The sequence below is a fragment of the Olleya sp. HaHaR_3_96 genome, from assembly GCF_019278545.1.
Classification (GTDB): domain Bacteria; phylum Bacteroidota; class Bacteroidia; order Flavobacteriales; family Flavobacteriaceae; genus Olleya.
The window spans coordinates 589,213-646,883 of sequence record NZ_CP058987.1; the positions used below are offsets into that span (position 1 = coordinate 589,213).

The window sequence follows — 57,671 nt, forward strand, 5'->3', positions numbered from 1 at the left end:
CAAGCCCGCTAAAACATTACCCAAAACAGTAGTAAACACAACCAGAATTACATTTTGTCCGTAGTCGACGCGTTTCAGAATGTATTTCAAAAAAAAAACAAATTTAAAAATGAAATACATGTATTCAATTTAAGCACAGATTCCAAATTGGGAGTAATTACAGGAATCATTTAAAACAGACAAAACCAATGAAAAAAATGTCTAATGAAACCAGTAAACATAAAAACAACGCGACAAAAAGAAGTGCGTCGTTTAAGGAAAAGACAATGTGAAATTAGGACACTAAATCGTGACTTAGATTATATAGAATTAGACAAACCTATACGTCACGGTTGGTATAAAGAAATTATTATAACGGAAAAAGCAGATAGATATAAAAACAAAGCTGCAATTCTGGAAATTTATGATAAAATCGAAAGGTATTATTGGGGAAGAACAAAAGAAGAAGCTGAGAAAAAATGGCTTGATCAAACTTCAAAACACCTTATTTACAAAGACTTTCCAACAATAAGTAAAAAGCAGTTTAATAAATTAAGTTTTAAAGCACAGTGCCTATGTACTGCGTTTCAATTTCGAAACAATTTTAAAAAGCTAAAGATTAGATTTTATGTCCGCATTCCAAAAGGTACGTATAGAATTAAGCACGCAAGAGCTTATATAACGCATAGAAAACGTATAGATCCTTTATTAGAAAGTGAATATGATCTAATCGCACAACAATTAGAAAAACCTGAATATTATACTATTGCCGAATCTTGTAATAAGTATAAAGATAATTGGCATTTATCAGAGTATAAACAGGAAAAATTACAAACAAATAAACATCTAAAAGCGTTAAAAAAACACAAGCTTAAAGATGTTATAAACGACACCATATTATGGGAAAGAAATTAAGCGGAAAAGACTTAATCAAATTAGGCTTTCCAAAAAACAACAGTATTAACGTGACTTTAGGTCAAATTAATCGCTATCAAAAACGTCTTAAAAAAGAACGCATATTAGAAGACGCAAAAAAAGTATTATTACATCCGGAAAATTACAAAGGCGATGGTGTTTGGGGGAAAATAGCAGAAAGCCTGCTAGACCCAGTAAACGTAACAAAGCAAAAATTAAACACGCATCGTGTGCCATTTCAAATTTATGGAGAGCATGAGATTGACGACCAAGCAAAATACCAATTATACGACGCTTTAAAACTACCTATTGCAGTTGCAGGTGCTTTAATGCCGGATGCTCATGTAGGTTACGGCTTACCAATTGGAGGTGTTTTGGCAACAAAAAATGCCGTTATCCCTTATGGAGTAGGCGTAGATATTGGGTGCAGAATGTGTTTAACTATTTATCCAGTAAAAGCCTCTTACTTAAAAGGTAAAAAACATCAATTGGAGACTATTTTGTCTGAACACACAAAGTTTGGAATGTATGAAACACATAAAACTAAGCATGATGATCCAATTTTTGAGCGTGACGAATTTAAAACCATTCCGTTAGTAAAACGTCTAAAAGACAAAGCCTTTAAGCAATTAGGAACCTCTGGTGGAGGGAATCATTTTGTAGAGTTTGGAGAGGTAAGCATTACAGATGTTAATAACGAATGGGATTTACCATTAGGAGAATACCTAGGCGTTTTATCGCATAGTGGCTCGCGTGGTTTAGGTGCTAACATCGCTAAACACTATACATATTTAGCAACAAAGCAATGTCCGTTACCAAAACACGTACAACATTTAGCATGGCTAGATTTAAACACACACGACGGACAAGAATACTGGTTAGCTATGAATTTAGCTGGAGATTATGCACAAGCATGCCATGACAACATTCATAAGCGAATAGCCAAATTATTGGGAGAAAGACCGCTTGCTAAAATAGCCAATCATCACAATTTTGCTTGGAAAGAAAACGTGAACGGAGAAGAATGTATAGTCCACAGAAAAGGAGCAACACCAGCTAAAAAAGGAGCGCTAGGTATTATTCCAGGATCTATGACGGCACCAGGGTTTATAGTACGCGACCTAGGAAATAAAGACAGCTTACAATCGGCATCGCACGGTGCGGGCAGACTATTATCTAGACGACAATGTAAAATGACATTAACACAAAGTGCCGTAAAAAAAGAATTACAAAAACACGACGTCTCTTTAATTGGCGGTGGTATTGACGAAGCTCCAATGGCTTATAAAAACATTGAAACCGTCATGCAAAACCAATTAGAACTAGTGGAAGTCGTTGGCAAGTTTACGCCTAAAATTGTAAGAATGGCAAGGTAATAAACGTTGGGCGTTACCTAAAAAGGTCGGGCTCTCGGCAGTCGCTCTCTGCGAGGAGCTTCAACAAATGCCTCCATCCCTAACGCAAAAAAAACAGAAAACAATGGAACAAAATCATAACATAAAAAGATACGGAGAACAATGGCCAAGCTATAGAATAAATCAAGGTTTGGACATTTTAAATAAATTAAAAACATGGGTTATAATTTCTGGAGGTTGGGCATGGCATTTTATGTCACCAGAAGATCATACAGAATATAAACATGCACACGACCATAAGGATATAGACATTTTTGTAAACCCTAAAAATGTAGCAGAAGTAATGGTAATATTAGCTAAAGACGGTTTTGAAAAAGTCTGGACAAGATACGACCACATGCCAAGTAATGAAAACTTTAGACGCTACGAGAAATTAGATTGGTTAGATAATGGGAAGCAAGTAAGAGTGACAATAGATTTTTTCGAATCTAGTACTGTTGAAACTATTAAGGTAAACGGTTGGAATTTAGTAGAACCTAAAACCCTATTAAGTTATTATTCTAACATTCATTCTAGCGATAAATGCTGGGCAGTAAAAGCAGCACTGCAATTAATTGAAAATGGAAAAAGCCCCATAGGCAGTGCTTTATTATCTAAAAATCCTTTAGAAAAAGTATAGTAAAAACATTAGGGTGTTCCTCTAAAAAGAAACGGACAAGCATGCGCTTTGGTATGACTTAGCGCATCCGTTTTAAGCTAGAGCATTACTCTCAAAAAAATAATATAATGGAACGAATAAAAATAAATTTAGATCTAGACCCTTCAGAAAGATGGAAAAACCTAAAAAAATTTAAAGAACAAATCAACAGTCTTTATAAATACTATTTAGAAGATTTAAGCGACGCAGGTATTTTTGAAACCTATATAGAAACATATAAAACAAACTTTATAACCTCATCTTATAGAGATGAAATTAAATCTATAGAGGAATTTTGTGACTTTACAGAAAATCAAATATTAATAACAAACCTCTATTATGATGCTTTAAAGTTTGTATTTGGCTGTACTGCATTTTGTGTTACAAACGTTAAAGAAAGACTACACGCTAGAAATTTAGATTGGTGGACAGAAAATAACATTTTAGGTAAGTATACTAAGATTTTTGATTTCGAAGAAAACGGAAAGACAGTTTATTCTCTTGTTGGTTGGCCAGGTTTTGTAGGCGCGCTTTCAGGCGTAAAAAAAGGCGCATTCTCTATTACGTTAAATGCCGTTTTAAGTAATGAATCGCCACAATTTGCAATTCCAATTACATTTTTAATTAGAGATGTTCTAGAAAAAGCAAAAACATTTAGCGAGGCTGTTAAAACACTATCTGAAACAACAATTGCATCAGACTGTCTATTAATGGTAGTAGGGGCAAATGACAATGAAAATGTGGTAATAGAAAGAACACCAACAACATTTTCGATTCGCAAACCTTTAGATAATAGTTTAATTGTGACTAATGAGTATTTATCATTAACAGATAACAAACTAACACAAGACACCTTGCAATTAACAGCATTTGGGAGACATATTAGAGTCAAACAGCTATTAGACAAAGATACTCCAAAGGTTACGAAAGACTATTTTAACATCCTATCTGACAGTAAAGTAAAAATGGACATTACAGTACAACAAATGGTACTAAATCCTAAGAGTGGAGAAATCCATTTAAAAATTTAAAAAAAAATGAAAACTAAAATAATACAAATAACCTCAGGTCGAGGACCATCAGAATGCTGTTGGGTTGTGGCTCAAGTTCTAAAACATTTTTTAGAAGCTATAAAGCAAAATGATATTGATTATAAAATATTACAAAGAGAAAAAGGCATTAAAAACATGACATTACAATCTGTCACTGTTCAATTAAAAGCAAAAACTCTAAATCATTTTTTAAGTCAATGGATTGGCACAATACAATGGGTAGGTGTTTCAAAGTTTAGACCACAACACAAACGCAAAAATTGGTTTGTTGCTTTAAATGAAATAGAACAGAAACAACACTTTGAAATTAATGAAAACGATATTTCATATCAAGCCACAAGAAGTTCTGGACCAGGAGGACAACATGTAAACAAAGTAAGTTCGGCTATTAGAGCTATTCACGAACCAACTAAAACACAAGTATTAGTCATGGACAGTCGCTCGCAACATCAAAACAAAAAAATAGCTAAAACACGTTTACAAGAAAAAGTTACAGAAATACAATTGCAAAGGCTAAAGTCTAGCATTAAAAATCAATGGGAGAACCACTTAAACATAGAACGTGGTAATCCAATACACGTTTTTAAAGGATCCGATTTTAAAAAAAACACAATTGTAAAAACGTATAAAAAACAACGTAATACATTAAAAAATGAATTGCGAGAACAATTAAACAACTAAAACAATGGACACAAACTTGTTAAACAACTACGTGCTTAAAGCCATAGATGCTTATCCATATGAGTTAGAAGAAACCGTAGAAAATTTAAATTACGCCTTGTCTTACGAAAGCAATAACGCTTACGCCTTATACTTAATGGCACGTTTACAGGCAGAGCAATTTGGAGACTACGAAAAAGCCAAGCACTATTATGCAGAAGCTTTAGCTAATAAAATGGATTTTCAGAGAGCATACCCAAGATACATACAAGTATTACTGGATAACGAAGACTTAGATGAAGCCAAAAAACTAATTGATTTTGCCTTAACCATAAAAGGCATTGACAAAGGTGCTATTTGGGAGAAACAAGCTCAGATTTTTGAAATAAAACAAGAGTACAAAGCAGCAATTAAAACACTAAAGAAAGCAAAATTATTTGGATTTAACAATGACTTTATAAGCTATATAGATGCTGAGATTTCAAGAAATAAAAACAAAATGAAATCTAAACAGAAGCCATTCAAAAGTAAAGCGAAGAAAAAAAAGTGTAGAAAAAAGAAGAAAAAAACAAATTAAATCAAACTACGCAAAAAGATTGCGCAATAGACTATACTATTTGCAGTGTAATTAAAAGGAAGTCTTTTGGAATCGGACTTTAAAAGAAGTTGCTCCACCAGACAAGGACGTTGGTGGAGCTTATTAAAAGTTCTTTAAAATATTAAAATTGGAAGTATTGAGCAATTGGTTGGCTCGCGAGACTGTAACTCTCGTTTCTTAATTGAACATGTAGGTTCGAGTCCTACTACTTCCACATCAAGCAAGTCTTGTTACGTGTTTCGGTATAGCACTATTGTATAAATCCTTGCGGTTTCGCATCAGGTTTTTATATCCAACTTGACTTGAAGGCTTTCGGTTATTTAGCCAAATAAATAATCTCCTCTATGTACGCAGGTTCGAATCCTGCCTTCATTAATTTGAAGTAGCTAAGTCCGGTTAAGCAATAGAAACAATCGCAGGTTCGAATCCTGCCAAGATCAAAATGATCTTGTGGTCGAGCGGTCAAAGACAATGGACTCACACTCCATTATTTCACGAAGAAGGTCACTTATAAAAATCGACCACTAAGTGTGTCTCACTTAAAAAGGCAAAAAACAAAGTAAAGGCGAACTCGCTAAAACAACTTGTTGTTGCAGCAGTCCGGAAAACACCTTGAAATACGAATGTGTTTTTAGATGCCTTAGGTATTCTTTTAAAGACTCATTAGTTAAAATACATTTTGAAAATTATTCAAATTGCAATTAATTAATCTTCAATAAAACACTACCTAAATCGCTTCAAATCAATTGTATTTCCGTAGTTAAAAGGATGGTTTGCATTTGCTTTGTTTTAATAAAGGATAGTCATTTCAGCTTGACTGAAATTCTATTATAAATGATTAATAGTTCTGAAATAAAAAACAAAAACAACAGAACATTAAAAACAAAATAAGATGAAAAGAGTAAGAATTCATGCAGGAAAAGTCGGTTTAGTATTTAAAAACGGTGATTACAAACGCGTCATCACGCAAGGATCACATTGGCTAACGTTTAATGAGCATGTAATAGATTATAGCTTAAACCTCTCCTTTAATACACCAACAGCACTGGAGGTTTTACTTAAAGATCAAACATTAGCAGCGATGTTACACGTAATTAATGTAGAAGACAATCAAATGGTATTAGTGTATAGCAATAGTAACTTTAAAAACGTATTAACAGCAGGACGACATACCTTTTGGAAAGACTTAATCCACTATAAATTTATCACTGTAGATTTAAACGATATTATTATTCCAGAAACAATAAACAAAGCCCTATATACCAACACTGTTTTACGTCCATACATCCGTACGTTTGAAGTTGCAGCACACGAAAAAGCAGTTTTAATTATTGATGATACGTTTGATAAAATTTTAGATCATGGTACATACCATTACTGGAGAAATAATCAAACTATTAAAATCGCAAAAGCCGATTTACGTCAATTACAATTAGAAGTTGGAGGTCAAGAGTTATTAACCAAAGACAAAGCCACAGTGCGCATTAATTTTTACGCACAGTACAAAGTTACAGATATCGAAACTGCTTTATTGCATAACAAAGATTACGAAAAACAATTGTACACCAACTTGCAATTAGCATTAAGGTCTTTTATTGGAGCCTACACTTTAGACGAGTTGTTAGACCAAAAAGACAACATTGCAAAAGCAGTAGTAGAAGATATACAAAAACAAGCACAAAAGTTAGGTGTAACCGTTTTACATGCAGGTTTAAGAGATGTGATTTTGCCAGGAGACATGAAAGAAATCATGAATCAAGTATTAATCGCTCAGAAAAAAGCACAAGCCAATGTAGTAACAAGACGAGAAGAAACCGCGTCTACACGTAGCCTGTTGAACACTGCAAAATTAATGGAAGACAACAGCATGTTGTTTAAATTAAAAGAAATGGAGTATGTAGAGAAAATTGCCGAAAAAATTGGCGAAATTACAGTAGCAGGAAACGGAAACGTAATCGAGCAATTAAAAGATATTTTTTCTGTAAATAAGTAAGGTTATGGCGTATCCCAAACCAAAAAAGGTTTGGGTCGCGCTTTCCGCTATATCTTTTGCTGAAAAAGCAAAAGGATGTCGCATCAATCGCTTACGCAACTAAATCAAATATAATTATGAAACACATAGTACCTAAAATAAATAAATCTTACAAAACTTCATTCGATGCAAGTGCAATTTCTAATATTGATTTGCCACAAAAAAGTAAAAAAATCATCGAAGAATATAACAATTCTAAATCAATTAATGACGATTACGACTTAGCTGCATTTACATCAAATCGTCAACTTGTTTTTGGTTTTCACTATATGCACAAAGGAAATAAAAACTTTATACCAGAATTAGATCCTTCAGTTATATATTTTTCAAGCGCACAAATGTTTTCAAAAATGATTTATAATTACAAGAGAGATTTACTCAGTCAAAGTTCTTTGTTCACAACTAAAAAAGAAGCTCAATCTTTAGATGTAACAGTAAAGTAATTTGAAATGTTCTTTCAATTTGCTTCAAGTTATATTATTATGCTAAGTGCATCTTTAGAAGCTTTTGTAAACAAAATGATTCCACACGATTACATCTATCTAACAAAAAAAAGTAATGAAGAAAAAGATATTGAATGGGTACATAAACAAAGTATAGACTTTAAGACTAAAAAAATAATTCCAAGTTGCACAGGTAAAGATTATACAACTGAGTATTCGCAAAAGTATTTAGCAATTCTGGAAATTAAGAATTTTAGAAATGAATTGATTCATTTGATTCCTAAAAACAAAATAACGAATACTAAGTATAAAGAATTCTATAGAAAAGTAATTGATTTTAGATATAGTGATTCAATATATGCAATACGTGATTATATCAATTACCATGAAGAAGGATTGATTGAAGAATGTGATTGTGGCAATGAAATCTATTTTGATATTCATAAAAAATAAAACTACGCAAAACTATTGCGCAATATGCTATAATATTTGTAGTGTAATTAAAAGAAACAATGGAAACAAATACAAAAGTAACAGGAAACCACTTATTAGAATTAGGATTCAGACAAGGAAAATGGATGAAAGACGCCATTACACATATTAACGAAAACAATTTAAAAGACGACGAAATGATCGACTATTTAGAGCAATTCAAATCTCCAGATCCTATCGCATTACATAAAAGTCCAATAGATTTTTCTATAAACATTAAAGCAGAAAACGAAGAAGAAAAAGGGAATGTCAAAAAAGTGATAAACTCTATGCAAACCTTAATGAAAACACCAACATTAGTTGACGGCGCTATTATGCCAGATGCCTGCCCTGCAGGTCCAGACGGCACCATTCCAGTTGGTGGAGTTGCGGTTGCAAAAAACGCCATTCATCCAGGCATGCATAGTGCAGATATTTGCTGTTCTGTCATGCTTACGGATTTTGGTACTGCAGATCCAAAAGCTGTTTTAGATGCAGCACACGCAAACACACATTTTGGACCAGGTGGAAGAGATAGAGACTCGCAATTTAGATTACCTGAAACATTAATAAACGCTTTTGAGGCTAACGACTTCTTAAACGATAGTAATATGATGCAAATTGCAAGATCACATTTAGGAACGCAAGGGGATGGTAATCATTTTTTATTTGTTGGTAAATCTAAAAAAACAGGAAACACCATGATGATTACACATCATGGTTCTAGAGGTCCGGGAGCAAAACTATATACAAAAGGGATGAAAGTAGCCGAACGTTTTAGAAAAGAATTATCGCCAGAAACAATGAAACAAAACGCGTGGATTCCTTTCGAAACAGAAGAAGGACAGCGTTATTGGGAAGCTTTACAAACCATAAGAGATTGGACCAAATTAAATCATGAAGTGATTCATACTACTGTAGCAGAAACGTTAGCTATTACTATTGAAAACAGGTATTGGAACGAGCATAATTTCGTTTTTAAATCTGGTGATTTATTTTACCACGCTAAAGGCGCAACACCTTTAGACGCCAAGTTTATGCCTGATATTACAGGCCCAAGGTTAATCCCTTTAAACATGGGAGAACCTGTTTTAATTGTTGAAGGTAACACCACAGCAACCAATTTAGGATTTGCACCTCATGGAGCTGGTAGAAATGTAAGTAGAACGCAGCATAGAAAAAGTAAAACAGGAACTACTATGCAAATCTTTAAAGAAGAAACTAAAGGTTTAGATATTAGATTTTTCTCAAAGGAAATTGATATTACAGAGTTACCAAGCGCCTATAAAAATGCACAAGCAGTAAGAACACAAATGGACGAATTTAATCTTGGTAAAGTCATTGACGAAGTGATGCCTTACGGTTGTATTATGGCTGGAGATTTTCAGAAAAATGCACCGTGGAAAATTAAGAGAGAAAAGAAAAGAGCTAGAAATAAAAGCAAACCTTAGAAAGGAAAAAGCGGACCGGCTTAGGTTGGTCTGCTTTGTTAATTTAACAATAGATATAACCACAAAACTGCCCGCAATGTGTCAACGAAAAACGAATAGGCAACTCTACAAAACCATTAATCAACAGAGGTACACCAGATTGAGATTTTTCAATTTTTAACATTTCAATATCCAAACCTCCAGCGTCAGAAATTGATTTTAAAAAAGTATCTTTCAAACTCGTGCTTTGTGTTTTGTAATCAAAATTTTCATCTCTAAACCATTCACTTGTATAACTTTTACCACGATCCAATAACGCAATAGAATAAATAAAGTCATCAGTAATTGTAGACTCTATAAAATAACGATTGTCTTCAATAATTACCTCTCCTTTAAAATTAGAAAGTAAAGTACATTCCAAACGTTTTGGATTAAAAAACCGTTTTCCAAACTGTTGTACATTTACTTTATACGCAGCTTCTTTCATGCTCCAAAGTAGCCAAACCATTTGGTCCTGGTTTTTAGCAGACCAAATTAATTGCTGCTCTCTTGGCGTAAAAATTTTATCTAAAAAACGTGGACGTTTCCAATTACTATCTTTAGCAGCTTGTTTTAAATCGACAATATCATTGCCTATCATTTTGCTGCTAATTTTTCATTTACAATATCCATTGCTGCTTTTACAGACGTCATTTTTTCCATGTCGTCGTTTTCTATTCTAATATCAAATTCGTCTTCTACATCCAGAATAACATCTACTAAATTTGCTGAATTTATTTTAAGATCATTTATAAAATCAGTCGCTTCAGATAAATTATTAAAAGCGTCTTCGTTTTGAATATAAGGTTGTACAATAGTTTTTAGTTTCGCGATAAGTTCTTCTTTAGTCATAGTCTAATTTTTCTGTTTTATATTTCAGCGTAAGCGTAAATATATTTTTAAATATCTCTTTTTTTTAGCACTTCGACAAGCTCAGTGTGACATTTATAATCACAATTGGCAATATCCAAGGTTATAATATTTATTACTCTTCGACAAGCTCACTTTGACATCTATATACACAATTGGCAATATCAAAATTAAAATGTTTATTACAATCACAAATATGAAAAACCAATGTCAGTCTGAGCTTGTCGAAGACCAATCACAGATTAAATACGATTATTATACTGAGAATAATTTTTCGAAAATTCAATTAAATCTTGCCAGTTTTCTTCTATCAAAGCTTTTTTCTTTCTTCGAGACCATCCTTTAATTTGTTTTTCAATCGCAATGGCTTCTTTAGGATTTTCGAATTGTAAATACCATAACAATTTAACAGGTAACCTCGTTGCTGTGTACGAGTCTTTTTTGTGACCAGATTTATGTTGAGATACTCTTCTTTCTAAATCATTAGTCATACCAGTATAATACGTTTTATCAACACATAATAATATATAAACGAAATAAAACTTCATATTTAAGCTCATTTTATTAAAGATTGCACTTCGACAAGCTCAGTGTGACATCCATAGACACAATTGGCAATTTCAAAATTAAAATATTTATTACAATCACAAACATGAAAAACCAATGTCAGTCTGAGCTTGTCGAAGACCAAACACGGATTAAAAATAATTACACTTCGACGAGCTCAGTGAGACATTTATAATCACAATTGGCAATATCAAGGTTATAATATTTATTACAATCACAAATATGAAAAACCAATATCAGTCTGAGCTTGTCAAAAACCGCTAATTATACTTCTTAAAAATCACACAACCATTAACATCACCAAAACCAAAACTTGCTTTTGCTGCAATATTAAGGCTTGTATGTATCGCTTGTTTTACAATTTTTTCTTCAGAAATTAATGCAGATATTTCAGGGTGCACGTCCTCGCAATTAATATTAGGAAACACAAATTGATGTTTTAATTGCAATACAGTAGCGACACTTTCTATACTACCCGAAGCTGCCAAACAATGACCAACCATGGATTTTAAAGAATTTATATACGGAAAACCTGTTCCACTTCTACCTAATGCTTTTGTCCAATTTTCTATTTCCAAGCTATCTTTTGAAGTCGCTGTTAAATGCCCATTTATAGTGTCAATATCTTCAGCTAAAATACCCGAATCTTTAACCGCATCTTGTATGCAACGTTGCACAGCTTTAGCATTTGGAGCGGTCATTGTCCCGCCATCACGTTGTCCTCCAGAGTTTATATTTCCGCCCAAAACTTCGGCATAAATAGTTGCCTTTCTTTTTAAAGCACTCTCTAAAGACTCTAAAACTAAAGCTCCTGATCCTGCGCCTGGCACAAAACCACTTGCGGTTTCACTCATTGGTCTAGAGCCTTCTTTTGGGGTTTCATTATGCTTATATGTCATCACTCGCATAGCGTCAAATCCTCCCCAAATATAGGGTCCGTCGTCACTACAACTACCAACCAACATGCGTTTTGCTTGTCCGTTTTTAATACGTTCATAACCCATTAAAATAGCTTCTGTACCTGTGGTACATGCAGATGAGTTTGTAGTTACTTGGTTACCTAAGCCCAAAATTCCGCATAAAAAAGCACTAATTCCACTAGCCATAGTCTGTACCACAACTGTACTTCCTAATCGCTTTACCTGCTTGTCATCCAACTTATAAATAGCCTCTCTAAACTTTTCTACTCCTGAGGTTCCTGTTCCAAAAACAGTACCCGAATCAAAGTCTAAATCACTATCAGGATCAACATCAAACCCAGCATCTTTCCAAGCATCCATTCCTGCAATACAACCATATAAAATACCAGAACTATTAAAGCCTCTTAGTTGTAAGGGTGTTAAGTATTCTAACTTTTTTTCTTCGGAAATATTAGGAATTCCACCAATACAACACGAAAAATTTAAATCTGCTAATTGTTGATGAAAAGTGATTCCGGATACACCATTTTTTATAGCCTTAGTAAATGCATCGACACCTACTCCATTTGGTGCAACGACTCCTAAACCTGTTATTACGACTCTGTTTTTCATACTTTATTAATTAAAATACACCTCGACAAACTCAGTTTGATCTATCGTTTACAATTGGTATTATTCTGCTTTCAGCATTCCTGAAATCTGTCCTCTACAAACCAATTCATTTTTCTGATTAAACATTTTTACTTTACATTTCAATTTACTGAAACGAAAAACTTCTTTTTCTGAAACTACAGTCACTGTTTCGCCTGGAAAAACAGGTAAAAAGAAATCTACTTGACTTGACGTTAAAGCTATTTGAGGTTTATTATCTTCTGAAATTTTATCCTTCAACATATAAATACCCAAACATACTACACCTATTTGTGCCATACACTCCGTTAAGATAACGCCTGGCGTAATTGGATTGTCTTTAAAATGTCCTTTGTAAAAATACTCGTCTTTTTTAAAAGTATAACTTCCCGTTACGCCTTCATTGGAAATCGTGTTTAATTCATCCACAAATAGAAATGGCTCTTGATATGGTAATAGTAATATGATTTTTTCTTTCGTCATTTTAACTAATATGTTCGCCTCCATCTACAGGAATGACACAACCATTGATCCAGCTAGCTTCATCTTTAGATAACAAATACACTGCATTTGCAACATCTTCCGGTAATGTTAATCTGTTAAATGGATTACGTAATAAACTGTGTTCTTTAATTTTATCACTTCCAGGAATCATACGTAAAGATGCTGTATCTGTTACTCCTGCTTGAATGCAATTGGCTCTGATACCATAAGGTGCAAACTCTAAAGCAATATTTCTAGTAATGGCTTCTAGTGTTACTTTTGCTGCAGAAACTGCTGCGTAATTTTTCCATGCTTTTGTATTGCCTTCACTTGTAAAACTTATGATTCTTGAATCGTCAGCGAACAATTCGCCTTCAAAAACAGCTTTAGTCCAATCAAACAAACTAATAGCCATAGCATTTATTGTTAAATTGAAATCGTCAGTTTTAAGTGTTGGTTTTTGGTCATCCAACATTGGTTTTAAATTGCCTTTAGCAACGCTGTGTACTAATGTTCTTATTTTTCCTTCTGAGCCTAAAATTACTTTTAATTCAGAAATAATTTGCGTTCTTTTTTCTTGCTTAAAAGCGTCTACATTAAACGATTTAAACTGTACTCCTTCTGCTTTTATTATATCAAAATCGGTATTAATTTCTGCTTCCTGAGTTCTTGAATTTCTGTGAATAATACAAATATTCATCCCATGTTTAGCTAGCTTTTTTGCAGTAGCTAAACCTAATCCGCTTGAACCTCCTAAAATGAGTGCCCAATAGTTTTTATGTTGAAAATCTTTTGTCATAACTAATAAATCTTATTTTATCAGACACTTCGACCGCGCTTAGTGTGATATTTTATATTAAAATCTGTTGATAACATTAAGAGGCTTCGACAAATTGAGCATGACGTAACAATTACCATTTGCCTTTATAATTACCATTCTAATAATATACGTTGTGCTGAAAAACCAGGTCCAAAACTCAACATTAATCCTCTATCGCCTTTTGGTAATGGTCTATCCATAAAGCGTTCTAAAACATACAAAACAGTTGCGCTACTCATGTTTCCGTAAAGTCGCAAGACTTCTTTTGTGTCGTCTATATTCTTCCCTAAGGATCCAAATAAATCTTCTACCGTTTGCACTATTTTTTTCCCTCCTGGATGAAAAATAAGATGATCAATATCTTCAATTGTAATGTTATTGCGTTCTAAAAACGGATGGACAATCATAGGGAAATGTTCTGAAATGGTTTCAGGAACAGCCTTATCTAAAATCATTTGTAACCCTGTGTTTACCAATTTAAAACCCATCATGGATGTGGCATCATAAAAATGATACATGGCTTCATCTACTATTTTTGGTCCTATTTCATCTTCATAAGACGATAAAATAACACTTGCTGCACCATCACCAAAAATGGCAGCACTTACGATGTTAACCATTGAAAAATCATCTAGTTGAAAAGTTGCTGTTGGCGACTCCACCGCAATGACAGCTGCACGTTTATTAGGATTTGCTTTTAGGAAATTCTTGGCGTAAATAATACCTGAAACACCTGCTGCACATCCCATTTCCGTAACAGGTAACCTAACAATATCCTGCTTCATCTTTAGATTATTTATCAAATAAGCATCTACAGAAGGAATCATAATACCTGTACAACTTACTGTAATAATATAATCGATATCGGTTGGTTTTAGCGCTGCTTTAGCTAATGCTTTTACCAAAGATTGCTCTGCTAATTTTACTACTTCACGAGCGTAAATATCATTTTTTTCTTGAAAAGATGTATTTGTAAAAACTTCTTCTGCATCCATTATAGAGTAGCGCTTGTCCACTCCTGCGCCTTCAAAAAGCTTGATTACTTTACGCTGAAAACGGTCGTCTTGACCAGTCATCCAAAGTTTTAAAAAAGGAATAATATCCTTAGTTTCTCTAGTGTACTTTGGAAGTTGTTTGGCTACTGCTGTTATTTTTACGCTCATATTATTGTTGCTTCAAAATCCATTGAAAACGAAACGCCCACTTCCATTGGATTTGATAATTTGCATTTATTTGTTTTGAAATAGTTGTCAACTCTTCCCTTTTAAATCCTCTTAAGACAGAGGTTAATCCGTCTTCCACTATTGTTTTATTCTTGATTGTTGTGCATAACAGTTTAAACAGGTAATAGGCTAATTTATGTCTGTGTAAATCATTAACCACTATACCCAATTTTGCTTTTTGCAACACAGGTTTTAAAAACGAAACCAATTGATCTTCTTTAAAATGATGCAAAAATAAAGTGGTTAATACTAAGTCATACTCTAAGTTATTAAACTCATCTGAAAATATATCTATTGCTTCAAAACTTACGTTATCGTATTTTTGCGATAATAAATTAGCGTAATTAACTGTATGAGGGTTTGCATCAATCCCTATTAGTTTAAAATTATAGTTGTTTTTCTTTCCAAAAAGTGATATTTCTCTTAATATATCTCCTCCTCCACAACCCAAATCAATGATTGTTATAGCTTCTGATTTATTATGGTTTTTAAGTGTTTTTTTTAAGCCATTAATAGTCACAATGTTTCCGCCTAACCATTGATTAATTTTGGCTAATTTATCTAATGCATCATGAAGTATTGGACCATTATAATCCAAATCGTCCATGATTTCTTCTGCTTCACTTCTATATTTAGTATTTACTAAAACACTCATTTAATTGTCATTGTTTTACCATGTGTACGCTTAATAATTTGTGGCAAAATACTTGGTATCGTTTTTACGATACGTATTAAAACCTCAGCCAATTTGTTGCAACTAAATAGTTTTGCTACAATATGACCTGTTGTTAATCGCGATTTAAACTCGGTATTCCATTCTCTAAGATACTGTTTTTCTAATCCTTCTCTGTCCTTTATTGTACCATTAAAAAATTGAATAATTAATAGTGATGCCATTTGTGCACTGCGTATTGCCATGCTCATTCCATTACCACATAAAGGATGAATCATTCCTGTAGTATCACCACACATTAAGATATGGTTTTCTATAGGGTTTTTGGTTTCGAAAGAAATCTGACTAATAGTTAAAGGCGTTTCAAAAACTGAAGTTGTGTTTTCAAAAACTAATTTTAAAGCGGTATTTTTATAAAGTACTTTCCGCTGAAACTCGTCAATATCTTTATACTTTTTAAAAGCCTCAAAATTGGTGATGTAGCATAGATTTATACTATCGTCTTCTACTTTTGAGATACCACAATAACCACCTTCAAAATTATGAAGCGCCACTAAGTTTTCAGGAAAAACGCCTTTTAAATGTGTTTTAACTGCTAAAAAAGGGGATTTGTTTTTAATGAAATTACGATTGAGCTTAACATCCAAATTAGCACGTTTGCCATAAGCACCAATCACTATTTTTGAAGTATACTTATTTGATTTAGTTTCAACCGAAAACACATCATTAGTAAACGTTACATTTTCTACTGTATCTTGAGTAATGGTAGCCTGATTTGCTAATGCAACCTTTGCCAATTGGTTATCTAAACAATAGCGACTAATACCAAAACCACCAAGTGGCAAATTGGCCTTTACAAGCTTGTTTTTAGGTGTAGATAGTTCAAATTTATCAATCCTTTTTGCGCCTAGTTTAAAAACGTCTACTCCCAGGAAATTTAAGTAAGGTAAGACTTCGTTAGAAATATACTCGCCACAAACCTTATGTTTTGGATACTCGTTTTTTTCGATAACCAAAACACTATGCTTATTTTTTGATAAATGGATGGCACTACTAAGACCTGCTAATCCTCCACCAATAATAATAACATCAAAATTTGAGGGAATTATATTCAACTTTTTTCTAATTCAATGTCACTAAAGATACCTCGAAAATTATTGACTTAGACGTTAGTTAACATTTGTTATGGAAAAATTTTGCTCCCTAAACACAATGTCATCACCAATTGTTTTACCTAATATTAATTGTGCTATTGGCGTATTGGCAGCAATAGCATAAAATTTAGAGCTATCAACCTCCAATTCACCAACGCTAATCGCAATATAATAATTAGCCTTTGTTGTATATACAACACTTCCTAAGCCAATGGTTTTAGACATTTTTTCTACACTTATTTTAGCTAATAGCTGATTTACTTTCTGGATCTCAGCCAATTGCTTCCCTGCTTTTTCACGCTCAAGCTGTACCATTGCGCGTCCCGTTTCATGTTTATCTCCAGCACTACTTTTTGTTTCAGAGGTTAAAGACTCCTGCAGTTCGTTAATCGTTTTATTAATTGTATCTAATCTATTTTTAGTAAACTGAACACACTTACTATGCAATACTTGCTTTATATTATCGTCTTTATTCATCCTCCGTTTTATAATTTAAAGTACCGTAAAAATTCATCTGTTTCATTATCCAGCTTTTTCTAGACGCTATATAGTTAGTCACAGGGTTTGCTTTATACTTTCTAGGATTAGGCAATATTGCGGCAATTGCTGAGGCTTCTAATTTAGATAATTTGGAGGCTGGTTTTTTAAACCAAAATTGTGCTGCCGATTCTGCGCCATACACACCATTTCCCATTTCTATACTATTTAAATAAACCTCTATAATACGCTCTTTAGACCAAATAGACTCGATTAAAAAGGTAAAATAAACTTCTAAACCTTTACGCAACCAACTCCGTTGCGGCCATAAAAACACATTTTTTGCGGTTTGTTGACTTATGGTACTACCTCCCTTTATACGCTTACCTTTTTTGTTGTCTTCATACGCTTTTTCAATTGCTTTTAAATCGAAACCATTATGTTTTAAAAAACGCTGATCTTCACTACAAATGACTGCTAATTGTAAATTTTTAGAAATATTTTCAACCGGCTCCCAATCATGTTTCAAAATTTTAGAGCTGTCTTTTTCAAAATACCTAATAACCATCAAAGGTGTAATAGGCACCGGAACCCATTTATACACGACTACCAATGCAACTGTAACAATTACAAACCATAGCATAATTTTGGCAAAAAACCGGACCACTCTCGACATGCTTCTATGTTATAAGATTTGCTAATTCCTCTCCCACCAAACTACCAATAGCAACACCCATTCCGCCTAAACGCACACCACAAAACACATGATTACTAATTTGTTTTAAAACCGGTTTTTTTTGAGCACCAACGCCCATAATTCCACTCCAGCGATGCGCAACTTCAAACGGTATATTTGGCAAAATAGTCGTTTTTAAAAGCCTTTCTAATCTGTTTTGAACTAATGCTGTTTGACTCAACTCAGTGGTTTCTTCCGCTTTAAAATCAAGGTTTCGACCACCACCAAATAAGATTCGGTTATCGATGTTTCGGAAATAATAATACCCTTCATCTAAATGAAAGGTCCCTTTAATATGCAATCCTTTTATGGGTTTAGTAATTAACACTTGTGCTCTTGCAGGTTTTACTTCAGGAATAGCTAAAGCAGAAGCAAAGCCATTGGTTGCAATTAATAATTTACAAGTCGAAAAACTAAACTGACTAGTCTCCACTTTTACCGAATTAACATCTTCCAAAAAATTAGTAACAGAAACATTATTTAGTATTTTAATGCCATTTGAGAGCACTTTTTGCAATAAAGCCTCCATCATACGTCCTGTATCTATTTGTCCTTCAAATTGATTAAAACAATACTGCTCTTTAATGTTTTTAAAACCAAACGTATTTCCTTTTAAACTAAACACGTCAGCTTTAAAGATGGGCCTCAATAATGTATTAACAGCGTCTTTTTGATCTAAACAAGTTTCAAATAAGCTTGTATTTTTACTAAACAACTCATAGCCTCCACATTGTTGATAATCTATCCTTTTATCACCCAAAGTAGTCCTTAATTTTTGCAATCCAACCCTACGTTTTTTTACTAAGTTTATAACGTCTTCTTCTGAATGTGTTTTAAGGTCATCAATAATTTCACTTAAACTCCCAAAACAAGCAAAGCCTGCATTTTTAGTACTTGCCCCTTGCGGCAAGGTTCCTTTTTCTAAAATTAAAATACTCGCTTTTGGAAATCGCTTCTTTAATTGTAACGCGCAATTTAAGCCTACAATTCCACTACCAACAATAGTATAATCTACATTGGTCAGCCATGATTTTATTTCCCAGTAACTTAATGTCATTTTAGTAAGGTACTAAATTTGTTTATTCTTTTGCATTAATAAAAAACTGAGCCAGCGCATTGATCTCTTTATTCTTTAATTGAATGAGACCGTCTATTGCAATGGTTTCATCCAAACTATTCGTGCCATTAACTTCTAAGGTTAAAAGCCTTTCTAAATATGGGTTTAACATAGGAAAATAGTTTTGCTCTTGTAATTTCTTAAAATCAATATTTAAAGCCAATACATTTACATTTTCAAGGTCTTCAGGCGTGAAATCGGCTTTTAAATTTGTACTTGCAAATAAGCCATTTTCAGTAGCATCTACTTTTAATTGATATAACGGAAACACCTCTTTATTTAGTCGTCCGTTATTGATTATTGCTTTATTTTCTAAATACTTATATAGTTTTGAACCATCAGAAGTTACTTCAATATTAATTTCTGGCACTTCTTTTTCTACCGCTGTAAGCGTTTCTACTTTTTCAAAATCATCATTATATTCATAGGAAATTATAGAGTCTACTTGCATTGTTGATTTTGTAACCTCTAATGCTAAATGTCCTTTATAATACGCATTTAAACTATCTGTATCAATAGTAAAGTTATTGTGGTTTAGAGAAATGTACTTAACAGTCGATAACACATTTAAATCAAGTGTTATACTAGCATCCTTTGAAAACCGATTGCCTTTAAGTGTTTTAGGCACATCTAAAAAGACGGGCAATACCACATTTCCGTTTACCACAACTTGACCTGATTTAAAGTCTAAATCGATCGTATTGTTTTTAGTCAAGTAATTAATATGGGAATTGGCCGCTTTTATTGCAGACCATTTAGGATCAGAGCTATCTAATGTTTTTCCATCATTCAATAAATCTACAAACACTTGATTAACATCTTCTTTATTAGGATTGTACACTACAACACATTGCTTATCATTAAAAGCAATCTGTATTTTTTCATCCTTGTTGACACCTACTGTAAATCTTGAAGTTATTTCAAAAGCTGTAATATGAAATTGACATTCAATATAACTTTTAAAATCTAAAGCGTCAGAAATTTTCAAGGATGTAAAAAGCGTCTCCTTAGAATATTCTTTAATTGTATATAAAAAAATGTTTGCAGGTATGGATACCCCTTTGCCATTGTCTTTTTCCTCTGTAACCGAATCTTTTTTAGTTTCTTTTTTTAAATAGAACGCCGGATTCTTAATTGCATTAAAAGCTATAGTCTGTAATATACCGTCGACTCTAACTTTTACAATATGATCTGCATTTTTGTGTATAACATCATGATAAGATACATAATCACGATACATTAAAATACCCTTAAAAATTAAGAGCAGCACACTAATACTAATGGCTGCTCTTTTTACTATTTTCTTAATTCTCATCAATTATTACTTTGCCAATTTTTCAATAATACTAAAAATGTATTTTAACGCATTGTCTTCTGTTGCCGGCACACCAATCACCATTTCTGTATTTACTGTATTCCCTTTGATTTTAGACGCTGTAACGTAAGCATCTTCAGAAGTGTTTAAAAACCATTCTAGTTTTCCACTTCTATCAAGTCCCATTTCCTCAATAGGCAATTGTGCTGCTAATTGCTCTGCACTTACAAATAATGAATAATTATTACTTAACATCCTTTTTTTATGATCAGAAGATACTTTAGCATCAAATGTTCCTGAAGCAATTTTTCTCATTTCCACTTCTGATGTTCCTAAAAATACAATATCATTTTTAATTAAAAAATGGATAGAAAAAGGACTACGCGGTGCTTTAAACGTATAAAAACCGTTATCAAAAGTGACCATTTCTTTATTCATTGTATAGTCTATCACCTTATTTAGCAAGCTTGTATCTTCTGACGAAGCCATTAATAAAAAGTCAGGTAGTGTTTCTGTTTTTGTTTTTTCTACTTCAACATACTCATAATCATCATTATACTCATAAGTCGTATAAGTTACTTCTTGTTTAGAAATCCCAGACAATAAAAATAACATATCGCCTTGAAGTACTTCAGAGACCGCTTCCTCATCTAGTAACAGTGAAAATAAATCTAATGCTAAAACAGCTTCTTCACCATAATAAGGCATGTTTTTGTATATAGATTTCATTAATTTAGGATACTCATCAAGCATACCTTTTGTATCCATAGCAGAACTCATGTACCCTATCATTCTGTCCTCATTAACATAATTTAAAAACTTTTTATTAAGTTTTCTTGAGGTCATTTTTTTATAGCTTTTAGCCATATCGTCAGACATAATGTATGTTGAACTTAACATCATTTTATCATTTTCAAGAAACAATTTAGCATTCAAACCATTGTTTGCATACATTGCTCCCAAATCAAACCCTCCTAATTCATTAAAATACATTCCTGCAAATAAATTAGTATACAATTGACCAAAATCATTAATCCATAATGTCGCTTCCGCTTTATCATCAAGACTTTTTAAATAGGATTTGTTTTTTAAAATACTACGATCAGCAGTTTGAGTTGCTATTTGCTTTGCTTTTAATAAAGACCAACTTTTAGACAACGCTCTTTTAATTGTGTAATTATCGTTATAGGCGTCATAATAATTATAAGTGCTATTGTTGTCGTTATAATCTTCTTCATAATCCTCTGTAGACTCAATAACAGTCTCTTCAATTTCTACTTCTTCATAAACCACTTCTACAACTGTTTCTTCTGCTTCACCTTCCATAATCTCTGTAGACTCCACAACTGTTTCTTCTACTTCGTAAACGTCTCCAGCAGACTCTACGACTTCTGTAGCATAGTCCACTTCACTTTGCTCATAGCCATCATTTTCTGATTGAAGGCCATGACGTTGCATTACCGTTTCGTCTTGAAAATACATCTCATTGACCGTTCCTTCTACTACTATAAAAACAGAATCACTCCAAACAACACCTTCGTTTTTATCCTTAAAAGACCTTAATCCATTTTCGTTAATAAATTCATTTCTGCCTTCATCTTTAATGAAGCTCTCAAACTTATTGACATCCTTTATAGGCATTATAAACGCATTATAAGTAATACTATCATTAGTCTGCAAAAAATAATGAGCCGAATTATTCAAATCGAAACCAAAATCTTCGATCGACGTTTTTTGACTATCTGAATTAGACAATTCTTTTAAAATTTCATTACCTATAAAAGAACTATTCATCTCTTCTACAGACATTAATTGTAATAAATTACCACCTTTAATAGTTGCAACTATAGAGGCATCACTTGGGATTTTTGACGATGTGTTTTGTGCAACTGCAAATACAGATACGCATAACATCATTGAACACACTAATTTTTTCATGGATTGATTAATTATTAATTAAGGGTTATTTTTTTAATTGAATTTGAGTACTAAAATTTCCGCTGCCATTAATGACATCTAATGCACTAACACGTTGCATCACTGCTTTTTTTGACTTAGAAACTTTAGCCTGTGGGTTGTTTTGAGAATTTACTTCTTTATCGAATCTATAAATCACAGTGTATGAGGCATCATCAAACACCTTTTTATTCTCTGTTTTTAGTTTACTATACTCTTTTTTAATATCATTAGAGTAAACATATTTTCTTTTAAATGCGCCTTTAGTATCATCAAAAAAATAAGATGAGATTACAGTTTTATTTTTCTGATTATTAGAAACCTGATTCGTGATTTTATTGATATTCTCCATTTTATTAAAATCACATTTTACTGAAAATACAAAATTATCATAATCGGCTGTTTTCCTGATATTAGTAATACCTTCAGCCTTTTTTAATTCTGAAACAACATCTTCTAATCCTTTTTGAATATCTGCTCGAGAAGGCACTTTATACCCATTAATAGAGTCTAAAAGCATTATAGAGGCTAGTTTAGATTTACTTTGACTTAGATTAAACGTGTACGTCATTGTACCTGTTCCATCGCTTTTAAGATCTATCTCCTCGATAATTTCAAAACACGAAGTTATTGTTATACCAATTATTAATAAAAGACAGTATTTAAACAGGTTACGAATTCTCATAATAGCTTTTTTGTGAACGTCAAATATACTGAGGTTTTCTTTTATAAATAAAAAAACTCCGAAAGAGATTTCGGAGTTTTTAATTTAAGTTCTAAAGTGTGTTTTATTCAACTACAATCTTTTTAGTAATTGTTCTTCCGTTATTTTTTATATTAAGTAAATATATACCAGATTCTACATCTCCTAAGTTTAAAGACTTATTAAAATCACCAGTTATTTTACTATACTTATTTTGTAAAATACTACGTCCTCTAATATCAAAAACTTCTACATCAACATCTCCTGAAACATCATTAAACTTGATGGAAAACTCTCCATTATTTGGATTAGGATATACTGAGATATTATTTGCTAGATCAAATTGATCTACAGACAGTACTGTTGTTTCACAAATTTCTATTGACCAATTATTTAAAGTTCCTGTATTTCCTGATACAAAATCAACAACAGCAAGATTCCAACCTCCAGCAGAATTCAATCCATTGAATATATCTCCTAAAGAATTTACAGGAGCAAAAGTCCCTGTTGTTGGCGATCCACAGTTAATAGGGGCACCAGCATCATCAAAAGTTATACTTAATGAGTCTCCGTTACAATCAAAAATCCAAACATTAACAAAAGCATCATTTGTATTTACATCTGGGTGTTGAAACTGAAGAAGAATCTCACCCGTATTTGGATGTGTAACATCTGCAGTTATAGTAATGCTTGAAATAGTATTACTATCTGAAATATCAATAGAGTTAAATAGCGGTGTCCCTGCTACTGGCGCCGCAGTTGTCCCAGCCCCATCAGGAATGGCTAATCCTAAATTTTGTGCAGATGAATACGTTGTACAAATTGTTGTTACTGTTGTGCCTATTGAAAAATCTGACGTATTAACATTGAAGAAAATATTTCCAGCTCCCTCAACCATAATGCGACAAAAAGAAGCTTGAACATTTGGAACGATTATATCGTGTGATCCATCATTAGCAACGTTTGTAGCTAAAACGGTATCAAAAGTAACACCTCCGTCAGTAGATAATAATATATTAACATTAGGTGTATTTACTCCTGGGGCAACTGCTGTCCCAGCAACATCCCATGTTATAGTTTGAGTACTTCCTATTGACCAAGACAATCCACTAGCATTTTGAGATGTTACAAGAAATGGTCCATCCGTGTCATCAACCGTAGCTATCATATTATCTACAGCCGTTTGACCACCATTAGGATCATTATCTCTTACTGTTAGTCTGAAATTTTCTGTTCTTCCTACAGATGCTAATTTTTCCCACGTTGTAGATACACCGCCATTGCTCACAACATCAACTAACCTTGGAATAAATCTTGTTGCATTTGATGTCCCTTCAAAAGACCTAACTAAAGGTCCTGTTGTATTTGTTTCTAATGGAAGTCCTGCTGCACCTAAATCATATTGCTCCCAAGTATAAGTATGCGAAGTAGTTCCATCAACATCCGTTGACGTCCCTGTTAATTTAAAAGGTGTAGATTTAGGTATCACATAATTTAATCCTGCTTCTGCTGTAGGAGCACTATTTCCTGTCGCGATTTGAGTGGCACATTGACTAACACCTGAAGAAATATTATCCCAGATCATCTGTAAACTTTTTTGATGAAAATAGGCATCACTATTTGATTGTACATTTTGAGGGGCACAAATACCAGCGTACGCCATGATTGTAGACCCACTTCCTGGTTCGTAAGCATTGGAAGCTGTTCTATTATTTCCAGCACAATTACCCGAATCACCATTAAATGTATGTGGAGCACCAAATTGATGTCCTAATTCATGAGCAACAAAATCGATATCATACGCGTCCCCAACCGGGTTTGGTAAACCTGTTATTCCTCTGGCCTTAGTATTAGTATTACAAGGTGAGTTTAATTGTGCTAATCCTCCTCCTCCTGTAGAAAAGGTATGTCCTATATCAAAGTTAGCAGATCCAATTAAAGCTGTAATCTGAGCTTGACTCTCATCTATTAAATCATTAGAATCATTATTTGTAAAATTATCACTATCAATAAAAATAATACTTTCATTATTAGCCACCAATGTCATCGTAACAGACAAATCTCTTTCGTAAATAAAATTATTTCTATTTATAGTAACTACCATAGCTGCTAAAACGGCTGCTCTTTTAGTTGCTTCTGTAGCTGTGCTAGGTATCCCTGCAGCCATCCAGTGAAAAGCAGCATATTCAATTGTACAAGCTAACGCTAGTCTAAAATCCCTCATGATTCCGTCGTTAGCATTAAAGACTCTATTTGAACCCACTTGATCTTCTACTTCCACAGCGTCATCTATAACATCACACGTCCAATTTTGATTTAAAATAGGTAAATCTTTTTTGGCATAAACAATATAGTTTTCTCCACTTTTTGTATACGGATCAATATATTCCATACCCACATTCTCATTAAATGATATCGTATGTAATCCCTGTGGTGTAATACTAAACCTCATCGTATTTACTGGATTCTCTATACTTTGACCAACATAAGTTGTAATGTTAGAATACTTTTGTTGTAATTCTGGCTCCATCATAGAAGCCTCCATAACATCAAAAACTTCAAGTGTACCATCGGATGTTGGAAAACTCATAAATTTAGAGGAAGCAATATTACTCTCAAATCTTTTTGGTGCATCGCTTAGATAGGCTTTTAGCCCAGAAATGTCCAATTTAAAGAATGCTGATTTAACAGGTTCCGATTTTCTAATGGTCAATTCACCTTTCACAACTTCAGCCTTAGAGGTCGTTCTCCAAAAATTCTTACCTTTTTGAGCATAAGAATTAGAGGCAAATGAAAATAACACTATTAGTACAATTAAATTTTTAGCGTAAAAATGTTTCATATAATCTATAATTTTGTTCTATTTTGTAAATATAATTGCATCTTTTGTAATTAACAATCAATAATAGTTAAAGTAATATATATTAATATGAGAATTTCACATTTATTACCTGTTTTTTTTATTTTTTTTCAATGCAATTCACCAAAAAACACGATTTCACAATCACAATTAAAAAAAGATACAGTTCTTTCAAACTGTCCAGATGACGGTACTTGCACCTTTAATGTTATTAAAAATAAGTCTATTGAAATAAAAAAAGACGAATTTGGAGCCACCTATTTAAATACTTACGACAGTGACAAAATACTTTTAAAATTTGAATATAATAGAAACGCACTAGACAATATAGAAGACTCTAATTACACAGAAATAGTCTATATTCAAATTAATGAAAATTCAGAAAAACTTGAACCTATTAACAAGAACTTAAGTTCCGAGAAGAATACGGTCTTTTTTGGTCGACTTTGTTTTTGTAGAGGGCAGACAGGATATTACCATATTAATCAAGGTGAATTAGATTTAACCAAGATTGAAAACGACTTATATCAAATAAACCTGGAGTTTAATACAGATGAAGTTCCACAAGTAATAAATAAAATAGCTGAAGTTTTTAAACTATAAAAAAAAGCGACTTTTAAAAGTCGCTTTTTTTATTATTCTTCTATTTGTTTTTCTATAACAAAATCTTCCATAAATTTAGTGGTGTAATTACCAGCTATATAATCTGGATGATCCATTAATTGTCGATGAAACGGAATTGTTGTTTTGATACCTTCGATAACAAACTCATCTAAAGCACGTTTCATTTTACTAATAGCCTCTTCACGTGTTTGCGCAGTTGTAATTAACTTAGCAATCATTGAATCGTAATTTGGTGGAATACTATAGCCTGCATAAACATGCGTATCTAATCTTACACCATGACCACCTGGAGCATGTAACGTTGTTATTCTTCCTGGTGACGGGCGAAAATCATTAAACGGATCTTCTGCATTTATACGACACTCAATTGAGTGCAATTGTGGTAAGTAATTTTTACCAGAAATTGGTACTCCGGCAGCAACTAATATTTGCTCACGGATTAAGTCAAAATCAATCACTTGTTCAGTAATTGGGTGCTCTACTTGGATACGAGTATTCATTTCCATAAAGTAGAAATTTCTATGCTTATCCACTAAAAACTCAACTGTTCCTGCGCCTTCGTATTTAATGTACTCTGCTGCTTTTACAGCTGCTTCACCCATTTTTTTACGTAATGCTGTTGTCATAAAAGGAGAAGGTACTTCTTCCGTTAACTTTTGATGACGACGTTGTATAGAACAATCTCTTTCTGATAAATGACATGCTTTTCCTGTACTATCTCCTACAATTTGGATTTCGATATGACGTGGCTCTTCAATAAGTTTTTCCATGTACATGTCATTATTTCCAAAAGCAGCTTTAGATTCCGCACGAGCAGACTCCCAAGCGTTTTGCAAATCTTCTTCCTTCCAAACCGCACGCATCCCTTTACCACCACCACCGGCAGATGCTTTAAGCATTACTGGGTAACCAGTTTCTTTAGCAACAATGATACAATCTTCAAAGGTCTCAATAATACCTTCACTTCCTGGAACAACAGGTACACCTGCAGCAATCATTGTTGCCTTAGCGTTAGCCTTATCTCCCATTCTGTTAATCATATCTTCTGAAGCACCAATAAATTTAATTTGGTGTTCTTCACAAATTTTAGAAAACTTAGCGTTTTCAGATAAAAATCCGTAACCTGGGTGTATCGCGTCAGCATTTGTAATTTCTGCTGCTGCAATAATATTAGACATTTTTAAATAGGACTCACTACTAGCTGCAGGTCCAATACAAACTGCTTCATCAGCAAATTTGACGTGTAAACTTTCAGCATCCGCAGTAGAATATACTGCAACGGTCTTTATGCCCATTTCTTTACAGGTTCTGATAACACGTAAGGCTATCTCTCCTCTATTGGCAATTAATACTTTTTTAAACATCTTTTTTAAATTAGATAATTAGACGATGGGATTATTCGATTTTAGAGTATTTGTTACAAACACTTTAATCTCTAATAATCTAAAATTAAGATGGGTCTACTAAAAATAATGGTTGATCAAACTCTACTGGAGAAGAATCGTCCACTAATATTTTAACGACTTTACCTGATACTTCAGATTCTATTTCGTTAAATAATTTCATAGCTTCGATAATACAAAGTACATCTCCTTCTGCTATAGTCTGTCCTACCTCTACAAACAACGGTTTGTCAGGAGATGGTTTTCTATAAAAAGTACCAATAATTGGAGACTTAACAGTAATATATTTTGAGTTTTCGTCTTCTACGGGAGCCACCACCTCTGTTGCTACAGGAGCTACAGGTGCAGGTTGCATTGCTTGTTGCATCGGCATTTGACCTTGCATTGGCATATGCTGTACGTACGTCGTTTCTGTATCAGAACCTGTTCTGATCGTGATTTTAACGTCGTCAGTTTCTAATTTAACTTCACTTGCACCAGATTTGGCTACAAATTTAATTAAGTTTTGAATGTCTTTTAAATCCATAATTATAAGTTATTAATTCAGTTTTAGTTAGTTTAAGAGTTGTAGGCCCATTTCAAATAAATAGATCCCCACGTAAATCCCCCTCCAAAAGCAGCAAATATTAAATTGTCTCCTTTTTTAAGTTTTGATTCAAAATCATAAAGTAGTAATGGTAATGTTGCAGAAGTTGTATTACCATATCTATGAATATTTTTTAAGACTTTATCGTCTTCTAAATTCATTCGTTTAGCTGTAGCGTCTATAATACGCATATTAGCTTGGTGTGGCACTAACCATGATACATCATCATTGGTTAAATTATTACGTTGCATTATTTTTTCGCAAACGTCGGCCATGTTGGAAACCGCAAATTTAAACACTGTACGTCCATCTTGATGTACAAAGTGTTGTTTGTTATCTATGGTTTCTTGTGAAGGCGGTGTAATTGATCCACCAGCTTCAATTTTTAAAAATTCTCTTCCAGAACCATCACTTCTCAAATATTCATCTTGCAGCCCTAATCCTTCTGTATTAGGTTCCAACAATACTGCACCTGCTCCATCACCAAAAATGATGCATGTAGAGCGGTCCGTATAATCAATAATAGAAGACATTTTATCTGCTCCTATTAATAAGACTTTTTTATAACGTCCTGATTCTATATAACTTGTTGCCGTAGATAGCCCATAAAGAAAGCTTGAACATGCTGCTTGCAGATCATATGCAAACGCGTTTGTTGCGCCTATTTCAGTAGCTGTATAAACAGCTGTCGAAGCGACAAGCATGTCAGGTGTTGCTGTTGCAACAATGACTAAGTCAATTTCTTTAGGATTTATATTTTGTTTTTTAAGCAGATCTTTAGCTGCGTTAATGGCAAGGTATGATGTTCCTTCACCTTCTAATTTAAGAATCCTACGCTCTTTAATTCCTGTTCTTGATGTAATCCATTCATCGTTTGTATCTACAAGAGTTTCTAGAACCTTATTAGACAAAACATAGTCTGGTACGTAACCACCAACAGCAGTTATTGCAGCAGAGATTTTGCTCATATTTTAGTTATTTTCGTCAAAAAAAGGTCAAAAACGACCTAAATTGACTTAATTATAATAAAATTAGTCTTTTCAGACCATTTTTATGCAAAGTAAATGCTTTTTAACGTAAAGAAAAACAAATCATAAAAAAAACGCCCACAAGTGAGCGTTTTTCTATATGCATGCATAGTATTATGCTACGTTTTCTTCTACTGAATTGTCAATTAAAACTTGACCTCTGTAGTAAAGTTTTCCTTCACTCCAGTGCGCTCTGTGGTATAAATGAGCTTCACCAGTTGTTGGGCAAGTTGCAATTTGTGGCGCAGTTGCTTTGTAATGTGTTCTTCTCTTATCTCTTCTTGTTTTCGAGATTTTTCTTTTAGGATGTGCCATTTTATATTATTATTTATCCGTTAATAGTTTTTTTAATGTATTCCAACGAGGATCGGTTTCCTCTTTGTCTTCTTTTTTATCTTTTAGCCTTGGGCTAAGTTCATCTAATTTATCAAGTATGTCAGAATCTAATGTTCCGTCTTCAACTCCTGGATGTATACGTTTACTTGGCAACGCTAATACAACAGACTCATATATATATTGCTGAACATTAATCTCATACTCTCCATGAGTAATAATTAATATATCAATATAATCATCATTATATTCATCTCCAAATTTAACTACCAAATCAAAACTAGTTTCTATTGGCAAGTCAAAAGGTTCGTTTGTAACATCACAATTGACGTTTACAGTTCCTGAAATTTCAAAGTTTAACTCCAATAAAGTTGATTTCTTTACAAAAGTTAAATTTACTTTAATATCACATGAGTTAAAATCCTCATACTCAAAGTGATTAAAGAACGTTTGATCTATACTATAATCAAAAAGATGTTTTCCTTCTCTTAAACCTACAAATGGTATTGTAAATTCTTTTAATTGCTTCATTACCACATCTATTTTGAGCCTGCAAATATATAAAAATTTCTTTAGTATAAAGACTTATAAACATTTTTTTGTTTATATCTTTCTTTTCGAATAGCCCAAAGGGTTTTTAGTAAGCTCCTGATACTCGTTTCTATTTTTAAAAATATGTATTCCTGTAAAAATTGCTTCCTTAAAAGAACCAGTGTCTGCAATCCCTTTCCCCGCAATTTCATAGGCTGTCCCGTGGTCTGGAGAGGTTCGCACTCTGTTTAAACCTGCCGTGTAATTTACACCTTGCCCAAACGATAATGTTTTAAAAGGTATTAATCCTTGGTCGTGATATGAAGCTATTATCGCGTCAAAATTTTTATAATTGTTTGATCCAAAAAAACTATCTGCTGCATATGGGCCAAATATAAGCTTCCCTGAGTCTTTAATTTTTTGAAGTGTTGGTCTTAAAACAGTATCATCCTCTGTTCCTATAACACCATTATCTCCAGTATGTGGATTAATACCCAAGACTGCAATTTTAGGTTTATCAATTTGAAAATCTTGCTTAAGCGAATTGTAGACTGTATTAATTTTCTCCTCTATTAGCTTTGGCGTAATATGCATGGCCACATCCTTAACAGGAACATGATCCGTAAGCAATCCAACTCTAAGGCCATCGGCAACCATAAACATAAGACTATTTCCTTCTAATTCCTGATTAAGATAATCTGTATGTCCCGGGAATTTAAAGGTCTCGGACTGTATGTTATGCTTATTTATAGGCGCTGTTACCAAAAGATCTATTTCTTCCTCTTTTAAAGATTTTGTAGCTTGCTCTAAAGACGTAATTGCGTATTCTCCGATTTTTGGATCTTCTTGTCCAAAATTAATAGCTACATTTTCTTTCCAGCAATTTAAAACATTAACACGCCCAGGTAGTGCCTGACTGACATTTTGGATTCCGTTTAAGTTAATATCTAATTTAAAATGAGTTTTTACAAAACTCATCGTTTTGATAGAGGCAAAAATAATAGGTGTACAAAAATCTAACATTCTATTGTCTTCAAAAATCCTCAAAACAACTTCTGCCCCGATACCGTTTAAATCGCCTATAGAAATTCCTAGTTTAATATTTTCTTCTTTCTTCATTAATACTACTAACTATTGTTTGTAAATTTACCAAAGCAAATTTAACTAAATAATACCATTAAGTTTATGTTTACAGGAATAATTGAAACACTGGGTACGGTCAAACAATTATCAACTATAAAAGATAATTTAGATATTACTATTGAAAGCACTATTACTAGCCAACTAAAAATAGATCAAAGTGTTGCACATAACGGCGTTTGCTTGACTGTTGTCGAAATCAATGATAACCAATATAGAGTGACAGCAATTAAAGAAACTTTGGACAAAACCAATATTGGAGATTTACAAATAGATGACTTTGTAAATATTGAACGTGCTATGAAACTTGGAGACCGACTAGATGGTCACATAGTACAGGGCCACGTTGATCAAACAGCGACTTGTATTGAAGCTAAAGACACTAACGGAAGTTGGTTATATACTTTTGAATACGACCCAAAACTAAATAATATAACCATAGAAAAAGGGTCTATTACTGTAAACGGAATTAGTCTAACGGTTGTTAATTCTCAAAAAAACAGCTTTAGCGTTGCTATTATACCCTACACACATGAGCACACTAATTTTAAACAATTTAAAATTGGGACAAAAATTAATTTAGAATTTGATGTCATTGGAAAATACGTGAAGCGCCTTAACGAATTAAGCCTTTAAAGATTTCTTCAAAGAAATTAATTTATAGACACCGTAAACAATACCAACAACCACCAATATAATTAACCCACCATCTATAGGAAGACCTGGTGGTGGAACTCGGGCAGACTCCAATGGCGCCGGTGGTGGCGTCCCTTGAGAGACACAAACTGTGCTTATTAATAAAAACAAGACTAGTGCTGATAATGATTTATTTGTCTTCATTGCTGATTTGAGAGTGTAAATGTATGAAAAAAACTATGCTATCAAAACTTTTAAATCTCTTTTTTATTAAAAAACAACTATAAACCGCTGTTTTTTACCGACGAAATACTGCTTTTATTCGTTTCAATCATCAATTAAACGCTCGAGAACACTAATAATTGTACAGCAAAAACAATTCCAAAAATCTAAATCTATATTTTAGACACTAAAAACCTAAGTATATAGTGCCAAATACTTATCTCTAACTATTTGTCCTACTGGCTTATTCTCAATCTTACTTTCCAGCCAGGAAATAACATCCAAATATAAAAAAGCACGACGTTCAAAAGGATGATCTTCATACTGCTTCAACACTTCTAGTAGTTTTTTAAATTCCTTTTTAATATCCTGAGGATAGACATCTTGTAATCCTCTAATAAATTTTATCATCTCTTTTTGAACCTCATGCAAGTCATTCATTTTAATCAAAAACTTATACGTGCTTCGTAATAATGTTTCTAAATGATAATCCAAACCAGCTTCATAATGCGCTACCAAATTTAATACTCGAGAAAAACACAACAAATCTTCTCTCATAGACAATTCTTTATTAGAAATTATCTTATCTAAGTATCGGATACACTCCTTATTGTTACCCGCACCAAAATGCAAACTAGCAAACTTGTAATAAAAAACCATTTTATGATGTGCATCAATTTTGTTACTATACACGGTTAATTTTTTTTCTACTTCAGGAATTAAGACTAATCCCTCTTCAAAACTTCCATCTATAAAAAATTGATTTATCTTATGAAAATTACCATATAAAAAAACTAAAGATGCTACATTTTCATCCTTAGGGAAATCAGACTGTTCTACAATCTCATAAAAACCAGAAAGCTTAGCCATAAACTTCGGCTTGTTTTTAATAAAATATAAAGCTTCTAATAAATAATTATTCCCTTTTAAAAAGAAAACAGGATTTAAACTTATCATATTAGGGTTTTCATAAAACAAGTCCACCCATTTCAATGCATATTTATAACAATTTAAAAAATCTTGCATCAAAAAGCTATACCACAAATGCGCCTTATAATACCAAAGTTTTTCTCTAAACCCTAGATTAGACAGTTCAACTTTAGGCAACCTATCATTAAAATACTTAGTAACAGCAACACTCTCTTCTTCATTTTTTACATAACCTGTTTTTAAAATGATGCTATATAATTGCAAAGACAAATTTGATAGCTTACTCGCAATCACATTTAACTCACTTAACGCTTTAGCCTGAATCGTCAATTGATCCGCACGCGTGCTAATACTCCTAGTAATATATTGGGATTCAATTATTTTTTCGAGCTCAACAATTTCAAACGCTAAATTTTTTTCTTCATTTAAAACAGCTAACTCTTTTGCTTTATCCAAAATCTTTAAGCTTTGTTTATATAACCCTTTGTGATATAAAATAGACGCAAAATCCAATTGCTCTCTAATTTGAGAACGAATGTTTTGATGAGAAGGATTTAATTTTAAGCTTATTAAAACCTGTTTATACAAGTGCGCTTTCACATTAGCCAATTGTTGTTTTTTAACCACATCTGTTTTAAGAATAGCGGCCTCGTCGTAAACCCGAGCCTTATCAAGAAAATTAAATAAATTTAAAAACTTAGAATCAGAGTTCACCCCAAGCCGACCTACATACAACTTAAATTGACGCTTTTCGGACTTAGTTAAAGACTTAACTAGTAAAAATAAATTATCTTTTTGCCCTTTAGTCATAAACCTAATCTTTGTATAAATCACTGATTTACAGTGTTTTAGTTTTGTTTTCATTAATTGAACATCGTAACACTTCCAATATCGGTCATCTACAACGGATAACCAAAGTATACATTAGTAATTCAAAAGAAAAATAATTCTCTCTTAAAATGTCAAAAAACACAATTCAAATATTTGATACTACTCTACGTGATGGCGAACAAGTGCCAGGATGTAAGCTAAACACCGAGCAAAAAGTAGTCATAGCTAAGCAATTAGACTTACTAGGTGTCAATGTCATAGAAGCAGGCTTTCCCGTCTCAAGTCCTGGCGATTTTAAATCGGTAGAAGAAATATCAAAGATAGTCAAAAACGCTACCGTTTGCGGTTTAACAAGAGCTGTCGAAAATGATATAAAAGTAGCAGCCGAAGCACTAAAACATGCTAAACACCCAAGAATACATACAGGAATTGGTACTTCTGACTCGCACATACTCCATAAATTTAAATCTAATAAAGACGCCATCATCCAACGTGCTTATGACGCTGTAAAATATGCTAAATCTTTTGTTGAAGATGTTGAATTTTATGCTGAAGACGCCGGACGTACCGATAATGAATATCTAGCAAGAGTTTGCGAAGCTGCAATAAAGGCGGGCGCAACTGTATTAAACATACCAGACACAACAGGCTATTGTCTACCTAGTGAATATGGCGCAAAAATTAAATATCTAAAAGAAAACGTAAAAGGTATCGAAAATGCCATTTTATCTTGTCATTGCCATAACGACTTAGGATTAGCCACAGCAAACTCTATAGAAGGCGTTATTAATGGCGCAAGACAAATAGAATGTACCATAAACGGAATTGGAGAACGCGCAGGAAACACCGCTTTAGAAGAAGTGGTAATGGTACTAAAACAACATCCTTACCTAAATTTAGACACTACCATTAAGACCGAAATGCTATACGGACTAAGTCAAATAGTATCTGACAGCATGGGAATTTACACACAACCAAACAAAGCTATTGTAGGCGCCAATGCATTTGCACATAGCTCTGGAATACATCAAGATGGTGTTATTAAAAATCGTGAAACTTACGAAATCATTAATCCAAAAGATGTAGGAGTAACCGAGTCAGCTATCGTATTAACAGCTAGAAGTGGTCGTGCTGCTTTAGCCTATAGAGCTAAAATTGTAGGATACGATTTAACAAAACTACAACTAGACGATGTTTACGCTAACTTTTTAAGTTTTGCTGATAGAAAAAAAGAAATAAACGATGGCGATATCCATCAAATAATCGAAACCAGTAACGTTTATCAACAAATAATTTCAGCTTAAAATGGGAAAAACATTATTTGACAAAGTTTGGGACGCACATGTCGTTGACACCATAAAGGATGGCCCACAAGTACTTTATATTGACAAACACTTAATACACGAAGTTACGAGTCCACAAGCTTTTAACGAGTTAGAACGAAGACAAATTCCGGTGTTTCGCCCAGATCAAATTGTAGCTACTGCGGACCATAACACACCGACTTTAGAACAACATCTACCAATAAAAGACGAATTATCAAGAAAGCAACTGAAACAACTTTCTGAAAACTGTAAAAAAAACAACATTACACTATACGAACTAGGTCATAAATACAATGGAATAGTGCATGTAATGGCTCCAGAATTAGGGATCACGCAACCAGGAATGACCATTGTATGTGGCGATAGTCACACCTCAACACATGGCGCTTTCGGCACCATTGCTTTTGGTATCGGAACTAGTCAAGTCGCACAGGTTTTTGCGAGCCAATGCCTATTATTAACCAAACCCAAAAGCCTGAGAGTATCCGTTAATGGTACACTTAAAAATGGGGTTTTACCTAAAGATGTTATTTTATATATCATTGCTAAACTAGGGACAAACTCGGGCACGGGCTATTTCTGTGAATACGCTGGAAATGTCTTTGAAGAGATGTCAATGGAAGGCCGAATGACTGTTTGTAATATGAGTATTGAAATGGGCGCTCGAGGCGGAATGATTGCCCCAGACCAAACCACTTTTGACTATGTAAAGGGCAAAGAATTTGCGCCTAAAGGAGAGGCATTTAACAAAAAAGTAGACTATTGGAAAACACTACCAACAGATACGGATGCCATTTTTGATAAAGAATACAGCTTTGACGCAGAAGATATTGAACCAATGGTAACTTATGGAACAAACCCAGGAATGGGAATAAAAGTAACCGAAAACATACCTACTTTAAATGATGCTTCTTTCGAGAAGTCTTTACAATACATGGACTTTAAAAAAGGAGAATCTTTAATAAACAAACCAATAAACTATGTGTTTATTGGTAGTTGCACAAATTCTAGAATTGAAGATTTTAGAGTTGCAGCAAACTACATAAAAGGAAAACAAAAAGCAAATAACGTTACGGCTTGGCTAGTACCAGGAAGCAAACAGGTTGAAGCTCAAATAATAGAAGAAGGTTTAAAAACCATTTTTAATGATGCTGGTTTCGAACTTAGACAGCCGGGTTGCTCTGCTTGCTTAGCCATGAATGATGACAAAATTCCGCAAGGAGAATATTGCGTCTCTACCTCAAATAGAAATTTTGAAGGCAGACAAGGACAAGGCTCAAGAACTATTTTAGCCAGCCCCTTAGTCGCAGCCGCGACAGCTATTGAAGGCAAGATTGTGGATATAACCAAACAATTAAATTAAGATGGAAAAGTTTACAACATTACAATCTCAAGCTATTCCGTTAGCCATAGAAAACATAGATACTGATCAAATTATTCCTGCTCGTTTCTTAAAAGCAACAGACCGTAAAGGATTTGGTGACAATCTTTTTAAAGATTGGCGCTTTAATAAGGACGACTCTAAAAATGAATCGTTCTCTTTAAATAACATCAAATATTCTGGTAATATTTTAGTTGCTGGAGATAATTTTGGTTGCGGTTCTAGTCGTGAGCATGCCGCTTGGGCTTTGAGCGATTATGGTTTTAAAGTTATTGTATCAAGTTTTTTCGCAGATATATTTAAAGGGAACGCGCTAAATAACGGACTATTACCTGTTCAAGTTTCAGCAGAATTTCTAAAAGTACTATTAGACGTCACAACACAAAAACCTGAAACGATACTAGAAGTCAATCTTGAAAACCAAACAATATCAGTTAAAGACACCTCCTTTAAAGAAACTTTTGATATCGACGCCTACAAAAAAACATGTATGATTAATGGCTATGATGATATTGACTACTTACTAAGTAAAAAAGAAACAATTGCAGCTTTTGAAGCTAAAAAAACATACTAATCAATTATACTATGAAATTAAACATAGCAGTTTTACCTGGAGATGGTATCGGTCCAGAAGTGACCAACCAATCAATAAAAATATTAAAAGCAATTGCTTTAGAATTTGACCATACTTTTTTATTTAAAGAAGCCCCCGTTGGCGCCATCGCAATTGATAAAAAAAACAACCCATTACCAGATAGCACATTAGATTTATGTAAGTCTAGCGATGCCATTTTATTTGGAGCTATTGGACACCCAAAATACGATAACGACCCTAGTGCAAAAGTCCGCCCAGAACAAGGCTTACTTAAACTTAGAAAAGAACTTGGTCTATATGCAAACATAAGACCTGTAAAAGCTTACGAAGTACTGCTAGATAAGTCTCCTCTTAAAAAAGAAATTATAGAAGGGACGGATATTAGTATCTATCGCGAATTAACAGGCGGTATTTATTTTGGCGAAAAACACCTAAGCGAAGACGGTAATACAGCGTCAGACTTATGTGAATACTCCAAATACGAAATTGAACGCATTGCCCATTTAGCTTTTAAAAATGCGCAAAGTAGAAAGAAAAAAGTAACCCTAGTTGACAAAGCTAATGTTTTAGAAACCTCTCGTCTTTGGAGAAAAGTTGTTACAGAACTAGCAAAAGAGTATCCTGATGTAGAATTAGACTTCTTATTTGTAGATAATGCAGCGATGCAAATGATCTTAAACCCAAAGCAATTTGATGTTATTTTAACTGAAAACCTATTTGGAGACGTCATAAGCGATGAAGCTAGCGTTATTGGAGGATCTATTGGATTATTAGCCTCCGCATCCATTGGAGACAAATACGCCATGTTCGAGCCTATTCACGGCTCCTATCCACAAGCAACAGGTAAAGGCATAGCAAACCCTATAGCCTCTATACTAAGTGCCGCTATGCTATTAGAACATTTTGAACTATATGATGAAGCCAACCTAATTAAAGAAGGTGTTGAAAAATCTTTAAAATTAAAAATAACAACACCAGATCTTAACACTTCTTACGACAACATCTCTACTTCCAAAGTAGGAGATTTTATTGCAGATTTTATCAGTAACCCAAATGATACGAATATTAATTTTAATAATATTCACTTAGGACAATCTACTATTATATAACAATTATTTGTTAGTCTTTAAAGCGCCTGATAACTCAACTTATCAGGCCTTTTTTTTGTGATAAAAACAACTTGTACACTTCAGTATATCCAAACCAAAAAAAACCTCGAAATACAATATCCCGAGGTTTCTTCAACAAAATAACTAAAACCTAATGTTCGTTTAATCTAAAGTCTGGATAAGCATCCATTCCATGCTCATGAGCATCAAGACCTTCCAACTCTTCTTTTTCAGAAACTCTTATTCCTACCGTTTTCTTCATTATAAAAATAATTAAGAATGAAGAAACAATACATATAGCTGCGTAAGAAGCTACACCAATAAGTTGACTTACAAATTGTGCTCCGCTAGCTAATTTTCCAAATAGTCCAACCGCTAATGTCCCCCAAATACCACACACTAAATGTACAGCAATAGCACCAACAGGGTCATCTAATTTTAATTTATCAATTAACGATACCGCAAAAACAATAATAGCTCCAGCAATTGCACCAATCAGTATAGCATCTGTTGGACTCATTTGATCAGCACCTGCTGTTATACCAACAAGACCACCCAAAATACCATTTAAAAACATAGTTAAATCTAAATTCTTATACATAAGCGTAGATGTCAAAGCCGCAACCACACCACCAGCTGCTGCTGCCAAACAAGTTGTTACTAATGTTAATGACGTTAATGATGGATCTGCAGACAATACCGATCCTCCATTAAACCCAAACCAACCTAACCATAGTATTAAAACACCAGCGGTCGCCAAAGGAATATTATGCCCAGGAATAGCCTGTATTTTTCCGTTTTTAAATTTACCTATTCTAGAACCTAGTAAGCAAACAGCAACCAAAGCTGCCCATCCACCAACGGAATGCACTAATGTTGACCCTGCAAAGTCATAAAAAGGCGTTTCTAACGTATGTAAAAATCCACCTCCCCATTTCCAAGATCCAGCTATTGGATACACTAATCCAACATATATAATTGCAAAAACAATAAATGGCCCAATTTTCATTCGTTCGGCAACTGCCCCAGAAACAATAGTTGCAGCTGTTGCCGCAAACATCCCTTGAAACAAGAAGTCAGTCCAATAAGTATACCCTTCGTTATACGATAAATCCAATATTGCTTGTCCGGTTTCAGGATCTATAACCGTTGGAGACTCTAATCCAAAACCTGCAAAACCAAGAATACCATTCCAATCACCTTGAACAACCCCATTTACTTCTGTAAACACATCTCCTGGATACATTAAATTAAAACCAACAAGACAATACAGTAATAAGCCCATGGTAATAATGAATATATTTTTAAATAAAATATTTATTGTGTTTTTTTGACGTGTTAAACCAATTTCTAAAAATGCAAACCCTAAATGCATAAAGAAAACTAGTGCTGTACAGATCATCATCCATACATTGTTAATTGTAAATAATTCCATGTCTTATTATTTTAATGTGTTTCCGCCTTTATTTCCTGTGCGTATTCTATAAACTTCATCGATTTGTGAAACAAATATTTTTCCGTCTCCAACTTCTCCTGTAGAACCCGATTCTAAAATGGCTTTTATGGTTACTTCTTCAAAATCATCATTAACAACTATTGATAGATAGCGTCGTTGTATATCACTTGTACTATAAGAAACCCCTCTATAAACATGTCCCTCTTTCTCGTTACCTAATCCTGTAACATCCCAATACGAGAAGAAATTTACACCAACCTCATGCAACGCATTTTTAACTGCAGAAAATTTTGATTTTCTGATTATTGCTTCAACTTTTTTCATAATTAATTATCGTTAAAATTTATATATCGCTGCAACCACAAAAGAACCTAAGCTTTTTGTTGCCATTAAATCTGTATCAATAAACGCGTCTTCAGAACTATTGTCTAATCTAAATTCCGGCTTAATAATTAAGTCTTCATCAATAACTAAACTCCCCGTAAGCGTTAACCCAATAACACTTGGATCATCATCTACAGACTCACTCTGCTTCTGAAAATATTCTCCCCTTAATCCTACTGTAAACGTATCACTAAGATCATATTGAGGATACAAATCCACGCCATAAAACCCTTCTCCGTCATTATCTGCATACGCTGCGTTGATTCCTAAAAAAAACTCATCTGATGCATCAAACCCTCCTGTATAATCGACTTCAAACCCTAATCCTGCATCATCATATAAAAGATTTAAAAATTGACCATCATATCCTAATTGCGCCCCAACCGCATAACTACCGTCAGGATTAAACTCAGTAACATCTGTTTGATTAAACACACCAACCATCAAGCTAAAATCCTCAGACAATGCAAAATCAGCTTTTACACCTGTGTGAGAAAAAGGCCCATTAGAAAACAAATAAGACGTACTGTAATTAAAATTTCCTGCTGGAGCAATAACCTCATAACCTAAAAAAGTATTAAACTTCCCAAAAGTCAATTTTGTGTTTTCACTAATATTATAAAAAGCAAATAATTGATTTAGTACCGTTGCACTAGCCGCTTCACCTCTTGGTCCAAAAACTAAATCTGCGACTGCACCAACTCTACCTTTCTCATAAGACGCAATTATATTTCCCATTCCTAATGAAAATCCCGCAGTATCCGCAAAGGACGTTGTCGGAGCAATTTGATTATCATCATTTGGAGCTGTAAAATTAGTACGATAATAAGCATCGACACTCCCCTCAAAAGAGAACTTTTTTTCAAGACCATCAGACTCCTCTTGAGCAGATAAAGTCACAGATGCTAAAATAATAGCCAGAGTAAACAATTGTTTCATAATACTAGATTTTATAATTCGTTTATCTCTCAAATCTATATTAAAAACATTTACACCCCTAAAAAAATAGGGTTATCACATTCATTTTTATTGTTTACTTATTTTACCCCCTAGTTTTTATAGGGTATGATAATTATAAGGTGGTTTTATTAATGATTTCACATCCTTAATATTGAGTTATTCTTATCGAAAACTAATTTTAATCGTATTATATTCAATATTTTAAACTTTTCGCAAACGTTTTCGTAACAATTACGTGTTTTTAGTAGTGTTTTTTCATTGCGCAATCCTCACTGTAAGCGCAGTATTATTATTTAAAGCACATTTATAAAAGACTATAATCCGAATTTCGAAAAAGTGTTTCGTTCTTTTTACTAATTAAATAATAGCCTGTATATTACAGATATAATGAAGCTTAAAAAAGCTTTAAATTTTACTGATTATGCTAAAAAAACAAGGACTTTATTTACCAGAATTTGAACACGATAATTGTGGCGCAGGATTTATATGTAGTTTAACTGGAAAACGATCTAATGACATCATCCACAAAGCGCTTGAAATATTAGTAAAATTAGAACATCGCGGTGCCGTTAGTTCAGATGGAGTAACAGGAGACGGTGCAGGAATACTAATTGATATTCCACACAAATTCTTTAAGATTTTTTGTGAGTTTGATTTACCTGAAGCTGGAGAATATGCAGTTAGCAATGTATTTCTTCCTAAAAAAGAAAACCAACGTCAATATTGTATTGATGTTTTTGAAAAAGAAATCCAAAATCAAGGCCTTAAATTAATTGGCTGGAGAGACGTACCAGTTAATAGTACTGTTTTAGGTGAAATTGCAAAAGTAACAGAACCTTTTGTAAAACAAATTTTTATTGGAAAGGCTAGCGATGCCCAAACCGAAAGAGAATTCAACATAAAATTATATGCTGCACGAAAAATTGCAGAACACACTATTTATGATTCTAAATTATCTGAATCAAAATTCTTTTACCTACCAAGTCTATCTACTAAAATCATAATATTTAAAGGCTTATTAATGCCGGAACATATTAATGAATATTACTTAGACTTATTCAACTCGGCTTTAGACACAAGATTAGCATTAGTACACCAACGTTTTTCTACCAACACATTTCCAACTTGGGATTTAGCACAGCCTTTTAGATATATCTGTCATAACGGAGAAATAAACACGGTTAGAGGTAATGTATCACGCATGTTTTCTCGTGAAGAAATCATGGAAAGCCCATTGTTTGGAGATGATATTAAAAAAATAATCCCTACTATTTTAAGAGGGAAATCAGATTCTGCAACCCTAGACATGGTTGTTGAATTACTATTAATGACGGGACGTTCGCTTCCAGAAGCAATGATGATGCTAGTCCCCGAAGCCTGGGAGAAAAACCCACACATGTCGGATTCTAAAAAAGCATTTTATGAATACAACTCCTGCTTAATGGAACCTTGGGACGGACCGGCTTCAATCCCATTTACAGACGGTAATTTTATAGGCGCTGTTTTAGATAGAAATGGATTACGTCCTTCAAGATATACCGTAACAAAACAAGGAAACGTTATTATGTCTTCCGAAACTGGTGTTGTAGACATTGCTCCTGAAAACATAGAATTCCATGGTCGTTTAGAACCAGGGAAAATGTTTTTAGTAAACATGAGCGAAGGTCGTATTGTTAATGATGAAGAAATCAAAGAAGAAATAGCAGCCAAACATCCTTACAGAGAATGGTTAAACGAAAATTTAGTCCATCTTAAAGATATTGAAGCTAAGGAAGGCCATATTAAATATGATGAAATTGATCTTAAAAAACGTGAAGTTGTTTTTGGCTATACAGAAGAAGATTTAAATACTATTATTCGTCCGATGGCACAATTAGGAAAAGAACCTATTGGATCCATGGGAAGCGATACGCCAATTGCTATTTTATCAGAAAGACCACAATTAATTTATAACTACTTCAAACAGTTATTTGCTCAAGTTACCAATCCGCCTTTAGACGGAATTAGAGAAGAGTTAATTACAGATATAAGCTTAACGCTTGGTAGTGACGTCAATATATTTGATATCAATGCGGAACATTGTAAAAAATTAAAAATTCAGAATCCGGTTATTTCTAAACACGATTTAGATAAGATTAGAGATTATGATACTAATCCTGATTTTAAAGTCGAATCTATTTCGATGTTATACGAAGTAAATCGTGGATTAAATGAACTTGAAGTCGCACTTGAAAACTTAGTCACTAAAGCTTCTAAAGCTATTGACGAAGGTGCAAACATCATTATTTTATCCGATCGATTTGTAGACGAAAATCACGCACCAATTCCTGCGCTTTTAGCCTGTTCTTACGTCAATCACGCCTTACACAAATTAAAAAAGCGTTCTAGAATCAGTTTAATTATTGAGTCTGCAGAACCTCGTGAAGTACACCATTTTGCTTTATTATTTGGTTATGGCGCAAGTGCTGTAAACCCATACATTGTAAATGAAATTGTTCAACAACAAATCAACAATGCAGATCTTACAGATTTAGAATATTTAGCTGCCATTAAAAACTACAATAAAGCAGTTGGAAAAGGGATTTTAAAAGTGATGAATAAAATTGGGATTTCAACATTAAACTCGTACCGTGGCTCTCAATTATTTGAATGTATCGGAATTAAAACCTCAACAGTCGAAAAATACTTTCCAAATACACCAACACGTATTCAAGGTATTGGCTTAAGAGAAATTGAACAAGAAATTGTTAAACGTCACAAAAGGGCTTTTCACAAAAACACAGAACCACAAATTGAAGTTGGTGGAGATTACAGATGGAGACGTGGACAGGAAAAACACATGTTTAACCCATTAACCGTTGCTAAGCTTCAAGAATCGGTAAGAACTAATAAAGCCTCTACTTTTAAAGAGTTTTCCGACTTGGTAAACGATCAATCTAAAAGCTTAATGACCATTAGAGGTTTGTTTGAGTTTGATCAATTTGACCCAATTCCTTTAGAGGAAGTAGAACCTTGGACAGAAATTGTAAAACGTTTTAAAACCGGAGCCATGTCCTATGGTTCTATTAGTAAAGAAGCACATGAAAACTTAGCGGTTGCTATGAACAGAATTGGAGGAAAATCTAACTCTGGTGAAGGTGGAGAAGACCAAGAACGTTTCTACAAAAGCTCACAAGGAGACTGGAGAAACTCAGCAATCAAACAAGTCGCTTCAGGACGTTTTGGAGTCACTTCCAACTACTTAACAAGCGCAAGCGAAATTCAAATAAAAATAGCACAAGGTGCAAAACCAGGAGAAGGTGGACAATTACCTGGACCAAAAGTGAATCCAGAAATTGCAAAAACAAGAAATTCAACGCCCTATGTAGGATTAATTTCACCACCACCACATCACGATATTTATTCGATTGAAGATTTATCGCAATTAATTTACGATGTAAAATCAGCAAATAGAGAAGCTAGAATTAATGTAAAACTAGTATCAGAAATTGGTGTTGGTACAGTAGCAGCAGGAGTTGCTAAAGCAAAAGCAGACGTTATTTTAATTGCTGGTTTTGATGGAGGAACAGGAGCAACGCCTTTAACTTCACAAAAACATACTGGTTTACCTTGGGAACTTGGTGTTGCAGAAGCACAGCAAACCTTAGTGATGAATGACCTTAGAAATCGTGTAGTTTTAGAATGTGACGGACAATTAAAAACAGGTCGCGATGTTGCTATTGCTTGCTTACTTGGCGCAGAAGAATTCGGTTTTGCAACAGCACCTTTAGTAGCTTCAGGATGTATTATGATGCGTGTGTGTCATTTAAACACATGCCCAGTCGGAATTGCTACTCAAAACCCAGATTTACGTAAAAAGTTTAAAGGAAAACCAGAGCACGTCGTCAACTACATGTATTTTGTAGCACAAGAATTACGTGAGATTATGGCAAAACTAGGGTTTAGAACCATCAACGAAATGGTTGGACAATCTCAAAAATTAAATAGAAATAAAGCCATAGACCATTATAAATCTTCAGGAATTGACTTAACACCAATCTTACACAAAGTAGAAGTTGCTGAAGATGTGCAACTATACAATACGTATTGTCAAGACCATAATTTAAATGTGCACTTAGATTTTAAAATAATCAAACAAGCGCATCAAGCGTTATTTAGGAGACAAAAAACACACTTAGCTATGCCTATCACAAACGTAGATAGAGCAGTTGGAGCTGTTATAAGTAATGAGATTTCAAAAATTTATGGTGCAGATGGATTACCAGAAGACACAATAGATATTGATTTTACAGGTTCTGCAGGACAAAGTTTTGGAGCTTTTGCAACAAAAGGTTTAAAATTCACCGTGCACGGAAACACAAATGATTACCTAGGTAAAGGGTTATCCGGAGCTAAATTAATTATTAAAGTGCCAGAAAAATGTACCATTGTTCCGGAAGACAATATCATTACAGGAAACGTAACGCTGTATGGCGCAACCTCTGGAGAAGTTTATATAAATGGTAAAGCTGGAGAGCGTTTTTGTGTTAGAAACTCTGGAGCACAAGCAGTCGTCGAAGGTATTGGAGATCATGGTTGCGAGTATATGACTGGTGGAGTTGCTGTTATTCTTGGTACCGTAGGTCGAAACTTTGGAGCAGGAATGAGCGGAGGAGTTGCTTATGTTTTAGATGAAAAAGGAACCTTCAAACAGAATTGTAATTCGGAAGATTTAAATATCGATCCAATTGAAAACGAAGCAGATAGTCTTCAGCTGAAACAATTAATCAAAAATCATTTCGAAGCAACAGGAAGCCCATTAGCAGCTCGCATTTTAAAAGATTGGGACAATTACCTTCCTAAGTTTAAAAAAGTGCTACCAGAAGAGTATAGACAAGCCTTAGTGAGATTAGAACAAGAACAACTAGAATTAGCGTAAATTATGGGAAAAATAACAGGATTTTTAGAGTTTAAGCGTGAGAACGAAAGTTATATAGCGCCAGAAAAACGCATAGAGAATTACAAAGAATTTACGGTTCCGTTACCAGAAGATCACCTAGAAAATCAAGGTGCACGTTGCATGGATTGCGGAATTCCGTTTTGTCATAGTGGTTGTCCGCTTGGGAATTTAATTCCAGATTTTAATGATAAAGTCTACAAAGGAAAATGGAAAGAAGCTGCTGAAATTTTACACAAAACCAACAACTTCCCAGAGTTTACAGGACGTCTATGCCCAGCACCTTGCGAAGAAGCTTGTGTACTTGGTATTAATGAAGACCCAGTAACGATAGAAAATATTGAAAAAAATATAGTAGAAACCGCCTTTCAAGAAGGCTGGATTCTAGCAAATCCTCCAAAAGTAAGAACCGAAAAAACAGTTGCTGTTATTGGCTCTGGACCAGCAGGATTAGCTGCCGCACAACAATTAAATCGTGCAGGACATACCGTTACCGTTTTTGAACGTGACGAAAAAGTTGGTGGTTTATTACGTTACGGAATTCCAGATTTTAAAATGGAAAAAACCGTGATTGACAGACGTATTGCTGTTTTAGAAGAAGAAGGTGTTATTTTTAAAACCAATGCACATGTTGGTAAAAACATAGACGCCAACCAACTTAAAGACGACTTTGACGCTGTTGTGTTATGTGGAGGTGCTACAGTAAGACGAAGCATTCCTATACCTGGAGCAGACTTAAAAGGTGTGACTCAAGCTATGGATTTCTTAAAATTAAACAACCAATACGTAGATGGTTTAGTGGATTTTAAAGACGTTATTTCTGCTAAAGGAAAAGACATTATCGTAATTGGTGGTGGAGATACCGGAAGTGATTGTATTGGAACGTCTAATCGTCATGGCGCAACTTCGGTTACAAATTTTGAAATCTTAAGCAAACCTTCCGAAGGTCGTCCAGCACATCAACCTTGGCCGTATTGGCCAATGAAGCTAAAAACAACCTCATCGCACCAAGAAGGTGTAGAACGTTTTTTTAGCATTTCTACTAAAGAATTTTTAGGAGACAAAAAAGGAAACTTAACAGGCTTAAAAACGGTTGAAGTAGAATGGATTTTTACTCCAGGAGAAAGACCACAACTTAAAGAAGTTCCAAATACCGAAAAAGAATGGAAATGCGACATCGCATTATTAGCACTTGGATTTACAGGCGCTGAAAAAACATTAGCAGACCAGTTTGGATTAAAAATGGATTTTAGAACCAATATTGAAGCAACAACAAAAGATTACAAAACAAATATCCCTGGTGTTTTTGCAGCTGGAGATATGCGTCGTGGACAATCGTTAATTGTTTGGGCTATTTCGGAAGGTAGACAAGCAGCACATCATATTGACACGTATTTGATGGGAGAATCCTGTTTACCTTTAAAGGATGATAGCGATTTGCCTCGGGTTTAATACATGGAAAAACGATTAATCTAAAAAAGAAAAAATACAATTAGAGAGATTGCTTCGTTCCTCGCAATGACGTACAGCACGTCATTACGAGGAGGTACGACGAAGTAATCTGTTTAATTAAAGCAAGAAAACTCTTTAAAACAAAAATTTTACAAAAATTAGAGAGATTGCTTCGTTTCTCGCATTGACGCAATTAACGTTACTCTGGATACTTCCCTCTAATCCCATCCAAACACAAATTACCAATACTACCAACATGCGTGTGCTGTTTAGAAGTATCTGGCACATAAGTTCCGCTTTCCACTTCACCTCCAATTTTTTGATACGCTTCTCTAAAAGGCATGCCTCCCACAACCAACGTGTTAATATTATCTACCGTAAACAAGTATTGATATTTAGCATCATTTAAATCGATGTCTTTTACAATAACTTGCTGAATAGCGTAATTAAAAATATCTAATAAGTCTTTTACATCTTCAATTGCTGCAATAATATTTTCTTTTAATAACTGAAAATCTCTATGATAACCACTTGGTAAATTATTAGTAATTAACACCATTTCGGTATGCAAAGCTTGTATTTTATTGGCTTTCCCTCGGATTAATTCAAACACATCAGGATTCTTTTTATGTGGCATAATACTGCTTCCCGTCGTTAACTCATCCGGAAAGGCAATAAAGCCAAAATTCTGACTATTATACACGCAAATATCCATTGCAAAACGCGCTAAAGTATTACACACACTTCCTAAAGCTAAAGCGATAGTTCGTTCGCTTTTTCCTCTACTCATTTGCGCAGCAACCACATTATATTTCAAGGTCGCAAAGTTTAATTCTTTTGTAGTTAATTCTCTATCAATAGGAAACGAACTTCCGTAACCTGCCGCAGAACCTAACGGATTTTGATCTACGGTTTTCAAGGCTGCATTTAACAAGTACACATCATCAATTAAAACCTCAGCATAAGCAGAAAACCATAATCCGAAAGAAGATGGCATTGCTACTTGTAAATGTGTATAACCAGGAAGTAATGCATCTTTATGCGTTTCCGCCAAACCTAAAAGGGTGTCAAAAAACGTTTTTGTTTTCTGATTAATTTCTTGTAAATTCTCTTTGTAGTACAATTGTAATGCTACTAAAACTTGATCATTTCTAGAACGTGCAGTATGGATTTTCTTTCCAACATCACCTAAGGTTTTAGTCAGCTCATATTCAATTTTAGAATGCACATCTTCAAAGGACGCTTCAATAACGAAGGTTCCGTTTTCTATAGTTTCCGCAATAGCGTGCAAACCACTTTTAAGCTGTTGTAATTCTTCCGAAGAAATAATGCCAATAGACTCCAACATTATTGCATGCGCTAAAGATGCTTGTACATCGTACTTTGCAATATGTAGATCAATTTCTCTATCGTTTCCAACGGTAAATTGTTCTATTTTTTTATCGATACTTATTCCTTTGTCCCAGAGTTTCATAATTTGATTTTTTATTGTCATTGCGAATGAAATGAAGCAATCTCATGATGAGATAACTTCGTCATTCTTCCTCGTTATGACGTTTGCTACAATACTTTTTCTAATAATTCAATATATATTTTAATCCCTTCTTCAATTTCATTCACGTAAATAAACTCGTCAGCGGAATGCGATCGTGTGCTATCTCCTGGTCCTAGTTTTAACGATGGACAACTCAACACCGCTTGATCAGATAATGTTGGCGAACCATAAGTGCTTCTACCTATTTCTATTCCTGCAATTACCAATGGATGATCGATAGGAATGGACGACGAATTTAATTTTATACTACGCGGAATAATACTATCACAAGGCGCTTCTTTCTGTAAAATATCGACAATGTCTTGGTTAGAATATTTATCGTTTACACGGACATCAACCACTAATTTTACATCTGCAGGAACCGCATTATGCTGCTTTCCTGCATTTATTTGCGTAACAGTCAACTTCACCTCTCCCAAAGCTTCCGAAGTTTTATCAAACGTGTAATTTTTAAACCATTCTAACACTGGAATTGTTTTATAAATGGCGTTATCGTGATTTGGATGCGCAGCATGACTTGGCGTTCCTTTTACGATTGCCTCAAACACAACCAAGCCTTTTTCGGCAACAGCTAAATTCATTAAAGTTGGCTCTCCAACAATAGCGACATCCACTTTTGGAATAACCGACAACATACTATTTAACCCATTTTCTCCACTGCTTTCTTCTTCAGCGGAAGCGACAATAACCAGATTAAAATTTAGATTTTCTCTGCTATAGAAATACGCAAACGTTGCTAATAGACTGACCAAACAACCTCCAGCATCATTACTACCTAAACCATATAATTTTCCGTCTTCAACAATGACTTTAAACGGATCTTTAGTGTAGCCATTATTTGGTTTTACCGTATCGTGATGCGAGTTTAATAATAGCGTTGGTTTACTATCGTCAAAATATTTATTAGTTGCCCAAACATTATGTTTTGTTCTTTTAAAAGGAATATTTTGATTGTTAAACCATTGCTCAATATGCGCTGCTGTAGGGCCTTCTTCTGAAGAAAAAGACTGCGTTTCTATCAATTGTTTTAATAAAGCAATTGCTCTTGTTGTTAGTTTTTCTATCATTTTGAAATGGTTGTGTGTTTATTATTTTTATCGAAAAGCATTTCTGATTTACCAATACAAACTTTTTGTACTTGATTATTTACAGCATGAAAACAGTTGTTTAGTTTTGGCAACATGCCTTCATATATAATACCGTTTTTAATTAACGGTTGGTAGGTTTTAGTGTTGATGTTTTGGATAACAGAATCGTCATTATTTACATCTTCTAAAACACCCTTTTTTTCGAAGCAATAATATAATTCAGTTTTATATTTTGTTGCAAAACCTATTGCTAATTCAGAAGCAATCGTATCTGCATTGGTATTTAATAATTGCCCGTTTTTATCATGAGTAATCGCGCAAAACACAGGTGTAATTGAATTGTTTAAAAGAATTTCTAAGGTTTCTGTATTTACCTTTTTGACGTCTCCAGCAAATCCATAATCGATAGGTTTTGATGGTCTTAAATCCGAAACTATCGTGTTGCCATCTGCTCCTGAAAAACCAATAGCATTACAACTGTTAGCTTGTAATTGTGCGACTATAGTTTTATTGATTTTTCCAGCATACACCATGGTGATAATATCTAAAGTGACTTGATCGGTTACGCGTCTTCCGTCAATCATTTTAACCTCAACTTGCATTTGTTGTGCTAATTTGGTTGCTAATTTTCCACCACCATGCACTAGAATTTTAGGAGAATCTATAGTCGCGAATGCTTTTAGGAATTGCTGTAAAGCGTTATCATCATCGATGATGCTTCCTCCAATTTTTATAATTTTTAGTGTTTTCATACTTCTTCTTCTTTTGATGTGATACTGAAATGAATTCTGTATGACGTGACGGATTAACATTAACTTATTGCTTACTTTAAAACCTCAATCGTCAAGCTGAACTTGTTTCAGCTTCTCATTATTTGCTCCTTTTTTGATATTGAAATTAATTCAGCATAACCAAGTAACCTCTTTCAATTAAAAGATTGCTTCAATCGCTCCTCATTCGCAATGACGTTTACAACTCCTCCAGAATCTGCTTTAATACAATTTGCGCAGCAAAAGTCCTATTATTTGCTTGCTGGATAACCATTGATTGCTCACTATCTAAAACCGCATCTTCCACAACTACATTACGTCTTACGGGCAAGCAATGCATAAATTTTGCATTACCCAACTTCGCTTTTGTCATCATCCAATTCTCGTCTTGACTAAGTACTTTTCCATAGTCTTTATAATTACTCCAGTTTTTAACATACACAAAATCGGCATCTTTTAAAGCCTCTTCTTGATTGTGATTTATTGGTGTTTTTTTCGTGATTGCTTCGCTTAACTCATAACCTTCTGGATGTGTAATGGTTAAATCTACATCCAAGTTTTGCATCATTTCTACAAACGAATTTACAACTGCCTGTGGCAATGCTTTAGGGTGTGGCGCCCAAGACAAAACAACTTTAGGCTTTGCTTTTTCTGTTAATTCAGTAATGGTAATTGCATCTGCTAATGCTTGTAAAGGATGTGCTGTAGCACTTTCCATATTCACAATTGGAACCGTTGCATATTTTATGAAACTATTCATTACAAATTCAGACTCATCTTTTTGTTTATCGGTTAAACTAGGAAACGCTCTCACCGCAATTACATCTCCATATTGCGAAATCACTTGTGTTGCTTCTTTAATATGTTCTGACGTATTAGCATTCATGATCGTACCATCTTCAAATTCTAGGTTCCAAGCGTCATTTACGTTTAAAATCATAACATCCATTCCTAAGTTTTTTGCTGCTTTCTCCGTGCTTAATCGCGTACGTAAACTGGAATTAAAAAACAGCATCACTAATGTTTTATGTTTTCCTAAATCTTGGAATTTAAAAGGGGTCTTTTTTAGTGAAATCGCGTCCTTTATGGTTTCTTGAAGATTTGATATGTCTTTTATTTCTGTGTACTTTTTCATCTATTTATTACTTTAATCTTACTGAATTTAGTTCAGCTTCTCACTGTTATGCGCTTCTGAAACTAGTTCAGAATGACGTTGCTATTTAGTTCTTATTTCTAAGCATTAAACACTCAATATAAATGCTATTACAAACACTTATTTTCATGTATCCACAACTCTCGTCAAGCTGAATTTATTTCAGCTTCTCACTGTTATGCGCTTCTGAAACTAGTTCAGAATGACGTTGTTATTTAACTCTTCTTTCTAAGCATTAAATACTCAATATAAATGCTATTACAAACACTTATTTTCATGTATCCACAACTCTCGTCAAGCTGAATTTATTTCAGCTTCTCATTATTATGCGATTCTGAAACTAGTTCAGAATGACGTTGCTATTTAACTCCTCTTTCTGAGTCTTTAATACTCAATATAAATGCTATTACAAATACTTATTTTCATGTATTCACTCTTCTCGTCAAGCTGAATTTACTTCAGTTTCTCATTATTATGCGATTCTGAAACTAGTTCAGAATGACGTTGCTATTTAACTCCTCTTTCTGAGTCTTTAATACTCAATATAACTGGTGTTTTAAAGCACCATTCTTCACGTATCCACAACTCTCGTCAAGCTGAATTCACTTCAGTTTCTCACTGTTATGTGATTCTGAAACTAGTTCAGAATGACGTTGCTACTTAGTTCTTATTTCTAAGCCTTTAATGCTCAACATAACTGCTATTACAAACACTTATTATCATATACTCTCTATTCTCGTCAAGCTGAATTTATTTCAGTTTCTCATTATTATGCGATTCTGAAACTAGTTCAGAATGACGTTGCTATTTAACTCCTCTTTCTGAGTCTTTAATACTCAATATAACTGGTGTTTTAAAGCACCACTCTTCATGTATTCACTCTTCTCGTCAAGCTGAATTTATTTCAGCTTCTCACTGTTATGTGATTCTGAAACTAGTTCAGAATGACGTTACGCTCAATACTAGTTTAATTCACTTTTTAAAGCCTCAAAAAACAAATCGACATGTTCTTTTCTGATGGTTAAAGGCGGAAGAATTCGTAATAAATTAGGATTCTTCGCGCTTCCTGTAAATATCTTATGTTCAAAAATTAGTTTCTTGCGTAGTTCGGCAATCGGAAAATCAAATTCCAATCCTAACATTAAACCACGTCCTTTTATGTTTTTAATTGCCGAAAATTCTTTTGCTTTCTCTAGAAAATAAGCTGAGATATCTTTAGCATTTTGCATCAAATCCTCTTCTTCAATAACTTCTAATACAGTCGAAGATGCAACACATGCCAAGTGATTCCCACCAAAAGTGGTTCCTAATAAACCAAAAGAGGCTTTAATATTTGGGTGAATTAAAATTCCACCAATCGGAAAACCATTCCCCATGCCTTTGGCAATCGATATAATATCTGGAGTGACGTTATATTTTTGATAAGCGAAAAAATCGCCAGTTCTTCCAAAACCTGATTGCACCTCATCTGCAATAAAACAGGTATTGTATTTTTTGCATAAAATATCTACACCTTCGTAGAATGCAGCAGTACTTTCATCTAATCCTCCAACGCCTTGAATACATTCAATAATTACAGCACAGACATCGTTTTTAGCCAATGCTTTTTCGACACCTTCTAAGTCACCTAATTCCAGAATCTCAACCTCTTGCTGTGCGTTAATTGGAGCGATAATCTTTGCATTATCCGTTGCTGCAACAGCTGCTGATGTACGACCATGAAAGCCATTTTTAAAAGCAACAACTTTTTTCTTTCCGTTATGGAATGATGCTAATTTTAAAGCATTTTCATTGGCTTCTGCTCCAGAATTACACAAAAACAATTCATAGTCTTTACAACCGGATAATTGCTCTAACTTGTCGGCTAATTTTACTTGTAATGGATTCTGAATCGAGTTACTATAAAACCCTAATTTGGCTACTTGATCAGAAATGGCAGCCACATATTTTGGGTGCGAATGCCCAATAGAAATCACCGCATGTCCACCATATAAATCTAAATATTTGGTGTTGTTTTCATCAAAAACAAAAACATCTACAGCTTTTACTGGTGTGATATCGAATAAAGGATAGACGTTAAATAAACTCATATCTGCTCTTCTTTAATGTTATTAATCTTGTTAAACGAGGCAATCATACCTTGTATTAAAGACGAACTCAATCCTTTGTGTTCCATCTCATTCAAACCTTCAATCGTACACCCTTTTGGAGTGGTTACACGATCTATTTCCTCTTCAGGATGATTCCCATTAGTAATCAATAAACTCGCCGCACCTTCACTGGTATACATCGCTAACTCTTGTGCTTCTTTCGCATCAAAACCTAACTGAATAGCAGCCTGTGTTGTTGCTCTAATTAAACGCATCCAAAACGCAACTCCACTTGCACAAACTACTGTTGCAGCTTGCATTTGACTTTCCGGAATACTCATCGAATGTCCTAAACGATTAAAAATAGCTTCAGCGATTTTAATACGTTTTGCACCTTGCACATTACTACACAAACACGTCATCGATTTACCAACTGCAATTGCGGTATTTGGCATCGCACGAATGATAAATTTATCCGCACCAACTTGCGCTTCAATCTTAGGAATTAGAAAACCTGTAATAGTCGAAATCAACACGTGTTTCTCTGTTAATTCCGGCTTAATGTCATTCAGTATTTGCTCAAAATGCGCCGGTTGCACCGCAAAAATGATAATATCAGATTGCCTTACAGCTTCAATATTATCCGTTGTTAAATGCACATTTTTATAACCATCAAATTCTTGAATCTCATCCAAATTCCGTTTGGTTAAATACAAACTAGTAATGGCATTGTTGGTTATCAATCCTTTTGCGATCGACTTTCCTAAGTTTCCTGTCCCTATAATTGCTATTTTCATTTGTTCGTTTTTATTTGTCATTACGAAGATTACTGAAATCAAAATATATTTTGATTAAAAGTAGATGGCGCAGCCAATGACTGAAGTAATCTCTTTAAACAAATTGCTTCAGGTTTACTTCGTTCACTCGTAAAGCTCGCAATGACTATTATCTTTTTAATTAAACTTTATTTTCACTTAAACCTTTCGACTGCGCTCAAGGTGACATCTTTTTATTGTTTGAGCGTTACCACAAGGGTCGCGTTTTCCGTTATATCTTTTTATTTGTCAACCTCTCGACTGCGCTCGAGGAGACAAATAAAAAGGATGCCACTTCAACCGCTAACGCAGCAACTGTATTTTTAAAAATAAGTTGCTTTCAATTTTAATCCTTCTGTTTCATCAAAACCAAACATTAAGTTCATGTTATGAACAGCTTGCCCGGAAGCACCTTTCAATAAATTATCAATAATGCTTGTCACCAATAATTTGTCTTCATGTTTATGTAAATGAAGAATACACTTATTAGTATTTACTACTTGTTTTAAATGAATCTCATCATCCGAAACCATAGTAAAAACGGCATCTTTATAAAAATCGGAATACAATGCTTTTGCGTCTTCTAAGCTTCCTTTAAACTTAGTATACATAGTTGCAAAAATTCCTCTTGAAAAATCACCACGATTTGGCATGAAGTTGATATCCGAATTAAAGTTAGACTGCAACAATTTCACCGATTGATTAATCTCGCCTAAATGTTGATGTGTAAAAGCTTTATAATGCGAAAAGTTATTAGCTCGCCACGTAAAATGCGTAGTTGCAGATAATGATGTTCCTGCTCCTGTTGCTCCTGTAACCGCATTAATATGTACATCGTTTTGCAAAACTTCAGCTTTAGCTAAAGGCAATAATGCTAACTGAATAGCAGATGCAAAACACCCTGGATTTGCAATGTAATTCGCTTTTTTAATCGCTTCTTTATTTAATTCCGGCAAACCATAAACAAACGTTTTCCCTTCAAAAACGGCATCTTTAGTTAACCTGAAATCATTACTTAAATCAATAATTTTAGTTTCAGCAGAAAATGAATTGTTCTCTAAAAATGCTTTAGAATTTCCGTGTCCTAAACATAAAAACAACACGTCTACTTCTGAGTTAATTTTACTTGAAAACTCCAAATCTGTGCTACCAATTAAATCTTGGTGTACTTTAGATATTTTATTGCCAGCATTAGACGTACTGTAAATAAAATTGATGTTTGCTTTTGGATGATTTAACAACAATCTAATAAGTTCTCCAGCTGTATAACCTGCTCCTCCAATGATTCCTATTTCTAATTTTTTCATTACCACTTGTCTTTCAGACCTGTCCGGTTTTTAAAACCTGACAGGTCTCACTCAATTAATTATTTACTTGTTGATAAATCTTATTTTGGTTTCCTATAATCTTTATAAAACCTTTAGCTTCTTCTGCAGTCCAACCTTTATTTTCTTCGCCATAACTTCCAAACTTTGCGTTCATTAAATCATGTTTAGACTTAATTCCGTCTACAGTAAAATGGTATGGTTTTAAGGTCACAAAAACATCCCCTGAGACTTTGTCTTGGCTGCTTCGTAAAAAGGCTTCCATGTCACGCATTACAGGATCTAAATATTGCCCTTCATGCAAATGCATTCCGTAGAAATTTGACATATAATCTTTGTGCTGTAATTGCCATTTGGTCAACGTATGCTTTTCTAACAAATGATGTGCTTTTATAATCACCAAAGCAGCTGCTGCTTCAAAACCAACACGTCCTTTAATACCAACTATTGTATCTCCAACATGAATATCCCTACCAATTGCATACGCAGATGCCAGATTGTTTAAAACTTCAATATTTACGTCTGATGCGTTTTCAATTCCGTTAACAGCAACCAATTCTCCTTTTAAAAAGGTTAATGTCACTTTCTCTTCTTCGGCATGTTTTAATTGCGAAGGATAAGCACTTTCTGGTAATGGTTTTTCTGATGTCAATGTTTCTTCTCCACCAACACTAGTTCCCCAAAGTCCTTTATTAACAGAATACTTTGCCTTTTCCCAAGAAGCTTCAATACCGTTTTCTTTTAAGTAATCAATTTCTTGTTGTCTGCTTAAACTTCCATCTCTAATTGGCGTGATAATTTTAATATGTGGTGCCAACGTTTGAAAAATCATATCAAA

The 57,671-nt window shown here is 33.9% G+C and carries 53 protein-coding genes and 1 tRNA gene (1 of these 54 running past the window's edge); 19 read left to right on the top strand and 35 right to left on the bottom strand.

All coding sequences use genetic code 11. The annotated features are described in order from the left end of the window. Window positions 1–204: 204 nt before the first annotated feature. The 11 genes from H0I26_RS02485 (at window position 205) to H0I26_RS02535 (ending at window position 9,653) form a co-directional block, all read left to right on the top strand. Complete coding sequence (locus tag H0I26_RS02485; RefSeq protein ID WP_218700867.1) at window positions 205–894, top strand: hypothetical protein; 690 nt, start codon at window positions 205–207, stop codon at window positions 892–894. Then, the gene (locus H0I26_RS02490; RefSeq protein WP_218700868.1) at window positions 879–2,270 is read left to right on the top strand and encodes an RtcB family protein; all 1,392 of its coding nucleotides are present in this window, start codon (window positions 879–881) and stop codon (window positions 2,268–2,270) included. The genes H0I26_RS02485 and H0I26_RS02490 overlap by 16 nt, the downstream gene beginning before the upstream one ends. Before the next feature lie 103 nt (window positions 2,271–2,373). Continuing rightward, window positions 2,374–2,928, top strand: a complete 555-nt coding sequence (locus H0I26_RS02495; protein ID WP_218700869.1) for a hypothetical protein — start codon at window positions 2,374–2,376, stop codon at window positions 2,926–2,928. A 107-nt stretch (window positions 2,929–3,035) separates the two neighbouring features. Continuing rightward, on the top strand, window positions 3,036–3,977 hold the full coding sequence (locus H0I26_RS02500) for a C45 family autoproteolytic acyltransferase/hydolase (RefSeq protein WP_218700870.1): 942 nt from the start codon (window positions 3,036–3,038) through the stop codon (window positions 3,975–3,977). Window positions 3,978–3,983: 6 nt separating this feature from the next. After that, window positions 3,984–4,679, top strand: coding sequence for a peptide chain release factor H (prfH, locus tag H0I26_RS02505; RefSeq protein ID WP_218700871.1), 696 nt, complete (start codon window positions 3,984–3,986; stop codon window positions 4,677–4,679). 4 nt (window positions 4,680–4,683) lie between these two features. Beyond that, window positions 4,684–5,235, top strand: coding sequence for a hypothetical protein (locus H0I26_RS02510; protein WP_218700872.1), 552 nt, complete (start codon window positions 4,684–4,686; stop codon window positions 5,233–5,235). Window positions 5,236–5,385: 150 nt separating this feature from the next. Next, window positions 5,386–5,470, top strand: a tRNA-Tyr gene (locus H0I26_RS02515). A 678-nt stretch (window positions 5,471–6,148) separates the two neighbouring features. After that, complete coding sequence (locus H0I26_RS02520) at window positions 6,149–7,249, top strand: slipin family protein (protein ID WP_218700873.1); 1,101 nt, start codon at window positions 6,149–6,151, stop codon at window positions 7,247–7,249. Between the two features lie 116 nt (window positions 7,250–7,365). Continuing rightward, window positions 7,366–7,731 carry a hypothetical protein gene (locus tag H0I26_RS02525; RefSeq protein ID WP_218700874.1) on the top strand — a complete coding sequence of 122 codons (366 nt, stop codon included), beginning with the start codon at window positions 7,366–7,368 and terminating at the stop codon, window positions 7,729–7,731. Window positions 7,732–7,737: 6 nt separating this feature from the next. Continuing rightward, a complete protein-coding gene (locus H0I26_RS02530; protein WP_218700875.1) occupies window positions 7,738–8,184 on the top strand; it encodes a hypothetical protein in 447 nt (148 codons plus the stop codon). A 59-nt stretch (window positions 8,185–8,243) separates the two neighbouring features. Further along, complete coding sequence (locus H0I26_RS02535) at window positions 8,244–9,653, top strand: RtcB family protein (protein ID WP_218700876.1); 1,410 nt, start codon at window positions 8,244–8,246, stop codon at window positions 9,651–9,653. Between the two features lie 43 nt (window positions 9,654–9,696). Here the strand turns inward: H0I26_RS02535 and H0I26_RS02540 are convergent, their stop codons facing one another. The 16 genes from H0I26_RS02540 to H0I26_RS02615 form a co-directional block, all read right to left on the bottom strand. After that, window positions 9,697–10,272 carry a 4'-phosphopantetheinyl transferase superfamily protein gene (locus H0I26_RS02540; RefSeq protein WP_218700877.1) on the bottom strand — a complete coding sequence of 192 codons (576 nt, stop codon included), beginning with the start codon at window positions 10,270–10,272 and terminating at the stop codon, window positions 9,697–9,699. Then, window positions 10,269–10,523, bottom strand: a complete 255-nt coding sequence (locus tag H0I26_RS02545; protein ID WP_218700878.1) for an acyl carrier protein — start codon at window positions 10,521–10,523, stop codon at window positions 10,269–10,271. The genes H0I26_RS02540 and H0I26_RS02545 overlap by 4 nt, the downstream gene beginning before the upstream one ends. A gap of 260 nt (window positions 10,524–10,783) precedes the next feature. Beyond that, a complete protein-coding gene (locus H0I26_RS02550) occupies window positions 10,784–11,089 on the bottom strand; it encodes a GIY-YIG nuclease family protein (RefSeq protein ID WP_218700879.1) in 306 nt (101 codons plus the stop codon). 279 nt (window positions 11,090–11,368) lie between these two features. Next, on the bottom strand, window positions 11,369–12,640 hold the full coding sequence (locus H0I26_RS02555; protein ID WP_218700880.1) for a beta-ketoacyl-[acyl-carrier-protein] synthase family protein: 1,272 nt from the start codon (window positions 12,638–12,640) through the stop codon (window positions 11,369–11,371). 60 nt (window positions 12,641–12,700) lie between these two features. Beyond that, entirely contained in the window at window positions 12,701–13,141 is a 441-nt protein-coding gene (locus tag H0I26_RS02560) for a 3-hydroxyacyl-ACP dehydratase FabZ family protein (RefSeq protein ID WP_218700881.1), read from the bottom strand. 1 nt (window position 13,142) lies between these two features. After that, on the bottom strand, window positions 13,143–13,940 hold the full coding sequence (locus H0I26_RS02565; protein ID WP_101015697.1) for an SDR family oxidoreductase: 798 nt from the start codon (window positions 13,938–13,940) through the stop codon (window positions 13,143–13,145). Window positions 13,941–14,071: 131 nt separating this feature from the next. Beyond that, the gene (locus H0I26_RS02570; RefSeq protein ID WP_218700882.1) at window positions 14,072–15,124 is read right to left on the bottom strand and encodes a type III polyketide synthase; all 1,053 of its coding nucleotides are present in this window, start codon (window positions 15,122–15,124) and stop codon (window positions 14,072–14,074) included. 1 nt (window position 15,125) lies between these two features. Continuing rightward, on the bottom strand, window positions 15,126–15,839 hold the full coding sequence (locus H0I26_RS02575; RefSeq protein WP_218700883.1) for a methyltransferase domain-containing protein: 714 nt from the start codon (window positions 15,837–15,839) through the stop codon (window positions 15,126–15,128). Further along, on the bottom strand, window positions 15,836–16,972 hold the full coding sequence (locus H0I26_RS02580; protein ID WP_411268236.1) for an NAD(P)/FAD-dependent oxidoreductase: 1,137 nt from the start codon (window positions 16,970–16,972) through the stop codon (window positions 15,836–15,838). Before H0I26_RS02580 ends, H0I26_RS02575 begins: the two co-directional genes overlap by 4 nt. Window positions 16,973–17,026: 54 nt before the next feature. Continuing rightward, window positions 17,027–17,488: a 3-oxoacyl-ACP synthase gene (locus tag H0I26_RS02585; protein ID WP_218700884.1), complete on the bottom strand. Its 462-nt coding sequence runs from the start codon at window positions 17,486–17,488 to the stop codon at window positions 17,027–17,029. Continuing rightward, the gene (gene mtgA, locus H0I26_RS02590) at window positions 17,481–18,164 is read right to left on the bottom strand and encodes a monofunctional biosynthetic peptidoglycan transglycosylase (RefSeq protein WP_218700885.1); all 684 of its coding nucleotides are present in this window, start codon (window positions 18,162–18,164) and stop codon (window positions 17,481–17,483) included. The genes H0I26_RS02585 and mtgA overlap by 8 nt, the downstream gene beginning before the upstream one ends. 4 nt (window positions 18,165–18,168) lie before the next feature. Further along, a complete protein-coding gene (locus H0I26_RS02595; RefSeq protein WP_218700886.1) occupies window positions 18,169–19,281 on the bottom strand; it encodes an NAD(P)/FAD-dependent oxidoreductase in 1,113 nt (370 codons plus the stop codon). A 22-nt stretch (window positions 19,282–19,303) separates the two neighbouring features. Beyond that, complete coding sequence (locus tag H0I26_RS02600) at window positions 19,304–20,656, bottom strand: hypothetical protein (RefSeq protein ID WP_218700887.1); 1,353 nt, start codon at window positions 20,654–20,656, stop codon at window positions 19,304–19,306. Between the two features lie 6 nt (window positions 20,657–20,662). Continuing rightward, complete coding sequence (locus H0I26_RS02605) at window positions 20,663–22,594, bottom strand: hypothetical protein (protein WP_218700888.1); 1,932 nt, start codon at window positions 22,592–22,594, stop codon at window positions 20,663–20,665. 25 nt (window positions 22,595–22,619) lie between these two features. Next, window positions 22,620–23,297 carry a hypothetical protein gene (locus H0I26_RS02610; protein WP_218700889.1) on the bottom strand — a complete coding sequence of 226 codons (678 nt, stop codon included), beginning with the start codon at window positions 23,295–23,297 and terminating at the stop codon, window positions 22,620–22,622. 103 nt (window positions 23,298–23,400) lie between these two features. Further along, window positions 23,401–26,157 carry a zinc-dependent metalloprotease gene (locus H0I26_RS02615; RefSeq protein WP_218700890.1) on the bottom strand — a complete coding sequence of 919 codons (2,757 nt, stop codon included), beginning with the start codon at window positions 26,155–26,157 and terminating at the stop codon, window positions 23,401–23,403. An 87-nt stretch (window positions 26,158–26,244) separates the two neighbouring features. Here H0I26_RS02615 and H0I26_RS02620 point away from each other — a divergent pair, with 87 nt between their 5' ends. Then, on the top strand, window positions 26,245–26,778 hold the full coding sequence (locus H0I26_RS02620; RefSeq protein ID WP_218700891.1) for a hypothetical protein: 534 nt from the start codon (window positions 26,245–26,247) through the stop codon (window positions 26,776–26,778). A gap of 32 nt (window positions 26,779–26,810) precedes the next feature. On the opposite strand, the gene accC is transcribed toward H0I26_RS02620, so the two are convergent. The 6 genes from accC to pdxA all read right to left on the bottom strand — a co-directional run bounded on the left by accC (window position 26,811) and on the right by pdxA (window position 31,799). Beyond that, window positions 26,811–28,163, bottom strand: coding sequence for an acetyl-CoA carboxylase biotin carboxylase subunit (gene accC / locus H0I26_RS02625; RefSeq protein WP_101015708.1), 1,353 nt, complete (start codon window positions 28,161–28,163; stop codon window positions 26,811–26,813). An 85-nt stretch (window positions 28,164–28,248) separates the two neighbouring features. After that, complete coding sequence (accB, locus tag H0I26_RS02630) at window positions 28,249–28,728, bottom strand: acetyl-CoA carboxylase biotin carboxyl carrier protein (RefSeq protein WP_101015709.1); 480 nt, start codon at window positions 28,726–28,728, stop codon at window positions 28,249–28,251. A 32-nt stretch (window positions 28,729–28,760) separates the two neighbouring features. Continuing rightward, the gene (locus H0I26_RS02635) at window positions 28,761–29,756 is read right to left on the bottom strand and encodes a beta-ketoacyl-ACP synthase III (protein ID WP_218700892.1); all 996 of its coding nucleotides are present in this window, start codon (window positions 29,754–29,756) and stop codon (window positions 28,761–28,763) included. Between the two features lie 174 nt (window positions 29,757–29,930). After that, window positions 29,931–30,131 (bottom strand): 50S ribosomal protein L32, encoded by a 201-nt coding sequence (gene rpmF, locus H0I26_RS02640; protein WP_027879374.1) that lies wholly within the window; start codon window positions 30,129–30,131, stop codon window positions 29,931–29,933. 9 nt (window positions 30,132–30,140) lie between these two features. Further along, entirely contained in the window at window positions 30,141–30,680 is a 540-nt protein-coding gene (locus H0I26_RS02645) for a YceD family protein (RefSeq protein WP_218700893.1), read from the bottom strand. 72 nt (window positions 30,681–30,752) lie between these two features. Next, window positions 30,753–31,799 carry a 4-hydroxythreonine-4-phosphate dehydrogenase PdxA gene (pdxA, locus tag H0I26_RS02650; RefSeq protein WP_218700894.1) on the bottom strand — a complete coding sequence of 349 codons (1,047 nt, stop codon included), beginning with the start codon at window positions 31,797–31,799 and terminating at the stop codon, window positions 30,753–30,755. A 66-nt stretch (window positions 31,800–31,865) separates the two neighbouring features. On the opposite strand from pdxA, the gene H0I26_RS02655 reads away from it, so the two are divergent. After that, entirely contained in the window at window positions 31,866–32,456 is a 591-nt protein-coding gene (locus H0I26_RS02655; protein ID WP_218700895.1) for a riboflavin synthase, read from the top strand. Here the strand turns inward: H0I26_RS02655 and H0I26_RS02660 are convergent. Together H0I26_RS02660 and H0I26_RS02665 are read right to left on the bottom strand one after the other, a co-directional pair. Continuing rightward, on the bottom strand, window positions 32,445–32,660 hold the full coding sequence (locus H0I26_RS02660; protein ID WP_101015714.1) for a PID-CTERM protein-sorting domain-containing protein: 216 nt from the start codon (window positions 32,658–32,660) through the stop codon (window positions 32,445–32,447). The genes H0I26_RS02655 and H0I26_RS02660 overlap by 12 nt on opposite strands. 213 nt (window positions 32,661–32,873) lie before the next feature. Next, window positions 32,874–34,418: a hypothetical protein gene (locus H0I26_RS02665; protein WP_218700896.1), complete on the bottom strand. Its 1,545-nt coding sequence runs from the start codon at window positions 34,416–34,418 to the stop codon at window positions 32,874–32,876. Between the two features lie 149 nt (window positions 34,419–34,567). Between H0I26_RS02665 and H0I26_RS02670 the strand changes: the two genes are divergently transcribed. Genes H0I26_RS02670 through leuB form a run of 4 tightly spaced genes read left to right on the top strand, consistent with a single transcriptional unit; the run spans window position 34,568 to window position 38,849 of the window. Continuing rightward, complete coding sequence (locus H0I26_RS02670; RefSeq protein ID WP_218700897.1) at window positions 34,568–35,743, top strand: 2-isopropylmalate synthase; 1,176 nt, start codon at window positions 34,568–34,570, stop codon at window positions 35,741–35,743. A 1-nt stretch (window position 35,744) separates the two neighbouring features. Further along, window positions 35,745–37,127, top strand: a complete 1,383-nt coding sequence (leuC, locus tag H0I26_RS02675; protein WP_218700898.1) for a 3-isopropylmalate dehydratase large subunit — start codon at window positions 35,745–35,747, stop codon at window positions 37,125–37,127. A gap of 1 nt (window position 37,128) precedes the next feature. Continuing rightward, the gene (gene leuD, locus H0I26_RS02680; protein WP_218700899.1) at window positions 37,129–37,719 is read left to right on the top strand and encodes a 3-isopropylmalate dehydratase small subunit; all 591 of its coding nucleotides are present in this window, start codon (window positions 37,129–37,131) and stop codon (window positions 37,717–37,719) included. An 11-nt stretch (window positions 37,720–37,730) separates the two neighbouring features. After that, window positions 37,731–38,849: a 3-isopropylmalate dehydrogenase gene (gene leuB, locus H0I26_RS02685; protein WP_101015719.1), complete on the top strand. Its 1,119-nt coding sequence runs from the start codon at window positions 37,731–37,733 to the stop codon at window positions 38,847–38,849. Window positions 38,850–39,000: 151 nt separating this feature from the next. Here the strand turns inward: leuB and H0I26_RS02690 are convergent, their stop codons facing one another. From H0I26_RS02690 to H0I26_RS02700, 3 genes are read right to left on the bottom strand one after another with little or no spacing between them, the layout of a single operon-like run. After that, window positions 39,001–40,284 carry an ammonium transporter gene (locus tag H0I26_RS02690; RefSeq protein WP_218700900.1) on the bottom strand — a complete coding sequence of 428 codons (1,284 nt, stop codon included), beginning with the start codon at window positions 40,282–40,284 and terminating at the stop codon, window positions 39,001–39,003. Window positions 40,285–40,290: 6 nt separating this feature from the next. Next, window positions 40,291–40,629 carry a P-II family nitrogen regulator gene (locus tag H0I26_RS02695; RefSeq protein WP_101015721.1) on the bottom strand — a complete coding sequence of 113 codons (339 nt, stop codon included), beginning with the start codon at window positions 40,627–40,629 and terminating at the stop codon, window positions 40,291–40,293. Between the two features lie 12 nt (window positions 40,630–40,641). Then, window positions 40,642–41,628 (bottom strand): outer membrane beta-barrel protein, encoded by a 987-nt coding sequence (locus H0I26_RS02700; RefSeq protein WP_218700901.1) that lies wholly within the window; start codon window positions 41,626–41,628, stop codon window positions 40,642–40,644. Window positions 41,629–42,070: 442 nt separating this feature from the next. Between H0I26_RS02700 and gltB the strand changes: the two genes are divergently transcribed. After that, the gene (gltB, locus tag H0I26_RS02705) at window positions 42,071–46,567 is read left to right on the top strand and encodes a glutamate synthase large subunit (protein ID WP_218700902.1); all 4,497 of its coding nucleotides are present in this window, start codon (window positions 42,071–42,073) and stop codon (window positions 46,565–46,567) included. Between the two features lie 3 nt (window positions 46,568–46,570). Further along, window positions 46,571–48,037 carry a glutamate synthase subunit beta gene (locus H0I26_RS02710; RefSeq protein ID WP_218700903.1) on the top strand — a complete coding sequence of 489 codons (1,467 nt, stop codon included), beginning with the start codon at window positions 46,571–46,573 and terminating at the stop codon, window positions 48,035–48,037. A gap of 199 nt (window positions 48,038–48,236) precedes the next feature. Here the strand turns inward: H0I26_RS02710 and argH are convergent, their stop codons facing one another. The 8 genes from argH to H0I26_RS02750 form a co-directional block, all read right to left on the bottom strand. Next, window positions 48,237–49,511 carry an argininosuccinate lyase gene (gene argH / locus H0I26_RS02715; protein WP_218700904.1) on the bottom strand — a complete coding sequence of 425 codons (1,275 nt, stop codon included), beginning with the start codon at window positions 49,509–49,511 and terminating at the stop codon, window positions 48,237–48,239. 86 nt (window positions 49,512–49,597) lie between these two features. Continuing rightward, complete coding sequence (locus H0I26_RS02720; RefSeq protein WP_218700905.1) at window positions 49,598–50,659, bottom strand: M20 family metallo-hydrolase; 1,062 nt, start codon at window positions 50,657–50,659, stop codon at window positions 49,598–49,600. Next, window positions 50,656–51,432 (bottom strand): acetylglutamate kinase, encoded by a 777-nt coding sequence (argB, locus tag H0I26_RS02725; protein WP_218700906.1) that lies wholly within the window; start codon window positions 51,430–51,432, stop codon window positions 50,656–50,658. Before argB ends, H0I26_RS02720 begins: the two co-directional genes overlap by 4 nt. A gap of 217 nt (window positions 51,433–51,649) precedes the next feature. Then, complete coding sequence (locus tag H0I26_RS02730) at window positions 51,650–52,585, bottom strand: acetylornithine carbamoyltransferase (protein ID WP_218700907.1); 936 nt, start codon at window positions 52,583–52,585, stop codon at window positions 51,650–51,652. A 980-nt stretch (window positions 52,586–53,565) separates the two neighbouring features. Further along, the gene (locus tag H0I26_RS02735; RefSeq protein WP_218700908.1) at window positions 53,566–54,693 is read right to left on the bottom strand and encodes an aspartate aminotransferase family protein; all 1,128 of its coding nucleotides are present in this window, start codon (window positions 54,691–54,693) and stop codon (window positions 53,566–53,568) included. After that, entirely contained in the window at window positions 54,690–55,490 is an 801-nt protein-coding gene (proC, locus tag H0I26_RS02740) for a pyrroline-5-carboxylate reductase (RefSeq protein WP_218700909.1), read from the bottom strand. Before proC ends, H0I26_RS02735 begins: the two co-directional genes overlap by 4 nt. A gap of 341 nt (window positions 55,491–55,831) precedes the next feature. Further along, on the bottom strand, window positions 55,832–56,815 hold the full coding sequence (gene argC / locus H0I26_RS02745) for an N-acetyl-gamma-glutamyl-phosphate reductase (protein WP_218700910.1): 984 nt from the start codon (window positions 56,813–56,815) through the stop codon (window positions 55,832–55,834). Between the two features lie 55 nt (window positions 56,816–56,870). Continuing rightward, on the bottom strand, window positions 56,871–57,671 hold the 3' portion of the coding sequence (locus tag H0I26_RS02750; protein ID WP_218702018.1) for an argininosuccinate synthase. The gene runs 396 nt beyond the window's last position; 801 of the gene's 1,197 nt are visible here — the last part of the coding sequence; its start codon lies beyond the right edge, outside the window; the stop codon is at window positions 56,871–56,873.

Excerpts from the sequence above, each read along its gene's own strand:
- H0I26_RS02485 (WP_218700867.1), top strand. The coding sequence starts at position 205 with ATGAAACCAGTAAACATAAAAACAACGCGACAAAAAGAAGTGCGTCGT.
- H0I26_RS02490 (WP_218700868.1), top strand. The coding sequence starts at position 879 with ATGGGAAAGAAATTAAGCGGAAAAGACTTAATCAAATTAGGCTTTCCA.
- H0I26_RS02495 (WP_218700869.1), top strand. The coding sequence starts at position 2,374 with ATGGAACAAAATCATAACATAAAAAGATACGGAGAACAATGGCCAAGC.
- H0I26_RS02500 (WP_218700870.1), top strand. The coding sequence starts at position 3,036 with ATGGAACGAATAAAAATAAATTTAGATCTAGACCCTTCAGAAAGATGG.
- prfH (WP_218700871.1), top strand. The coding sequence starts at position 3,984 with ATGAAAACTAAAATAATACAAATAACCTCAGGTCGAGGACCATCAGAA.
- H0I26_RS02510 (WP_218700872.1), top strand. The coding sequence starts at position 4,684 with ATGGACACAAACTTGTTAAACAACTACGTGCTTAAAGCCATAGATGCT.
- H0I26_RS02520 (WP_218700873.1), top strand. The coding sequence starts at position 6,149 with ATGAAAAGAGTAAGAATTCATGCAGGAAAAGTCGGTTTAGTATTTAAA.
- H0I26_RS02525 (WP_218700874.1), top strand. The coding sequence starts at position 7,366 with ATGAAACACATAGTACCTAAAATAAATAAATCTTACAAAACTTCATTC.
- H0I26_RS02530 (WP_218700875.1), top strand. The coding sequence starts at position 7,738 with ATGTTCTTTCAATTTGCTTCAAGTTATATTATTATGCTAAGTGCATCT.
- H0I26_RS02535 (WP_218700876.1), top strand. The coding sequence starts at position 8,244 with ATGGAAACAAATACAAAAGTAACAGGAAACCACTTATTAGAATTAGGA.
- H0I26_RS02540 (WP_218700877.1), bottom strand. The coding sequence starts at position 10,272 with ATGATAGGCAATGATATTGTCGATTTAAAACAAGCTGCTAAAGATAGT.
- H0I26_RS02545 (WP_218700878.1), bottom strand. The coding sequence starts at position 10,523 with ATGACTAAAGAAGAACTTATCGCGAAACTAAAAACTATTGTACAACCT.
- H0I26_RS02550 (WP_218700879.1), bottom strand. The coding sequence starts at position 11,089 with ATGAAGTTTTATTTCGTTTATATATTATTATGTGTTGATAAAACGTAT.
- H0I26_RS02555 (WP_218700880.1), bottom strand. The coding sequence starts at position 12,640 with ATGAAAAACAGAGTCGTAATAACAGGTTTAGGAGTCGTTGCACCAAAT.
- H0I26_RS02560 (WP_218700881.1), bottom strand. The coding sequence starts at position 13,141 with ATGACGAAAGAAAAAATCATATTACTATTACCATATCAAGAGCCATTT.
- H0I26_RS02565 (WP_101015697.1), bottom strand. The coding sequence starts at position 13,940 with ATGACAAAAGATTTTCAACATAAAAACTATTGGGCACTCATTTTAGGA.
- H0I26_RS02570 (WP_218700882.1), bottom strand. The coding sequence starts at position 15,124 with ATGAGCGTAAAAATAACAGCAGTAGCCAAACAACTTCCAAAGTACACT.
- H0I26_RS02575 (WP_218700883.1), bottom strand. The coding sequence starts at position 15,839 with ATGAGTGTTTTAGTAAATACTAAATATAGAAGTGAAGCAGAAGAAATC.
- H0I26_RS02585 (WP_218700884.1), bottom strand. The coding sequence starts at position 17,488 with ATGAATAAAGACGATAATATAAAGCAAGTATTGCATAGTAAGTGTGTT.
- mtgA (WP_218700885.1), bottom strand. The coding sequence starts at position 18,164 with ATGTCGAGAGTGGTCCGGTTTTTTGCCAAAATTATGCTATGGTTTGTA.
- H0I26_RS02595 (WP_218700886.1), bottom strand. The coding sequence starts at position 19,281 with ATGACATTAAGTTACTGGGAAATAAAATCATGGCTGACCAATGTAGAT.
- H0I26_RS02600 (WP_218700887.1), bottom strand. The coding sequence starts at position 20,656 with ATGAGAATTAAGAAAATAGTAAAAAGAGCAGCCATTAGTATTAGTGTG.
- H0I26_RS02605 (WP_218700888.1), bottom strand. The coding sequence starts at position 22,594 with ATGAAAAAATTAGTGTGTTCAATGATGTTATGCGTATCTGTATTTGCA.
- H0I26_RS02610 (WP_218700889.1), bottom strand. The coding sequence starts at position 23,297 with ATGAGAATTCGTAACCTGTTTAAATACTGTCTTTTATTAATAATTGGT.
- H0I26_RS02615 (WP_218700890.1), bottom strand. The coding sequence starts at position 26,157 with ATGAAACATTTTTACGCTAAAAATTTAATTGTACTAATAGTGTTATTT.
- H0I26_RS02620 (WP_218700891.1), top strand. The coding sequence starts at position 26,245 with ATGAGAATTTCACATTTATTACCTGTTTTTTTTATTTTTTTTCAATGC.
- accC (WP_101015708.1), bottom strand. The coding sequence starts at position 28,163 with ATGTTTAAAAAAGTATTAATTGCCAATAGAGGAGAGATAGCCTTACGT.
- accB (WP_101015709.1), bottom strand. The coding sequence starts at position 28,728 with ATGGATTTAAAAGACATTCAAAACTTAATTAAATTTGTAGCCAAATCT.
- H0I26_RS02635 (WP_218700892.1), bottom strand. The coding sequence starts at position 29,756 with ATGAGCAAAATCTCTGCTGCAATAACTGCTGTTGGTGGTTACGTACCA.
- rpmF (WP_027879374.1), bottom strand. The coding sequence starts at position 30,131 with ATGGCACATCCTAAAAGAAAAATCTCGAAAACAAGAAGAGATAAGAGA.
- H0I26_RS02645 (WP_218700893.1), bottom strand. The coding sequence starts at position 30,680 with ATGAAGCAATTAAAAGAATTTACAATACCATTTGTAGGTTTAAGAGAA.
- pdxA (WP_218700894.1), bottom strand. The coding sequence starts at position 31,799 with ATGAAGAAAGAAGAAAATATTAAACTAGGAATTTCTATAGGCGATTTA.
- H0I26_RS02655 (WP_218700895.1), top strand. The coding sequence starts at position 31,866 with ATGTTTACAGGAATAATTGAAACACTGGGTACGGTCAAACAATTATCA.
- H0I26_RS02660 (WP_101015714.1), bottom strand. The coding sequence starts at position 32,660 with ATGAAGACAAATAAATCATTATCAGCACTAGTCTTGTTTTTATTAATA.
- H0I26_RS02665 (WP_218700896.1), bottom strand. The coding sequence starts at position 34,418 with ATGACTAAAGGGCAAAAAGATAATTTATTTTTACTAGTTAAGTCTTTA.
- H0I26_RS02670 (WP_218700897.1), top strand. The coding sequence starts at position 34,568 with ATGTCAAAAAACACAATTCAAATATTTGATACTACTCTACGTGATGGC.
- leuC (WP_218700898.1), top strand. The coding sequence starts at position 35,745 with ATGGGAAAAACATTATTTGACAAAGTTTGGGACGCACATGTCGTTGAC.
- leuD (WP_218700899.1), top strand. The coding sequence starts at position 37,129 with ATGGAAAAGTTTACAACATTACAATCTCAAGCTATTCCGTTAGCCATA.
- leuB (WP_101015719.1), top strand. The coding sequence starts at position 37,731 with ATGAAATTAAACATAGCAGTTTTACCTGGAGATGGTATCGGTCCAGAA.
- H0I26_RS02690 (WP_218700900.1), bottom strand. The coding sequence starts at position 40,284 with ATGGAATTATTTACAATTAACAATGTATGGATGATGATCTGTACAGCA.
- H0I26_RS02695 (WP_101015721.1), bottom strand. The coding sequence starts at position 40,629 with ATGAAAAAAGTTGAAGCAATAATCAGAAAATCAAAATTTTCTGCAGTT.
- H0I26_RS02700 (WP_218700901.1), bottom strand. The coding sequence starts at position 41,628 with ATGAAACAATTGTTTACTCTGGCTATTATTTTAGCATCTGTGACTTTA.
- gltB (WP_218700902.1), top strand. The coding sequence starts at position 42,071 with ATGCTAAAAAAACAAGGACTTTATTTACCAGAATTTGAACACGATAAT.
- H0I26_RS02710 (WP_218700903.1), top strand. The coding sequence starts at position 46,571 with ATGGGAAAAATAACAGGATTTTTAGAGTTTAAGCGTGAGAACGAAAGT.
- argH (WP_218700904.1), bottom strand. The coding sequence starts at position 49,511 with ATGAAACTCTGGGACAAAGGAATAAGTATCGATAAAAAAATAGAACAA.
- H0I26_RS02720 (WP_218700905.1), bottom strand. The coding sequence starts at position 50,659 with ATGATAGAAAAACTAACAACAAGAGCAATTGCTTTATTAAAACAATTG.
- argB (WP_218700906.1), bottom strand. The coding sequence starts at position 51,432 with ATGAAAACACTAAAAATTATAAAAATTGGAGGAAGCATCATCGATGAT.
- H0I26_RS02730 (WP_218700907.1), bottom strand. The coding sequence starts at position 52,585 with ATGAAAAAGTACACAGAAATAAAAGACATATCAAATCTTCAAGAAACC.
- H0I26_RS02735 (WP_218700908.1), bottom strand. The coding sequence starts at position 54,693 with ATGAGTTTATTTAACGTCTATCCTTTATTCGATATCACACCAGTAAAA.
- proC (WP_218700909.1), bottom strand. The coding sequence starts at position 55,490 with ATGAAAATAGCAATTATAGGGACAGGAAACTTAGGAAAGTCGATCGCA.
- argC (WP_218700910.1), bottom strand. The coding sequence starts at position 56,815 with ATGAAAAAATTAGAAATAGGAATCATTGGAGGAGCAGGTTATACAGCT.